General features: G+C 61.4%; 55 protein-coding genes (1 of these 55 cut by a window edge). 31 read left to right on the top strand and 24 right to left on the bottom strand.

Annotated elements, in window-relative coordinates; translation table 11 throughout:
- The 3 genes from FQ320_RS07275 to FQ320_RS07265 all read right to left on the bottom strand — a co-directional run.
- Positions 1–1,078, bottom strand: partial view of a TRAP transporter large permease subunit gene (locus FQ320_RS07275; RefSeq protein ID WP_148471119.1) — the 5' portion only. The gene continues 239 nt to the left of window position 1, outside the view; only the first 1,078 of its 1,317 coding nucleotides appear in the window; its start codon is at positions 1,076–1,078; its stop codon lies beyond the left edge, outside the window.
- 8 nt (positions 1,079–1,086) lie between these two features.
- The gene (locus tag FQ320_RS07270) at positions 1,087–1,665 is read right to left on the bottom strand and encodes a TRAP transporter small permease subunit (RefSeq protein ID WP_148471040.1); all 579 of its coding nucleotides are present in this window, start codon (positions 1,663–1,665) and stop codon (positions 1,087–1,089) included.
- A 74-nt stretch (positions 1,666–1,739) separates the two neighbouring features.
- A complete protein-coding gene (locus FQ320_RS07265) occupies positions 1,740–2,756 on the bottom strand; it encodes a TRAP transporter substrate-binding protein (protein ID WP_148471039.1) in 1,017 nt (338 codons plus the stop codon).
- 407 nt (positions 2,757–3,163) lie between these two features.
- Between FQ320_RS07265 and FQ320_RS07260 the strand changes: the two genes are divergently transcribed.
- A complete protein-coding gene (locus FQ320_RS07260; protein WP_148471038.1) occupies positions 3,164–4,366 on the top strand; it encodes a mandelate racemase/muconate lactonizing enzyme family protein in 1,203 nt (400 codons plus the stop codon).
- A 58-nt stretch (positions 4,367–4,424) separates the two neighbouring features.
- Here the strand turns inward: FQ320_RS07260 and FQ320_RS07255 are convergent, their stop codons facing one another.
- The 3 genes from FQ320_RS07255 to FQ320_RS07245 are packed head-to-tail and all read right to left on the bottom strand — an operon-like array spanning position 4,425 to position 8,382.
- A complete protein-coding gene (locus FQ320_RS07255) occupies positions 4,425–6,641 on the bottom strand; it encodes a molybdopterin cofactor-binding domain-containing protein (protein ID WP_148471037.1) in 2,217 nt (738 codons plus the stop codon).
- Positions 6,642–6,655: 14 nt separating this feature from the next.
- Positions 6,656–7,111, bottom strand: a complete 456-nt coding sequence (locus tag FQ320_RS07250; RefSeq protein ID WP_148471036.1) for a (2Fe-2S)-binding protein — start codon at positions 7,109–7,111, stop codon at positions 6,656–6,658.
- Positions 7,108–8,382: a cytochrome c gene (locus tag FQ320_RS07245; RefSeq protein ID WP_187393806.1), complete on the bottom strand. Its 1,275-nt coding sequence runs from the start codon at positions 8,380–8,382 to the stop codon at positions 7,108–7,110. The genes FQ320_RS07250 and FQ320_RS07245 overlap by 4 nt, the downstream gene beginning before the upstream one ends.
- Positions 8,383–8,957: 575 nt before the next feature.
- On the opposite strand from FQ320_RS07245, the gene FQ320_RS26325 reads away from it, so the two are divergent.
- The 18 genes from FQ320_RS26325 to FQ320_RS07160 all read left to right on the top strand — a co-directional run bounded on the left by FQ320_RS26325 (position 8,958) and on the right by FQ320_RS07160 (position 22,674).
- The gene (locus FQ320_RS26325; RefSeq protein ID WP_255509404.1) at positions 8,958–9,089 is read left to right on the top strand and encodes a hypothetical protein; all 132 of its coding nucleotides are present in this window, start codon (positions 8,958–8,960) and stop codon (positions 9,087–9,089) included.
- A 2-nt stretch (positions 9,090–9,091) separates the two neighbouring features.
- Complete coding sequence (gene arcC, locus FQ320_RS07240) at positions 9,092–10,024, top strand: carbamate kinase (RefSeq protein WP_148471118.1); 933 nt, start codon at positions 9,092–9,094, stop codon at positions 10,022–10,024.
- Positions 10,017–10,577 carry an HdeD family acid-resistance protein gene (locus FQ320_RS07235; protein ID WP_148471034.1) on the top strand — a complete coding sequence of 187 codons (561 nt, stop codon included), beginning with the start codon at positions 10,017–10,019 and terminating at the stop codon, positions 10,575–10,577. The genes arcC and FQ320_RS07235 overlap by 8 nt, the downstream gene beginning before the upstream one ends.
- 37 nt (positions 10,578–10,614) lie before the next feature.
- Positions 10,615–11,385 (top strand): SDR family NAD(P)-dependent oxidoreductase, encoded by a 771-nt coding sequence (locus FQ320_RS07230; protein ID WP_148471033.1) that lies wholly within the window; start codon positions 10,615–10,617, stop codon positions 11,383–11,385.
- Positions 11,386–11,388: 3 nt separating this feature from the next.
- Complete coding sequence (gene atpD / locus FQ320_RS07225) at positions 11,389–12,771, top strand: F0F1 ATP synthase subunit beta (protein ID WP_148471032.1); 1,383 nt, start codon at positions 11,389–11,391, stop codon at positions 12,769–12,771.
- 2 nt (positions 12,772–12,773) lie between these two features.
- Positions 12,774–13,181, top strand: a complete 408-nt coding sequence (locus FQ320_RS07220) for an ATPase (RefSeq protein ID WP_255509403.1) — start codon at positions 12,774–12,776, stop codon at positions 13,179–13,181.
- Entirely contained in the window at positions 13,178–13,462 is a 285-nt protein-coding gene (locus tag FQ320_RS07215) for an AtpZ/AtpI family protein (protein ID WP_148471030.1), read from the top strand. The genes FQ320_RS07220 and FQ320_RS07215 overlap by 4 nt, the downstream gene beginning before the upstream one ends.
- Positions 13,459–13,887 carry a hypothetical protein gene (locus FQ320_RS25575; RefSeq protein WP_187393805.1) on the top strand — a complete coding sequence of 143 codons (429 nt, stop codon included), beginning with the start codon at positions 13,459–13,461 and terminating at the stop codon, positions 13,885–13,887. Before FQ320_RS07215 ends, FQ320_RS25575 begins: the two co-directional genes overlap by 4 nt.
- Positions 13,887–14,579: a F0F1 ATP synthase subunit A gene (locus FQ320_RS07205; protein ID WP_148471029.1), complete on the top strand. Its 693-nt coding sequence runs from the start codon at positions 13,887–13,889 to the stop codon at positions 14,577–14,579. The genes FQ320_RS25575 and FQ320_RS07205 overlap by 1 nt, the downstream gene beginning before the upstream one ends.
- Positions 14,576–14,866: a F0F1 ATP synthase subunit C gene (locus FQ320_RS07200; RefSeq protein WP_148471028.1), complete on the top strand. Its 291-nt coding sequence runs from the start codon at positions 14,576–14,578 to the stop codon at positions 14,864–14,866. Before FQ320_RS07205 ends, FQ320_RS07200 begins: the two co-directional genes overlap by 4 nt.
- A gap of 2 nt (positions 14,867–14,868) precedes the next feature.
- Entirely contained in the window at positions 14,869–15,627 is a 759-nt protein-coding gene (locus FQ320_RS07195; protein WP_148471027.1) for a F0F1 ATP synthase subunit B, read from the top strand.
- Entirely contained in the window at positions 15,617–17,143 is a 1,527-nt protein-coding gene (locus tag FQ320_RS07190; RefSeq protein ID WP_148471026.1) for a F0F1 ATP synthase subunit alpha, read from the top strand. The genes FQ320_RS07195 and FQ320_RS07190 overlap by 11 nt, the downstream gene beginning before the upstream one ends.
- Entirely contained in the window at positions 17,127–18,059 is a 933-nt protein-coding gene (locus FQ320_RS07185; protein WP_148471025.1) for a F0F1 ATP synthase subunit gamma, read from the top strand. The genes FQ320_RS07190 and FQ320_RS07185 overlap by 17 nt, the downstream gene beginning before the upstream one ends.
- Before the next feature lie 6 nt (positions 18,060–18,065).
- Entirely contained in the window at positions 18,066–18,257 is a 192-nt protein-coding gene (locus FQ320_RS26830; RefSeq protein WP_148471024.1) for a CBS domain-containing protein, read from the top strand.
- 152 nt (positions 18,258–18,409) lie between these two features.
- The gene (locus FQ320_RS07175) at positions 18,410–19,531 is read left to right on the top strand and encodes an MlaE family lipid ABC transporter permease subunit (protein WP_255509402.1); all 1,122 of its coding nucleotides are present in this window, start codon (positions 18,410–18,412) and stop codon (positions 19,529–19,531) included.
- Positions 19,531–20,340: an ABC transporter ATP-binding protein gene (locus FQ320_RS07170; RefSeq protein WP_148471023.1), complete on the top strand. Its 810-nt coding sequence runs from the start codon at positions 19,531–19,533 to the stop codon at positions 20,338–20,340. Before FQ320_RS07175 ends, FQ320_RS07170 begins: the two co-directional genes overlap by 1 nt.
- Entirely contained in the window at positions 20,340–22,055 is a 1,716-nt protein-coding gene (locus FQ320_RS07165; protein WP_148471022.1) for an MlaD family protein, read from the top strand. The genes FQ320_RS07170 and FQ320_RS07165 overlap by 1 nt, the downstream gene beginning before the upstream one ends.
- A 1-nt stretch (position 22,056) precedes the next feature.
- Positions 22,057–22,674, top strand: coding sequence for an ABC-type transport auxiliary lipoprotein family protein (locus FQ320_RS07160; RefSeq protein WP_148471021.1), 618 nt, complete (start codon positions 22,057–22,059; stop codon positions 22,672–22,674).
- A 27-nt stretch (positions 22,675–22,701) separates the two neighbouring features.
- Here the strand turns inward: FQ320_RS07160 and FQ320_RS07155 are convergent, their stop codons facing one another.
- Positions 22,702–23,802, bottom strand: a complete 1,101-nt coding sequence (locus FQ320_RS07155) for an AI-2E family transporter (protein WP_148471020.1) — start codon at positions 23,800–23,802, stop codon at positions 22,702–22,704.
- A gap of 554 nt (positions 23,803–24,356) precedes the next feature.
- On the opposite strand from FQ320_RS07155, the gene FQ320_RS07150 reads away from it, so the two are divergent.
- The 7 genes from FQ320_RS07150 (at position 24,357) to FQ320_RS07120 (ending at position 33,867) form a co-directional block, all read left to right on the top strand.
- Complete coding sequence (locus FQ320_RS07150) at positions 24,357–25,388, top strand: NADP-dependent oxidoreductase (RefSeq protein WP_148471019.1); 1,032 nt, start codon at positions 24,357–24,359, stop codon at positions 25,386–25,388.
- 27 nt (positions 25,389–25,415) lie between these two features.
- Positions 25,416–26,090, top strand: coding sequence for a type 1 glutamine amidotransferase domain-containing protein (locus FQ320_RS07145; protein ID WP_148471018.1), 675 nt, complete (start codon positions 25,416–25,418; stop codon positions 26,088–26,090).
- A gap of 486 nt (positions 26,091–26,576) precedes the next feature.
- Positions 26,577–27,488, top strand: a complete 912-nt coding sequence (locus tag FQ320_RS07140; RefSeq protein ID WP_148471017.1) for an ABC transporter substrate-binding protein — start codon at positions 26,577–26,579, stop codon at positions 27,486–27,488.
- A gap of 17 nt (positions 27,489–27,505) precedes the next feature.
- Positions 27,506–28,672, top strand: a complete 1,167-nt coding sequence (locus FQ320_RS07135; RefSeq protein WP_255509401.1) for an ABC transporter permease — start codon at positions 27,506–27,508, stop codon at positions 28,670–28,672.
- A complete protein-coding gene (locus tag FQ320_RS07130; RefSeq protein WP_148471016.1) occupies positions 28,669–29,604 on the top strand; it encodes an ABC transporter ATP-binding protein in 936 nt (311 codons plus the stop codon). The genes FQ320_RS07135 and FQ320_RS07130 overlap by 4 nt, the downstream gene beginning before the upstream one ends.
- On the top strand, positions 29,601–30,344 hold the full coding sequence (locus tag FQ320_RS07125) for an ABC transporter permease (RefSeq protein ID WP_148471015.1): 744 nt from the start codon (positions 29,601–29,603) through the stop codon (positions 30,342–30,344). Before FQ320_RS07130 ends, FQ320_RS07125 begins: the two co-directional genes overlap by 4 nt.
- A gap of 625 nt (positions 30,345–30,969) precedes the next feature.
- On the top strand, positions 30,970–33,867 hold the full coding sequence (locus tag FQ320_RS07120; protein WP_148471014.1) for a PAS domain-containing protein: 2,898 nt from the start codon (positions 30,970–30,972) through the stop codon (positions 33,865–33,867).
- A gap of 73 nt (positions 33,868–33,940) precedes the next feature.
- On the opposite strand, the gene FQ320_RS07115 is transcribed toward FQ320_RS07120, so the two are convergent.
- Complete coding sequence (locus FQ320_RS07115; protein WP_148471013.1) at positions 33,941–34,369, bottom strand: CHRD domain-containing protein; 429 nt, start codon at positions 34,367–34,369, stop codon at positions 33,941–33,943.
- Positions 34,370–34,855: 486 nt separating this feature from the next.
- On the opposite strand from FQ320_RS07115, the gene FQ320_RS07110 reads away from it, so the two are divergent.
- On the top strand, positions 34,856–35,251 hold the full coding sequence (locus tag FQ320_RS07110; protein ID WP_255509400.1) for a hypothetical protein: 396 nt from the start codon (positions 34,856–34,858) through the stop codon (positions 35,249–35,251).
- An 18-nt stretch (positions 35,252–35,269) separates the two neighbouring features.
- Here the strand turns inward: FQ320_RS07110 and FQ320_RS07105 are convergent, their stop codons facing one another.
- Positions 35,270–35,605, bottom strand: coding sequence for a hypothetical protein (locus FQ320_RS07105; RefSeq protein WP_148471011.1), 336 nt, complete (start codon positions 35,603–35,605; stop codon positions 35,270–35,272).
- 866 nt (positions 35,606–36,471) lie between these two features.
- Between FQ320_RS07105 and FQ320_RS07090 the strand changes: the two genes are divergently transcribed.
- Positions 36,472–37,293 (top strand): endonuclease/exonuclease/phosphatase family protein, encoded by an 822-nt coding sequence (locus FQ320_RS07090; protein WP_255509399.1) that lies wholly within the window; start codon positions 36,472–36,474, stop codon positions 37,291–37,293.
- An 80-nt stretch (positions 37,294–37,373) separates the two neighbouring features.
- Here FQ320_RS07090 and FQ320_RS07085 read toward each other — a convergent pair whose 3' ends face one another.
- The 5 genes from FQ320_RS07085 to purF form a co-directional block, all read right to left on the bottom strand.
- A complete protein-coding gene (locus FQ320_RS07085; protein ID WP_148471008.1) occupies positions 37,374–38,570 on the bottom strand; it encodes a M23 family metallopeptidase in 1,197 nt (398 codons plus the stop codon).
- Positions 38,571–38,670: 100 nt separating this feature from the next.
- Positions 38,671–39,312: a protein-L-isoaspartate(D-aspartate) O-methyltransferase gene (locus tag FQ320_RS07080; protein WP_148471007.1), complete on the bottom strand. Its 642-nt coding sequence runs from the start codon at positions 39,310–39,312 to the stop codon at positions 38,671–38,673.
- The gene (surE, locus tag FQ320_RS07075; protein ID WP_148471114.1) at positions 39,309–40,091 is read right to left on the bottom strand and encodes a 5'/3'-nucleotidase SurE; all 783 of its coding nucleotides are present in this window, start codon (positions 40,089–40,091) and stop codon (positions 39,309–39,311) included. The genes FQ320_RS07080 and surE overlap by 4 nt, the downstream gene beginning before the upstream one ends.
- A 75-nt stretch (positions 40,092–40,166) precedes the next feature.
- Positions 40,167–40,811 (bottom strand): SDR family oxidoreductase, encoded by a 645-nt coding sequence (locus FQ320_RS07070; protein ID WP_148471006.1) that lies wholly within the window; start codon positions 40,809–40,811, stop codon positions 40,167–40,169.
- 172 nt (positions 40,812–40,983) lie between these two features.
- Positions 40,984–42,447 (bottom strand): amidophosphoribosyltransferase, encoded by a 1,464-nt coding sequence (purF, locus tag FQ320_RS07065; RefSeq protein ID WP_148471005.1) that lies wholly within the window; start codon positions 42,445–42,447, stop codon positions 40,984–40,986.
- 384 nt (positions 42,448–42,831) lie between these two features.
- Between purF and FQ320_RS07060 the strand changes: the two genes are divergently transcribed.
- The gene (locus FQ320_RS07060; protein WP_148471004.1) at positions 42,832–43,407 is read left to right on the top strand and encodes a L,D-transpeptidase; all 576 of its coding nucleotides are present in this window, start codon (positions 42,832–42,834) and stop codon (positions 43,405–43,407) included.
- A gap of 77 nt (positions 43,408–43,484) precedes the next feature.
- Here the strand turns inward: FQ320_RS07060 and FQ320_RS07055 are convergent, their stop codons facing one another.
- The 9 genes from FQ320_RS07055 to FQ320_RS07015 all read right to left on the bottom strand — a co-directional run bounded on the left by FQ320_RS07055 (position 43,485) and on the right by FQ320_RS07015 (position 52,581).
- On the bottom strand, positions 43,485–43,955 hold the full coding sequence (locus tag FQ320_RS07055) for a host attachment family protein (RefSeq protein WP_148471003.1): 471 nt from the start codon (positions 43,953–43,955) through the stop codon (positions 43,485–43,487).
- 1 nt (position 43,956) lies between these two features.
- On the bottom strand, positions 43,957–44,187 hold the full coding sequence (locus FQ320_RS07050; protein WP_148471002.1) for a hypothetical protein: 231 nt from the start codon (positions 44,185–44,187) through the stop codon (positions 43,957–43,959).
- 143 nt (positions 44,188–44,330) lie between these two features.
- Positions 44,331–44,885 (bottom strand): CvpA family protein, encoded by a 555-nt coding sequence (locus FQ320_RS07045; protein ID WP_148471001.1) that lies wholly within the window; start codon positions 44,883–44,885, stop codon positions 44,331–44,333.
- A gap of 24 nt (positions 44,886–44,909) precedes the next feature.
- Positions 44,910–46,274, bottom strand: coding sequence for a DNA repair protein RadA (gene radA / locus FQ320_RS07040; protein WP_148471000.1), 1,365 nt, complete (start codon positions 46,272–46,274; stop codon positions 44,910–44,912).
- Between the two features lie 243 nt (positions 46,275–46,517).
- Positions 46,518–47,345, bottom strand: a complete 828-nt coding sequence (locus FQ320_RS07035) for a DNA repair protein (protein ID WP_148470999.1) — start codon at positions 47,343–47,345, stop codon at positions 46,518–46,520.
- A 164-nt stretch (positions 47,346–47,509) separates the two neighbouring features.
- A complete protein-coding gene (alr, locus tag FQ320_RS07030) occupies positions 47,510–48,556 on the bottom strand; it encodes an alanine racemase (RefSeq protein ID WP_148471113.1) in 1,047 nt (348 codons plus the stop codon).
- Positions 48,557–48,680: 124 nt separating this feature from the next.
- Entirely contained in the window at positions 48,681–49,994 is a 1,314-nt protein-coding gene (locus FQ320_RS07025; protein ID WP_148470998.1) for an HlyD family type I secretion periplasmic adaptor subunit, read from the bottom strand.
- Between the two features lie 3 nt (positions 49,995–49,997).
- Positions 49,998–51,779: a type I secretion system permease/ATPase gene (locus FQ320_RS07020; RefSeq protein WP_187393803.1), complete on the bottom strand. Its 1,782-nt coding sequence runs from the start codon at positions 51,777–51,779 to the stop codon at positions 49,998–50,000.
- A 157-nt stretch (positions 51,780–51,936) separates the two neighbouring features.
- The gene (locus tag FQ320_RS07015) at positions 51,937–52,581 is read right to left on the bottom strand and encodes a TIGR02466 family protein (RefSeq protein ID WP_148470996.1); all 645 of its coding nucleotides are present in this window, start codon (positions 52,579–52,581) and stop codon (positions 51,937–51,939) included.
- Between the two features lie 359 nt (positions 52,582–52,940).
- Between FQ320_RS07015 and FQ320_RS07010 the strand changes: the two genes are divergently transcribed.
- A complete protein-coding gene (locus FQ320_RS07010; protein ID WP_148470995.1) occupies positions 52,941–53,732 on the top strand; it encodes a hypothetical protein in 792 nt (263 codons plus the stop codon).
- On the top strand, positions 53,729–54,418 hold the full coding sequence (locus FQ320_RS07005; protein ID WP_148470994.1) for a hypothetical protein: 690 nt from the start codon (positions 53,729–53,731) through the stop codon (positions 54,416–54,418). The genes FQ320_RS07010 and FQ320_RS07005 overlap by 4 nt, the downstream gene beginning before the upstream one ends.
- Before the next feature lie 139 nt (positions 54,419–54,557).
- Here the strand turns inward: FQ320_RS07005 and FQ320_RS25570 are convergent, their stop codons facing one another.
- The gene (locus FQ320_RS25570) at positions 54,558–56,663 is read right to left on the bottom strand and encodes a hypothetical protein (RefSeq protein WP_187393802.1); all 2,106 of its coding nucleotides are present in this window, start codon (positions 56,661–56,663) and stop codon (positions 54,558–54,560) included.
- Between the last annotated feature and the right edge of the window lie 195 nt (positions 56,664–56,858).

The following is a 56,858-nucleotide window of genomic DNA, read 5'->3' as shown; positions in this document are numbered from 1 at the left end:
AGATCGGCATGGTCAGCAGCGCGATCCCGACCCAGTCGAGAAATGCGCCGAGAACAAACAGGATCGCCATCATCAACAGGATGACGACCGTGGGGTTGTCCGACACGCCGGTGATCATGCTCGACACGAAATCGACGCCGCCCATCAGATTGTAAACTCCGACGATGGCGGTCGCGCCAATGCCGATCCACACGATCATGCCGACCGTTGCCAATGTCTGAAGCGCTGCATCGCGCATCAACCCATAGGAAAATTCACCCCGCAGGATCGTTGACAGAACCACACCGCCGACGCCGATTGCCGAGGCTTCGGTCACCGATGCGATGCCGCCATAGATCGACCCCAAAACCACTGTGACGACAAGGATCGGCAGGGCCAACCCTTTGAGCAGTCTGATTTTCTCGATGTTCGGGATGACGGTCGTGTCAACCGGCGGCACGATGCCTTCGGAGAAATACGCCCGGAACAGGATATAGGCGACATAGAACATCGCCAGCATGAAACCGGGAAGGAAGGCGGCGGTGAACAGATCACCGATCGAAACGTTTGCGGTCAGACCATAGATGATCAGCACGATGGACGGCGGAATCATCGTCCCCAGCGATCCGCCCGCACAGACCACGCCGATCGACAGGTTGCGATCATAGCCAAGCCGCAGCATCTGCGGCAGCGCGATCATGCCCAGCAGGACGATCTCGCCGCCGATGATACCGCTCATCGCGGCAAGGATCACGGCGACGAAAATCGTCTGCACCGCCACGCCGCCCCGGATGCGCCCGGCAAAGATCTTCATCGCGTCGAACAGATCGCGTGCAATGCCGGACCGGTCGAGAATCGCCGCCATCAGCACGAACATCGGCACCGAGACGAACACAAAGTTCATTGTGAACGAATAGACCCGGCTGGTGATCAGCGGGATCGACATCGGCCCGAACCAGCCAAGCGCAAAGATCAGCGCAACCAGAAGGGTGACAAAGGCAAGCGGCATGCCGGTCAGCAAAAGCAGGACCAACATGACGAACATCAGGGTCGTGCCCCAGCCGATGCCCAAGGCGGAAAGATCAAAGCCGAAATCCATGGGGGTGCTCACTGATTCTGCCGGTTGCGGGCATAATTGAAGGCAAGGATGAGAAACTGCACCACAAGAAGAACCATGACGAGCAGCACGAATATCTTCAGCAGGGCGGGCGTCGGCGGACTCCACGCGCTGCCGGTTGTTTCAAGCCGGATTTCACCCGATGGCGTGATCACCGCGCGTTTGACCATGTGCCACGACGCATAGGCAAAGAAACCGGCAGCAATGGCCGAGGTGATCGAGATCAGAATATCTGCGATCCGGCGAACCCGTGGCGAGAAATGATCGTACAGCAGAACGACACGGATGTGGCTGTTCTTGCAGGTACAATAGAGCCCGCCAAATATGAATGACGCGCCGCACAGGAAAATGGTCGTCTCATGCGCCCAGATCGTCGGACGGTTGAAGAAATAGCGCAGGAACACCTCGAGCAGCAGGATTGCGGCGGCAAGAACGATCCCCGCTGCGAACACATATCCGACCCGGTCAACGATGCGCCCCATCAGCCCTGCTTCGACTGCCGTTCGCCCACTGCCTTCGCTTGTTGCCAAAAGGTCGACGGCTTCCTTTGTGCGATCTTGGTCGGTCATGGTGGCTGGCCCGTTCTGGGGTTGGGGGCGGATGGTGGTGGCCGCGCCGTGACCGGCGCGGCCCTGTGGAAAGCCTACTTCAGCAGGTCTTTATCCTTAAGATATGCAGTCAGCGTGTCATAGACCTTTTGTGACATCGGTGACTGTTTTGCGATCCGCTCCCATTCGTTGGTGGCGATGGCGCGGAATTTGGCGCGCTCTTCTTCGGGCCAGTCGTGTACCGTGATATTCGGATTGGCTTTCGCCTCTTCGACCGCGGCCAGATCTGCCTCGCTGTTGCCTTTCAACTGGGTCTGCTGGAACTCTTTAACCGTTTCTTCCAGCAACAGCTTGAGGTCATCGGGCAGGGATTCCCACTTGGCCTTGTTCAGCGATACTTCGACCAGCGGCAGCGAGTGAAAGCCGGGGTAAACCGGGTTCGGTGCGACTTCGTTCAGGCCCTGCTGCTGGTTGACCGAAAACACCGAGTAATCGGCGGCATCGACAACACCCTTGTCAAGCGAGGTGTAAACCTCGGACGAGGGCAGGTTGACGGGGGCTGCGCCAGCTGCGGCAAACACGTTGGCGACGGGGCCTTCGGGGGCGCGCATCTTGAGCCCCTGAAGATCGGCAACCCCGTTCAGCGGCTTGCGCGACACAAACGCCTCAAGCCCCGGTGTGGTGACGCCAATGAAATGCAGGCCATATGAACCCAGCAGTTCTTGCATCAGTTCCTTGCCGCCACCGTTCTCGACAAAGTCGATCATCTGTGCCGGGTCCGACCATGCGCCAACCGGGTTCGAAATCAGGCCAAAAGCCGGATCCTTGCCTGCCCAATAGGAACTGTCGCAGATCTGACCGTCAAGAATGCCCGCCGCGACGGCGTCCAGTGTCTCGTTGTATTCGACGATCGAACCGACCGGCAGAAGGTCGATCTTGATCCGACCCTCGGAACGTTCGGCCACCAGTTCGGTCCAGCCCTTCTGATATTCGAAGTTCGGGTTGCCCGCCGGATCGGACGACTGGAACTGGAACGTAAACTCCTGAGCCCCGGCAGCGCCGGCAAAAACCAGCGTCGCCGCCAGTGCTGCCGAAATGAGATGATGTTTCACGAAAAACCTCCCTGATGTGTTCGTGCTGAGTGGGACACAATCCCCGCAGTTTGACACGGGTGCAACCTGAGATCTCTGAATCCACTCACTTCATGACCAGATTGATACGCCACACGCAGTTTCAAACTGCCAACCGAAGCAGCCAATGTCCAGTCGCGGCGAAATTGAGGCATTTGCGGGCGGTCGAAGCATCGCACACCCCTGCGGGAACAGCCAAACGGCTGTCGGCATGGTCGACGCTAACACAATCTTAGGAGTATCGGGGTCAAAGTATCGGAGTGGTTGCCTTGGTCGCGCAGGCGCAATTCCTCGCGGGGTTTAGACATTGTCAATTTCGTCGGCTGCGGGCACCCTTGTCGGCAGGACCTGTGTCGTCACAGATTGCCGCCAAGCCGGGAGGAGAGCCGTTGAAGATCACCGCCATTGAAACGCTGCGCACCGAAGAGTTTTCCAACGTGCTTTGGGTGCGGGTGCATACGGATGCGGGGCCGATCGGGCTTGGCGAAACGTTTTATGGCGCGGCAGCGGTCGAGGCGCATATCCACAACACGCTGGCCGGGCGCCTTTTGGGGCAGGACCCCCTGAGAATCGAGTCGCTGAACCGGATCATGGTCGATCTGCCCATGGCGCAGGCCTCGACCGGGGTTGAATACCGGGCAGCCTCGGCCATTGATATCGCGCTGTGGGATCTGTTTGGAAAGGTCTGCGATCAGCCGGTTCATCAGATGCTGGGCGGGCTGAACTGCGACAAGCTGCGGGTTTACAACACCTGTGCGGGCTATGGCTATGTGCGCAGCAACAACATCCGCCCGGTGGATACCTGGAATTTGGGCGCATCCGAAGGCCCGTTCGAGGATCTGTCAGGGTTTATGACCGATGCCGGTGCTCTGGCCGAAAACCTGTTGGAAAGCGGCATCACTGGAATGAAGATCTGGCCGTTCGATCCACCGGCACAGGAAAATCGCGGCCTGCATATCACCGCCGAACAGATGAAAACCGCAATCGAGCCATTCGAGAAGATCCGCCGTGCCGTCGGTGACAAGATGGAGATCATGGTCGAATTCCATTCGCTGTGGAACCTGCCCATGGCCAAGAACATTGCCCGCGCTCTCGAACCCTATGCGCCCACCTGGTATGAAGATCCGATCCGGATGAATTCGCCACAAGCCCTGGCTGAATATGCCGCCTCGACCGATGTCTGGGTCTGCGCCTCTGAAACGCTTGGCTCGCGCTTTCCCTACAAGGATATGCTTGAACGCGGCGCGGTCGATGTGGTGATGGTCGATCTGTGCTGGACCGGTGGCTTGACCGAGGGGCGCAAGATCGCCGCGCTTGCCGACACCTATCACCGTCCTTTCGCGCCCCACGACTGCACCGGCCCGGTCAGCTATGCGGCGGCGGTTCATGCATCCTTCAGTCAGCCCAACACCCTGATTCAGGAATCCGTGCGCGCATTTTATACCGGCTGGTACAAAGAGCTGGTGACCGAAGTTCCGGTGATCGAAAACGGTTATGTCCTGCCGATGCAGGGGCCGGGTCTTGGTACCGAACTTCTGCCCGCAGTGTTCGAACGTTCCGATCTTACGACCCGCAGATCGGAACTTGACTGACGCCCGCATGGATCAAGGCACCGTTGCGCAATCCGTCCGGGCGCAGAGATTGTCGCGTTCAGCTGCGCTGTTCGGACAGTGCCGCACGTACCTTGGCCGGTTTGAACGGCACCGACCGCAGTCTGATCCCTGCCGCATCGAACACCGCATTGGAAATACAGGCGGAAACGACAGCCGCTGTTGGTTCGCCGGCCCCCCATGGCACCTCGTTGGGATAGTCGATCAATTCGATATTTACCTCGGGCACATCTGGAAACCGCAGGATTGGATAGCTGGCCCAGTCAAGGCTGGTGACCATGTTGCGATCAAAGGTCAGTTCCTCCATCAGGGTGCGGCTGGTGGTCTGGATCACGTTGCCTTCGATTTGGGCACGCACGCCCGCCGGGTTGATGATCTGGCCGCAATCGTGGACCACAAAGAACCGATCAACCTTGATCGCGCCCGAATTCGCATCCATCGACACCTCGGCCACCGCGCCGACATAGGTGCGTTTCAACTCGTATTTGACATAGGCCATGCCGCGGCCGGTCAAGCGCGCTCCGTCACCGTCACCGCCTGAGCGGGGTGAGGGGCGCGGCTCCCATCCGGCAAATTCTTTCAACCGGTCCAGCACCGCCAGCCCGCGTTTATCGGCAGGATCGATCAACCCACGCCGGTATTCCATCGGATCGACGGCCAGTTCCGCCGCAACTTCGTCAAGAAACGCTTCGTTGGCGAACGTGTTCTGCATCCGCCCCGGCGCGCGAATCCATGAAGGGCGCAGCGGAGTTGATTCCAACCGGTGACAGACGGTTCGGATGTTGGGAAAGCCATAGGGGATGGCGGAATCGTTTGTGATACCGCCGGGGTTGGTATCCTGATTTGTCGGCAGATCGGCCAGATTGGCACCCAACAACGCGACCCGTCCACCGGCCCCCTGAGGGATAAAGAATTCCGAGCTCCAGGCGGCGACCGCGCCGGCATCGTCGATTGTTGCGGTCAGGTCGATCAGGGTCGGCGGGCCTTTCGGGTCCCAGCCGTGTTCGTCGTGGCGCATCCACTGCACGCGGATCGGGCGACCGAGTTCACGTGATATCAGCGCCGCATCTGCGGCGGCATCCTCGTGGCCGTTGCGCCCATAGCATCCCGCGCCCTCGATATAGATGCAGCGCACGTCTTCCTCGGGAACCGAGAACATATCGGACAGTTGACCGCGCAGCCGGTGCGTTGCCTGCGACGACGACCAGCTGACCAGTTTGCCATCACTGAAATCAGCAACCGAACAGGACGGCCCGATCGAGCCGTGGGTGTGCAGCGCGAAATCATAGGTGGCCTTGACCTGCCGCGTGCCTGCGGCTGAATCCACATCGCCGATATCGCTGGTTACGTCATCTTTGGCGATGGGTGTTTCGCGCACGTGGGTCCAGAGCTGGGCCTGATCTGGCAGGCTCTCGGTGGTTGCCCATGTCACCGAAATTTCCCGCGCGGCGCGTACTGCCGTCCATTCGGATTCCGCGACCACCGCCAGAAAATTGCCCTTTTGCACGATCTGCACATCCGGCAGATGCGAGATCGAACTTTCGTCAACACCCTCAAGCGTCGCGTCGATTGCAGGTGGTCGCACGACCCGGGCGTGGGCCATCCCGTCGATTTTCAAATCCTGCATATATTCGAAGGCGCCGGTAATCTTGCCCGGCAGACCGTCGCGGATGATCGGCTGGCCGACGATGGTGAACTGCGCCGGATCTTTCAGGCGCACGTTCTCGTTCACCTCAAGCGAAAAATTTTCACCGTTCAGCAGATCGCCATACGAGATTTCGCCACCGTCACCGCGGATCATGCCATCGGTGATCGTCAACCCGGCCCGTTCAACGCCCAACCGTTCGCCAGCAGCGTCAAGCAGCGCCTCGCGGGCTGTGGCGGCGGCCTTGCGGATGGCTTGACCACCCACTTCGATCGAAAGGCTGCCATAGGTCGGCCCCTGATCCGGGGTAAGCGAGGTATCGCCTTCGATCACCGTTACCCGGTCCAGAGGGACGGAAAGTTCCTCGGCCGCCATCTGGGCAAAGCCGGTCCGCACCCCGGTGCCATAGTCGATCTTGCCGCTGTAAACCGTGACCATGCCCTTGGGATCGATCGAGATATAGGAATCCACCGCACCTTCTGCGACAGATTTCAACACAGCGGCGGTTTCCGCGCTGGCCGGACGGACACCGCCGGTCAACGAAAAGGCGACGACAAGCCCGCCCGCCCCCTGCAAAAGGGATCGGCGGCTGAGGTTCGGGGCGATGGTCATGGCGTTTTCCTTTGTCACGTCCGCGCGGCGCGTTGGACGGCGCGGATGATCGCGGCATGGGTGCCGCAGCGGCACAGGTTGGCCTGCATTCCGGTCAGGATTTCTTCGTCCGTGGGGTCGGCGTTGCGCTCAAGCAGATGCTGGACGCGCATGACCATTCCGGCGATGCAATATCCGCATTGCGCCGCCTGTTCGTCGATGAACGCCTGATGCACCTTGCCGGGTTTGCCATCTTCAAGCAGGCCCTCGGTGGTGGTGACGGCACGGCCTTCCAGTGCGGAGATCGGCGTGAGACAGGAAAAAACCGCGCGCCCGTCGACGATGACGGTACAGGCGCCGCACTGGCCCAGACCGCAGCCGAACTTGGCGCCGCGCAGGCCGATCTGATCGCGCAGGGCATAGAGCAGTGGCATGGACGGGTCGCCGTCGATGTCGTGCCGGGTTCCGTTCACTTCGATGCTGACGCTCATTGCCCGTCTCCTTCGTTCTGTTCGCTCAGTGCCTGTTCCACCGTATCGCCAACGCCCTCCCATGCTGCCCCGTCCGAAAAGCGCGCCCGGACATACTGTGTCAGATCGGTGATCTGTTCGGCCGTGAGCGTGCCTCCAAAAGCCGGCATATAAGGACCACCCCTGTCACGATATGCGTCGATACCACCGACAATCGTGCGCGCCGCATTCAGCGGCTTGTCGCCCCGCAGGGCAAAACCGACGGACAGCGGGACACCATAGGACGGGTTCGCGCGGCCATCCGCCGCTTCATGGCACGATGCGCAGGCACCGACCCACAGGGCATGTGTCGCGGCCAGATCATCGGGCACACCGTTGTCGATGGCCGCAAAGGCGGGGGACGTGTCATCGGTCAGACTGGCCACATAGGTGGCGATGGCCGTCACATCGGCAGGCGCGACCTTGGACAGGTTAGTTACGGTTTCACCCATGGGGCCTGCCGCGGCACCGTGATCGCGGCTGAATCCGGCGGAGAGATAGGCGGCCAACTGTGGTTTGTTCCAGGCGCGCGCCCCATCGCCCGCAAGCGGCGGCGCATACCAACCGTCGATCTCGGCCCCTGCCAGCGAATCCGAGGATTTCTCGGCCCCGAGGGCATTGCGGGGCGTGTGACAGGCGCCGCAATGGGTGACGCCCTCAACAAGATAGCGGCCCGTGTTCCATTCATCGCTTTCGCGCGAAACGGCTTTGACTGGCCCGGCATCGAGGAACAGAAGGTTCCAGCCTGCCATCAGCGCCCGGATGTTGAACGGAAACGGCAATGCATTCTCCGGCGCTTCGTTCTCGACCGCCGGGACCGTGCGCAGATATGCGTAAAGGGCAGAGATATCGCCGTCGTCGATCTTGGTGAAACTGGTATAGGGGAAAGCCGGGTACAGATGCGCCCCTTCGCGGTCGACACCCTTGCGCATCGCACGGGTGAAGGCCTCTGGGCTCCATTCGCCGATGCCGGTTTCCCGGTCGGGTGTGATGTTCACAGCAAAGATCGTGCCAAACGGCGTGTCCAGCGGGCGACCTCCGGCATAGGCAGCGCCGTCTTCTGCCGTGTGGCAACTTTCGCAATTTCCCAGCTGAGCCAAGGCATAGCCCCGCGCAATTTCATCCTTGCCATAGGCAGGTTCAGCGCCTTCGGCGGTGGCAGTCAGCTCTGGGCGCCAAATGAGGGCAAAAGCGATGATAACAAGGGCGATCAGAACCGCGATACTCACCAAGCCGATGCGCCGATAAGTCATAGGATCTTCCGATAAGTCATAGTCTGTCTCCCGCGTGCCGTTTTCCAAAGGTTCGCCGCCGGGACGGCAGAGTCGGGGTAAACCCATATAGCTCAACCAACTGAGCCGAGATTGGTTCCAGTCTATCGTCGGATGTCCGGTTCGCACCGCGATAACGCCGAAACCGACCGTGCCGCAGGGGATGGAGATCCGGTGCTGCCGGATTTCCTGCCATCGCTGGACCTTCCAGGTTTTGCAAAGTCATGCGGGACTCGTGCGCCATCTCGGAAAGCGGTGTCGTCCCGAGATGGATCGAAACACAGGCATCCGCGCGCCGTTGGTTCAGTACCCCGATCTCTTGGGCGGTCGGCAAGTCGATGTAAAGCAATACATTCATCCTGACAGGTATCTCGCGTTTGACCTGAGGTTAGGCGGGAAAGGCGGCGCTTTCATTGATCTCGGTCAATGATAGGCCGGGCAGGGCGATCTATAGGTGATCGAAAGACACCGCCGGGGCGGGTGCGGAACCACGACGCGGCGCGAGCCGCGATACAGTGTCCCGCCATCCGCGCCGCGGTCTGAAAAGGAGAAATGCCATGAATGCCACCCAAGTGATCCTGGAAGGCCCCGCCGCCGTCACGCCCGCCGCCGTCAGGTTCGATCCGGTCAAAAACCGGATGTCGCGGTCAAGGATCGGGGCGGCGCTGTCTGCCGGGATGGGCGCATGAGCATGCTTGTCGTCGCAGCCCTTGGTGGCAACGCCTTGCTGAAGCGTGGTCAACTGATGACCGCTGAAAACCAACGCGCCAATGTCCGTGTCGCGGTACGCTCGCTCGCCGAGATCGTGCGCGCGGGGCACAGCCTGGTGATCACCCACGGCAACGGTCCGCAGATCGGGCTGCTGGCGCTGCAAAGTGCCGCCTATAATCCCGCCGAGGCCTATCCGCTGGATGTTTTGGTGGCCGAGACCGCCGGTATGATCGGCTATATGATCGAGCAGGAGCTGGAGAACGCGCTGGGCCATTCAAAACCCGTGGCGACCCTGCTGACGCAGATCGTGGTCGATGCGCAGGATCCGGCGTTTAACAAGCCGACCAAGTTCATCGGTCCGGTTTACAGCCGGGAAGAGGCCGAAGCGCGCGCCAAATCCGCAGGGTGGTCGATTGCACAAGACGGAGACAAGTGGCGCCGCGTCGTGGCATCGCCCGCGCCAAGCGAGATCCCCGAAATGACGATCCTGAAACTGCTGCTGGATCAGGGGGTGATCGTGATTTGCGCCGGCGGTGGCGGTATCCCGGTGGTGCGACAGGACAACGGCCACCTGACGGGAATCGAGGCGGTGGTCGACAAAGACGCCGTGAGCGGCCTTCTGGCGCACGAACTGGGTGCCGATGCATTGCTGTTGCTGACCGACGTGCCTGCCGTGATGCGCGATTTCGGCACTCCGGCGCAATCTCAGATCGGCGCGATCACGCCCGAGGACGCGTTGAAACTTGACCTGCCTGCGGGGTCCATGAGGCCCAAGGTCACGGCCGCCGCCGCCTTCGCCACCGCCGGCAGGATGGGTGGCATCGGACGTCTGGATCAGGCCTCCGAGATTCTGGCGGGGCGCGCGGGAACGCGCATTTCGCAGGAAAATGCGAAGGAGATGAAGAATGGATGACCTGAGAACCTATTTGCAACGCAACTGGTGGCTGTTTTTGCTGCGCGGGATCGCGGCAATCGCATTCGGCTTTGCCGCGTTTATCTGGCCCGGCCTGACGCTCAGCATTCTGATCGCATTGTTCGGGGCCTATGTCCTGATCGACGGCATCTTCGGTTTGGTCCAGTCGATCCGCCACCGTGAATTGCTGAGCCATTGGTGGCTCTGGGCGCTGGAAGGCGTGTTGGGCATCGCGGTCGGTGTGATGACTTTTCTTGCGCCTGGCGTCACGGCCTTTGTGCTGCTGATGTTCATCGCCGCCTGGGCGATCGTGGGCGGCGTCCTCAGAATCGTCATGGCGATCCGGTTGCGCCGGGAAATCGAGGGCGAATGGTTTCTGGTCGCGGGGGGCGTGCTGTCGGTCATTTTCGGCGTGTTGTTGTTCGTCGTTCCGGGGGCCGGGGTGCTTTCGCTCATCTGGCTGATCGGGTTCTGTGCGATCATTTTTGGTGTGCTGTTCATCGGATTGGCGCTGCGGTTGCGGCGCGAGAATGCCGGATCTGCACCGGCCTGACGCCCGGCAACATTTATGACAATAGAGGGGAAATCCTATGAAACGCTTGCAGGATAAGATTGCGCTGATCACCGGTGGTGCGGCGGGAATCGGGCTTGAAACCGCCCGGCTGTTTCTGGCTGAGGGCGCGAAAGTCGTGATTGTCGATCTGAAAGACGACGATCTGGCCACCGCCGCGACAAGTCTTGGCGCGGGGGATGACGTGTTGTGCGTGGCCGCAGATGTATCGTCGGTTGAGGATACGGCCGCCTATGTCAAGGCAGCGCTGGACCGGTTCGGGCGCATCGACGTGTTCTTCAACAACGCCGGAATCGAGGGCCGTGTCGCGCCCTTGGTCGATCAGAAGATCGATGATTTCGACCGGGTGATGGCCGTCAACGTGCGCGGAGCCTTTCTTGGGTTGCAACATGTCCTGCCGGGCATGATCGCGCGCAAATCCGGCAGCGTCATCAACATGTCATCCATTGCGGGCCTGCAGGGCAGCCCCGACGTCGCGCCCTATATCACGTCGAAACATGCCATCGTCGGGCTGACCCGGGCTGCGGCAATTGAATCGGCTCCGGCCAACGTGCGCGTCAATTCCGTGCACCCGTCACCGGTCAACACCCGCATGATGCGGTCGCTTGAAGAAGGGTTCAGCCCCGGCAAAGGTGCGGAAGCCCAGAAACAGCTTGTCGCCACGATCCCGATGGCCCGCTATGGTGAATCGATCGATGTGGCCAATCTGGTGCTGTTCCTTGCCTCGGACGAATCCGCCTTCATCACCGGCGGGCAATTCCCCGTCGATGGTGGGCTGGCTGCGGGCTGAACCATGGCTGACGTGCCCCATACCCCGGCAACAGGCCGCATCGTGGCCGTGCGCGGTGGCATCGTCGATGTGGTTTTTGCCGCTGATGGTCCCGACATCGACGACCTGCTTTATGCGGGCGACATTGCCCTGCAGGTGATGTCGTTTGTCGAGGGCGGCGCGGCGCGCTGCATTGCGCTGGCGTCGGTGCAGGGTCTGGGACTTGGCACCGCCGTGCGCGCCACGGGCGGCCCGTTGCGGGTGCCGGTGGGCGAAGCGGTGCTGGGCCGGATGCTCAACGTGTTTGGCGCGCCGATCGACGGGTTGCCTGCGCCGGTCACCGACGAACGCCGCTCGATCCACAACGCCCCGCCGCGCCTGTCAGAACGTGTGCTGCGCGCGGCGGTGCTGGAGACCGGGATCAAGGCCATCGACCTGTTGGCCCCGATCGAGAGGGGCGGCAAGACCGGTCTGTTCGGTGGCGCGGGTGTCGGCAAGACCGTGTTGCTGAGCGAGTTGATCCACAACACCATCGAGCATCACAAGGGCGTCAGCCTGTTCTGCGGCATCGGCGAACGGTCGCGCGAGGCCGAGGAGTTGTGGCGCGAGATGGGCGAGGCCGGTGTGCGCGACCGGATGGTCATGCTGTTCGGCCAGATGAACGAAAGCCCCGGTGTGCGGTTTCTGGTGGGCAAATCGGCGCTGACCATGGCCGAATGGTTCCGCGATGACCGCGAACTGGACGTGCTGCTGCTGATCGACAACGTGTTCCGCTTTGTACAGGCGGGGGCCGAGGTGTCGGGCCTGATGGGGCGGATGCCGTCGCGTGTGGGGTATCAGCCGACGCTGGCGACCGAACTGGCCACACTGGAGGAACGTATCGCCTCCACCCGCAAGGGCGCGATCACGTCGATTCAGGCGGTTTATGTCCCGGCTGACGATTTTACCGATCCGGCGGCGGCGCATATTTTCTCGCATCTGTCAGCCTCGGTCGTTCTGTCGCGCAAACGGGCAAGCGAGGGCTTGTATCCGGCGGTCGATCCGCTGGCCTCGTCGTCGGTCATGCTGACACCGGGCGTGGTGGGGCAACGGCACTATGACATCGCGCGTGCGGTGCGCCGAACCCTTGCCGAATACGAGGACCTGCGCGACATCATTGCCATGCTGGGGATCGAGGAACTGTCGGCCCATGACCGCGCAATCGTTGCCCGCGCCCGGCGGCTGGAACGGTTCCTGACCCAACCCTTTGCCACGGTCAGCGCCTCAACCGGCGAGGGGGGCAAGCTGGTGCCACTGGATGCGACGTTGAAAGGCTGTGAAACGATCCTTGGTCAGGACACGTTCGATCGGCCCGAAAGTGATTATTACATGATCGGCGCGCTGCCGGATCACGAGGTGGCGGAATGACCATGGCAACGCAAATGCAGGTCCTGGTCCGGCTGCCCGGTGGCACCCTGTTTGATGGGGCGGTGGCGCGGCTGAACGCGGTGGCGCAGGACGGCGCCTTCGGCATCCTGCCCAACCACACCGATTTTCTCACGGCGCTGGTGCCCTCTGTTTTGCTTTTGACCCAGCCGGACGGCGCCGAGCGGACCTTTGGCATCGACGAGGGGCTGCTGGTCAAGAAAGGCCACAGGGTCGAGATCGCCGTGCGGCGCGGGATCGAAAGTGCCGATCTGGAAACGCTGCACGATACCATCGGCGATTTCTTCGATACGGTCGAGGACGACGAGCGTGTCGCTCGTTCCGCCCTGTCGCGGCTTGAGGCAGAGATGGTGCGCAGCTTTGCCGGGTTGCGAAAGGAGCCACATCCATGACCCAGCGCAACCGCAAGAAGGCCGATGAGATCGGTCGCAGTGCCGCCCGCAAGAAGGCCGCCCGCGACAATCCCGGCCCCAGCCCGCTGCGCGGGATCGGCGTGTTCGGGATGATCGGCTGGGCGGTCGCCGTGCCGACGGTTGGCGGCGCGTTTCTGGGGCTCTGGCTTGACCGGGTGCGGCCACAGGATTTTTCATGGACGATTGCGCTGATCCTTGGCGGCGTCGCCATTGGCGCATTCCTTGCCTGGGTCTGGATCGACAAGGAGAAAGGCGAATGATCATGCCGGATTTTGACTATGGCCTGCTGTTGTTTGGGCTGCTGACCGGTGGCATTGCCGCCGCGCTGTTCTTTGCCGGGCTGGCCTTGGGGATGCGGCTGGCGCTGCGCGCCGTGCGGCCTGTGGCGGTGTTGCTACCGAGTGCGGCGTTGCGCATCGCGCTGTTGATCGGCGCGGGCTGGTGGGTGGCGGGTCAGGGGGCTGTGGCTGCAGTCGGGTTCGTGATCGCGTTTTTCGTGGTGCGGCTGGTGCTGCTGAGCGCCCTGCGCCCCGGCAAGACGGTGACATCCCTGCGCCCCGACGAGGGCGTCACAGCCCGGAACACCGACAAGAGCGCGACAGCCCGGAACACCGACAGGGGGATGACTGGCCGGAACACCGACAATCGCGCCGCAGACCTGCGCCCCGGCAAGGAGGTGACGTGATGGAACTGACGCCCGACGACACCGTGTTCTTCACGGTCTTCGGCTTTGCAATCAACGCGACGATCCTGTTCACTTGGATCGTCATGGCGATCCTGACCGGTGCGTCGATCCTGATCACCCGCAACCTGCGCCCCGACGTGCCGCCGAACCGCTGGCGCACCGTGCTTGAAACCATTGTGCTGACCATTCAGGGCCAGATTGATGAGATCAGCGCGCGTCCGGACCGCAGGTTGTTGTATTTTGCGGGCACGCTGTTTCTGTTCATCGTTACCTCGAACCTGCTGATGATTGTGCCGGGCTGGCGGTCGCCCACCGGCTCGCTTTCGACGACTGCGGCTCTTGCGTTGGCGGTGCTGGTGGCGGTGCCGCTGTTCGGGGTCGGCAGCCGTGGCATCGGCGCGTATCTGCACAGCTATATCGAGCCGAACGTCATCATGCTGCCGTTCAACATCATCGGCGAATTTTCCCGTGGCCTGTCGCTGGCCATCCGCCTGTACGGCAACGTGATGAGCGGTGCTGTGATCGCCGCGATCCTGCTGGGTGTCGCACCGTTCTTTTTTCCTGTGGTGATGGACATGCTGGGCCTGCTGACCGGCGTGATCCAAGCCTATATCTTCGCCATCCTCGCCACTGTTTATATCTCGTCGGCCACCGCTGTGCCCGACTCCGTTTCCGCAAAGGAGCTGACATGACTGATCTTGGCATCATCGCCGCAATCTCGATCTTCACCGCCGGGCTGACCGTATCGTTCGGCGCCCTTGGTCCTGCGCTGGGCGAAGGCCGGGCGGCGGCCAGCGCGCTGACCTCTATCGCGCAGCAACCCGATTCCGCCTCGACCCTGTCGCGCACCCTGTTCGTCAGCCTTGCGATGATCGAATCCACGGCAATCTATTGTTTCGTCGTCGCGATGATCCTGATCTTCGCCAATCCGTTCTGGAACGCAGCCCTTGAGGCCGCCGTGCAGGGGGCGGGCGGTTAACTATGTCGATCGACTGGATCACCGTCGCGGCGCAGCTGGTCAACTTTCTTGTGCTGGTGTGGTTGTTGAAACGGTTTCTCTATCGGCCGATCCTTGACGGGATCGACGCCCGAGAAGCGCGAATTTCCGAGAGGATGGCGCAAGCGGAACAGGTGCGTAAAACGGCCGAGGCCGCAGGTGCCGAATGCCGTGCCGAAACCGAACGCCTGAAGGCGGCGCGCGACGAGGCGCTGCAACAGGCCCGCGCCGAGGCCGCAGCCGAGCGTGACGCCCTGCTGATGGAAACGCGCGAGCGTCTGAGACATGAACGAGAGGCCAGCGAGGTTGAGCGCGCCGAAGAGGCCCGGCGTTATACCGACCGGCTGCACCGGCACGGCGCGGCGGCGCTGGTTTCACTGACGCGCAAGGCGCTGGACGATCTGTCTGGCGAAACTCTGGAAGAACGTATCGTCGCCCGCGCCCTCTCGCGTCTGCCCGGCATGGCGGGCGATCTGAAGGCGGCGGCGGGCGACAGTCGCGATGCCGTGGTGACCACGCGTGAGCCATTGCCTGACGAGTTGTGCGCGCAGATCGACAGGGCGATTGACGGCGCGCTGCCCGGAACCAAGGTGCGCTATGTGATCGACGAGACGCAATCGCCCGGCCTGTCCCTGCGTCTTGGTGGGGCACAGTTGGGCTGGACCGTCGAGGGCTATGTGGACGGGTTGCAAGCCATTCTGGATGACGCCGCCGGACAAAGGAGGCAGACCGATGCCCGCTGACACCATCCCCGACGGCACCGACGATCTGCTGCGCGCACTGCTCGACGCCCCCGCCCCCGAGCCGCAGCTGAGCGAAATTGGCCGCGTCGCCGAGATCGGTGACGGGATCGCCATCGTCACCGGGCTGGCCCGGGCATTGGTCGATGAATTGCTGGATTTCGGCGGCGGCCTGACCGGAATCGTGTTCGATCTGGAGCAGGACCGTCTTGGCGTCGTCCTGCTTGGCCCGGCGGGGCCGGTCGTGCCGGGTGCCGATGTGCGCCGCACGGGCCGGGTGGTCAGCGTGCCGGTGGGACCGGCCCTGTTGGGCCGGGTCGTCGACGGACTTGGGCGGCCGCTTGACGGACGCGGGCCGGTAGAAACCGACCGCATGCGCCCGATCGAGACAGAAGCGCCGGGTATTCTGGACCGCAGGCCCGTGGTGCGTCCGCTGGCAACCGGGTTGAAGGCTGTGGATGCCGCGGTTCCGGTGGGCATGGGGCAGCGCGAATTGATCATCGGTGACCGGCAAACCGGCAAGACCTCGATCGCGGTCGATGCAATCCTGAACCAGAAGGACAGCGGCGTCCTGTCGATCTATTGCGCCATCGGTCAGCGCGGCGATGCCGTGGCCAAGGTGATCGGCGCGTTGACCGATGCGGGCGTGATGGAAAACACCATCGTCCTGTCGGCAGGCGATGAGGAAACACCGGGGCAGGCCTTTGTCGCGCCCTATGCTGCGATGTCGATGGCCGAGGCTCTGGCCGCCGATGGGCGCGATGTGCTGATCGTGCTGGACGACCTGACGCATCACGCCCAGTCCTATCGCGAGTTGTCGCTGCTGCTGCGCCGTCCGCCGGGGCGCGAGGCGTTTCCGGGTGATATCTTTTTCGTCCATGCCCGCCTGTTGGAGCGCGCGGGGCAGTTCGGGCCGGGTGTCGGCGGCGGCTCGATCACGGCACTGCCGGTGGTTGAAACACAGGCGGAAAACCTGTCGGCCTATATCCCGACGAACCTGATTTCGATCACCGACGGGCAGATCTATCTGTCGCCGCGTCTGGTCCGCCGCAACCAGTTTCCCGCCGTCGATCTCGGTGTGTCGGTGTCGCGCGTGGGTGGTAAGGCACAGGCCGCAGCACTGCGCGATGTTGCGGGCAACCTGCGCGTGACCCTGTCGCAGTTTGAGGAGCTGGAAGAGTTCGCCCGTTTCGGCACACGTCTTGACGATGAAACCCGAGCACGCCTGACCCGAGGGGCCGCTGTGCGCGCCGCTCTGCGCCAGCCCGAGCGTGATCCGATGCCCGCCGACCAACAACTGGCCGTGCTGATCGCCGCCATGGAAGGTCTGTTCGACGATATGGACGATTCCGCGATGGCAAAGGCAAGCGACGCGATCCGGGCCGTGATCCGGGCCGACAACGGCAAGACAAGCGCACTTATCGCTTCGGGCCAAAGGTTGGGCGACGAAGGCCGCGCGCATATCATCGAGCTTGCCCGTGCCGCGTTGCCGGAGGGTGCCGATGGCCCAGTCGCTTGAACGCCTGACCCGTCGCACCGAAACGATGCAAAGCATCCGCGGCATTGTCCGCACGATGAAAACCATGTCGGCGATCAATGCCGCACCCTATGAACAAGCGGCCCGGGCCATCGATCTGTGGCGCGATATGGTTCTGGACGGGTTGCACGGGTTTTTGCACCTGAACGGCCCTCTGGTGCAGGATAGCCCGGCGGACAACCGCGCGATCCTTGTCGTCATGGGGTCCGATCACGGGCTGTGCGGCAACTATAACGAAGTCGTGGCGATCGAGGCCCGCCGGCATATCGTGCCGGGCACAACCCTGCGGATCATCTGCGTTGGCGCCCAGATGGAGGATGCGCTGCGCGGTGAAGGGATGGTGCCCGAGGTGACGCTTTTGCCGCCCGCCAATGTCGATGGGTTGAACCGGCTGGCGGGCGAATTGGTCACCCGGCTCGAGTCGATGCGCAGCGACGACCGGGTCACTCTGATCTATACCCAACGCGCCGCCCATGGCCGCCAGATGCCCGTTGCATTGGGGTTGTTGCCGCTTGACGCGGATATGCTGGCCGAATTGGCCGCGCGGCCCTGGACCTCGCGCAGCTTGCCGCAATTTCACCTGCCTGCGCCGGTCATGCTGGCCGCGCTGGTGCGCAACTTGCTGTTTGCCACGGTCCACCGCGCCGCAGCCGAGGCGTTGATGACCGAAAACGCCGCACGGTTAGCGCGGATGCAGCAGGCCGAACAATCGGTGGATGAACAACTTGAGGATCTGCAATCGGAAACCCGCTCGGTCCGCCAAAGCGAGATTACCACAGAGCTGCTGGACGTGATTGTCGGCTTTGAGGCGCTGAAAGCCCGCGAACGCCGCAGGAATGGGGGCAGGGGTGCGGGCAGGGGTGCGAGCAAGGAATGCTCCGAAACCGAAACCGGGTGAGTTGGGATGGATGCCAGAGTGCTTCTATCCAGCCTCATGCAAACGCGACTGACAATGGTCGGGCCGGGCAAGTCAATCCGCGCCGTTGCGACCTTGATGAAGGACCGGGATATCGGATTTCTGCCGGTGGTCGAGGGTGAACGCGCCATTGGCGTTGTCTTCCCCTTCCGCGCGGGACTCGCGTTATCGCAAAGATGATATTGTCGCACAGATGAAATAGTCACTTGTGTCCGAAAGGCAGCAAGGAGGAACTGTCGCTTCGGATTGGCAATGCTTTGCCCGCGTGTTCGCGGTATGGGGCGGGGCGGCCCTGTTCGTGGGCGGCGGCGTGAATCATTCGGAGTGGACTTTTGAGCCGACAAGGGCCGGATAAGGATACAGTGCCACCGGGCATCGAGGTGACCGACGGGCGCGTCGTGCTGTCCGGTGATCTGCTGATCGGCGATGTCGCTGACCTGTCGCGTGATCTGCAGGATGCGCAAAGCGTCGACATCGAACAGGTCGGGCGGATGGACACGGCGGGGGCGTGGTTCATCCTTGATCTGGCGGCGCAGATTGGCGGGCCGGACGCCAGCGCGCCGATCTCTGGGGCAAGCGACGTGCAGACCCTGCTGCTTGATACCGTGCGTGAAAACATGCCGGGGGCGGACGCTGCACCGGATGCTTGGCCTTCGCTGACCGACCGGATCGAGATGATCGGGCGCAAAGCCCATGACGCCTGGCGTTCCACCGTTGAAATCATCGGTTTCCTTGGGCAGATCGTCGCGGCGCTGGCCGGTCTGGTGATCCACCCGCGGCGCCTGCGGCTGACCTCGCTTGTCCACCACATGCAAGAGGTTGGCTGGAACGCCGTTCCAATCGTGGCTCTGATGGCGTTTCTCATCGGTATCGTGCTGGCGTTTCAGGGGTCGTCGCAGCTGCGTCAATTCGGGGCCGAGGTTTTTGTGGTCGATCTGATCGCTATCTCGATCCTGCGCGAGTTGGGTATCCTGCTGACCGCGATTATCATCGCCGGGCGGTCCGGGTCGGCATTCACGGCCGCCATCGGATCAATGAAGATGCGCGAAGAGGTGGACGCGATGCGCACCCTCGGGCTGGACCCGGTGCAGATTCTGGTGGTGCCGCGTGTGCTGGCGCTGATCTTCACGCTGCCGTTTCTGGGGCTGATCGCCGATATTTCCGGCCTTGTGGGCGGTGCGCTCATGTCATGGATCGAGCTGGGCGTGTCGCCGGGGGTGTTTCAGGCGCGGCTGGTGGCCGACGTCAACATCTGGCAATTCGCGGTCGGGATCATCAAGGCGCCGTTTTTTGCGCTGATCATCGGGGTCATCGGCTGTTACGAGGGGCTGAAGGTCGGAGGCAACGCGGAATCGCTCGGGCGGCTCACGTCCACTTCGGTCGTGGTGTCGATCTTTCTTGTCATCGTTGCGGACGCGATGTTTTCGGTGTTCTTTGCTCTGGTGGGTGTGTGATGACCGAGACGGAGCAAGCAGAAAAGCCGATCATCCGGGTGCGCGGGCTGGTCAAACGATTTGGCACACACGTTGTTCATGACGGTGTCGATCTGGATGTGCGCCGGGGGGAAATCATCGGCATCGTCGGCGGATCGGGCACGGGCAAATCCGTGCTGCTGCACCAGATCGTCGGATTGCTGAAGCCCGACGCAGGACAGATCGAGGTGTTCGGCCAAAGCGTCCGCGACACTTCCGACGAGGAATACCGCGACCTGCGCCGCCGTTGGGGCGTGATGTTTCAGGACGGTGCGCTGTTTTCATCGCTGACCGTGCGGCAGAATGTAGAAGTGCCGATGAAGGAACAATTGGACCTGCCCGACGATCTGCGCAAGACTCTGGCAGGGATCAAGGTGCGGATGGTTGGACTGCCCGACAGTGCGCAGGGCACCTATCCGTCCGATCTGTCGGGTGGGATGCGCAAACGGGCCGGGTTTGCCCGCGCCATCTCTCTCGACCCCGAGATCGTGTTTCTGGACGAACCGACCGCAGGGCTCGACCCGATCGGCGCGGCGGCGTTTGACACGCTGATCGGTCGGTTGCAGGCGGCCTTGGGACTGACGGTGTTCATGGTGACGCATGATCTGGACTCTCTGCACGCGATCTGTGACCGGATTGCCGTGCTGGCCGAGAAAAAGGTACTGGCGGTCGGTACGATGGCCGAAATGCTCGAGGTGGACCACCCTTGGGTGCGCGAGTACTTTCACGGTCCCCGCGCCCGCGCCGCACTGGCCACCACTGACACGACTGACAAGGACGAGATGCGATAATGGAAACCCGGGCGAATTTCATCCTGATCGGCGCCTTTACCCTTGCGGGTATCCTTGGCACGCTCGGGTTCATGATCTGGCTGGCAAATGTGCAGCTTGACCGGCAATATGCCTATTATGGCATCCTGTTCGATGACGTTTCGGGGCTGGATGCCTCGGGCGACGTGCGGTTCAACGGGATTGCCGTGGGCAAGGTGATCGAGCGGCGGATATTCGAGCCCGATCCCTCCAAGGTCTTTGTGCTGATCGAGATCGATTCAACGACGCCGGTGCGCGAAGATACGGTCGCACAGCTCAGTTCGTCGCCGGTGACCGGCGTGTCCTATATCTCGCTGTCCAACAGCCGGGCCGAGGCTCCGCCGCTGGTGGCTGCTTCGGGCGAGGTGCCGATGATCGTTTCCCGGCCCTCGACGCTCCAGCAACTGGTGGATGGTGCGCCCGATCTTGTGACCGAGGCGACACAGCTTCTTGAGCAATTCACCAAAATCGCCGGGCCTGAAAATCAGGCCCATGTGTCCGCCATCCTGCAAAACCTCGATTCCGCGTCTGGCGGGCTGGACCGCGCACTGGCCGATTTTTCGGATATTACGACCACTGTGAGTGACGCGACTGCACAGATCGCGGACTTTACCGCCCGGCTGGACGTGATCGGGGCCGCGGCGCAGGCCACGTTGACCAACACGGACACCGCCCTTGCCTCGGCCAGCGGCGCGTTCGACGCGGCCGAGCGCACGATTTCTGCGTCATCCTCGGCCATCGACAGTGCCGGTGCGGCCTTTGCCCGGGCCGAGACACTGATGCGCGACGAAGTTCCGGGTATCGTGGTGCAGATCTCGGAAACGGTGGAGGCGCTGAAAGCTGCGCTGGCCGATATGTCCGACCGGACCGGCACCACGCTGGACGGGTTCGCGGAAACTGCGGATCTTTTGAATGCGCGCCTGACCGAGTTGGAAGGCACCCTGACCGGAGCCGAGACCGCATTTACCGCCGTTACAGAAGCGTCAGACAGCTTTTATGCGCTGGTCGATGGGGACGGAACGCTTTTGGTCAGCGAGGCGCGCGGAGTGCTGGCCGATGCCAGCCGGGCCATCGCCACGCTTGAGACGGTGATCAACGACGATGTGCCCGCCATGGTGAGCGACATCCGCGCGGCAATCGCCAGCGCGCTGGGCGCGGTGGAACAGGTTGCGGCGGATGTGACCAGCGCAACCGGCAGGCTTGATCCATTGGCGGCCGATGCACAGGCGACCCTGAGCGCAGCAACAGCCCTGTTCGACCGGGCGCAGACGACGCTTGTCCATCTGGACGGGGCGCTGGTGACGGCAAACAGAGCGATAACATCGGCTGACGCCACGTTCGGCGCCGCAACCGACCTGCTGTCGACCGATCTTGGCCCGGTTCTGAACGATATCCGCGCCACGTCGGAAAGGATCCGCACGGCGACGATACAGGTGTCTGACGATCTGCCCGCGATCACCTCGGACCTGCGGGGGCTGATCGCCCGGGCCGACACAGTGATGGAACAGGTGCAGGCGACTGTCACAGCCTCGGCCCCCGGCATCCGCAGTTTTACCAGCAGCGGGTTGGCGGAATTGACCGGACTGAGTGCCGAAGCGCGTGGTCTGGTCCAAACCTTGAGTCAGCTTGCCCGGCGGATCGAACGGGATCCGGCCCGGTTTCTTCTTGATGAACGCGTTCCCGAATACCGGAGATGACATGACACAGCCGATCATCCTTACCCGCCGCGCGGCCCTTGTTGGGGCGGTGGCTTCGCTTGGCGGTTGCAGCGCGCTGTCCTCGCTGAATGACGCGGCCACGCCGCTGAATACCTTTGACCTGCGTCCCGCGCCGGGTGCCACGACCGGGCGGCGGTCGGGGCAGACCATCCTTGTGGCACGCCCCGAAACACCTGCGGCCATCGCGACGGATCGCATCGTGGTAAAGCCGGATGCGCTGTCCGTCACATACCTGCCGGACAGCCGTTGGGCCGATGATCTGCCCGCCGTGGTGCAATCGCTGCTGATCCGCTCCATCGCCGGAACCGGGCGGGTGGGCTATGTCGGACCAAGCGAGGGCGGACCGGTGCCGGATGTGGCGCTTTTGTCCCGTGTCGATGGGTTTCAGGTCGAAGCGGGGTCTGCCGGTTTCGAAGTCGTGATCGAGATCAGCCTGACCCTTGTGCGGGACCGCGACCAAAATGTAATCGCCAGCCGGGTCTTTCGGCAAAGCGTCACGGCCGCAGACGATATCCCCGCGGTACTGGTTCCGGCGTTTCAGACGATCCTGAACGCCCTGCTGCCGCAGATGGCGAATTGGGTGACCGCCACCGCCTGAACCGGCGCGGGGCGCGATCCGTCCCGATCACGCATCATCAGACGGCGTTCTTTTGGGCAGGGTGTACATCGCGCCGTCCACAGCCACACGATCGGCCATAAGCACCGCAATGCCACGGGTGGTGTCAAAGGCCGACAGCACAATCGTCAACATCGAAGTCAGCGGCACGGCCAGAAGCGCGCCGGGCAATCCCCACAGGGCAGACCAGATCGCGAGCGAGACGAGCACGACGAAGGGCGAAAGATTGACGCGCCGCCCCACCAGCCGCGGATCAAGGATATTGCCCACCGCGATCTGTGCCGCCGTCAGCAGCACCGCGACAAGCAGCGTCCATTCCAGATTGCCGAACTGCAACGCGGACATCCCGACAGGAAAAGCCACCGCGACCAGCGACCCGATATAGGGGATATAGTTCAACAGACCGATCACCAGCGCCCAGAACAACGGATAGTCGATCCCCAGCGCCCAGAGGATCACAAAAGAGATCGCCCCGAGTATGACGTTCACCAAGGTCTTGATGGCAAGGTAATCACCGATCCGCCGGTTGATATTGCCGATCATCGTTTCGGCCCGCGCCGCACTTTCGTGATCGGGCAATGCCGCCGAAAGCTTTGCGGCAAAACCTGCACGCTCGGACAACAGGAACGCCGCATAGACAATCACCAGAAACACCGATGCGCCGATGTTGGTCACGTTCAGCAGGACATCGTTCACAAGTCCCTGCACCGAAAGTCGGCCCAAGGTGGCATCGCGTATCGTTTTCCAGTCGGGCCTCTCGTCCAGACCGGCCATGTCGGCGGCGCGCGCGACCAGCCGTTCGATGTTGGTCTGATATGTCGGTGCCTCGCGCAGGATCTGACCGACGGTGCCCACAACGACCCCGGTGAGCAGGATAACCGCCACCGCAAAGCCCAACAGCACAATGAACCGTCGCAGCGACGTGGGAAGCCTTCCGATAACGGGCAGGCGACCCAGCGCGTCCGATGCGCTGAGCAGGACGTAAACCGCGATGACCGCCGCAAGAATCGGCAGCAGTACCGGCTTGCCGATGAAGATCAGGAAGCCGGCCAAAACGACCAGCAGAGCCGCGTTGACCAAAGTCGAAAGATGCGACGCGCCTGCGGCCATGGCTTGATATCTCCCCGGCGTCTGCCGCGTTTCCCGTCGGGCCCGGCGGTGTCCCTGTGCCGTTTGCGGCATCGGGATGCAATACCACAGCAAGTATGTTCTCGCGCCCGGGCAAGGTCAACGGATGTGGCGAGCTGCGAAATAAAATACGAACCCGGCCCGGGATCGTCGCGCCACGGGACACTAGGGGGGGGGGGGCCGCTGGCGTGAACCTGTGCAGGACCAGAAATATTTTAGGGGCCGCCACAGGATGTCACCTCGCCGCATATCCCCGACCCCACGGGACTTCCGGCCAGGATCATCGCCGCGTGCGGCAGGCGCCGGATGCCGGTACGCGACAACTTCCGTCGCGTTAAACCCCGGCGAAGGTCCATGTCGAAGACCCGTTGGCATTGTATTCGAGTTCTCCGGTCATAGCTAAAGATTGACGTATCAGCCGGTGCTTACCGCTGATCTCTCATCCCTGCGAGACCGGACCGTTGTGACATGCGGGTTTCGGCCTCCTTATAGAAAACGGACCAAACAGCAGGTCTGACCAGACAAGGACTCTTTCCATGACACAATCCGACACTCAGAACCGCAAATTCGTTCTGGCCGAGCGCCCGAAGGGCGAACCGGACGACAAAACGCTGCGGCTGGAAACCGAGGATCGGCCAACAGCTGGCAAGGGCCAGATGTTGTTGCGCAACGAATTCCTGTCACTTGATCCATACATGCGCGGCCGGATGAGTGATGCACCCTCATATGCTGCGCCGGTTGAAATCGGTGGCGTGATGGTGGGCGGCACGGTTTCGCAGGTTGTAACGTCGGATGTGAAGGGCTTTGAGACAGGCGATTGGGTCGTCGCTTTTGGCGGCTGGCAGGATTACGCACTGTCCGACGGCACTGGCGTGATCAACATGGGCAAGAAGCCCGAAAACCCCTCCTGGGCGCTTGGAGTGCTGGGGATGCCGGGCCTCACCGCTTGGGCGGGCCTGACCCAGATCGGTAAGCCAAAGGCGGGTGAGACCCTTGTTGTCGCCGGGGCCAGCGGGCCGGTTGGTGCAACCGTCGGCCAGATCGGCAAGATCCTCGGCTTGCGTGTTGTCGGCATCGCCGGTGGTGCCGAAAAATGCGCCCATGTCGTCGATACTTTGGGCTTTGACGCCTGTATCGACTACAAGGCCGATGGCTTTGCCTCGGCGCTGAAAGCTGCCGTTCCCGATGGCATCGACGTCTATTTCGAGAACGTCGGCGGTGCGGTCTTTGATGCGGTCCTGCCTTTGCTCAACCCCTCGGCCCGTATCCCGGTTTGCGGCCTGATTTCGCAGTACAACGCGACGTCGCTGCCGGATGGCCCGGACCGCTTGAACCTGCTGCTTGGCACGATCCTGCGCAAACGGATGACCATGCAAGGCTTTATCGTTTTTGATGATTTCGGCCAACACTATCCCGAGTTCGCCAAGCAGATGGGCGACTGGGTGAAGCAAGGAAAGATCCAATACCGTGAGGAAATGATCGACGGATTGGAACAGGCCCCCGCAGCATTTGTTGGCCTGTTGAACGGCGAGGCTTTTGGCAAACGCGTCATCAAGCTGAGCGCCTGAAACATACAGATCAAGAGGCAACAACCGATGAAAATACTCATGGTTCTCACGTCGCACGACAAGTTGGGCGACACTGGCAACAAGACCGGCTTCTGGCTTGAGGAGTTTGCGGCCCCCTATTACGTCTTCAAGGACGCAGGGGCTGACATCACGCTGGCGTCGCCAAAGGGCGGTCAGCCGCCGCTTGATCCGTCAAGCGACGCGGAAGACGCCCAGACCGACGCCACCAAGCGTTTCAAGGGTGACGACGCTGCGCAGAAGGTTCTGGCCAACACCGAAGTCCTGTCGACCATTTCTGCCGACGGGTTCGATGCGATCTTCTATCCCGGCGGGCATGGTCCCCTCTGGGATCTGGCCGAAGATGGCTCGAGCAAGGCGCTGATCGAAGCTTTCGCCGCCACTGACCGTCCCATCGGGGCGGTTTGCCATGCCCCCGCCGTGTTCAAGCATCCCAAGGGCGCGGACGGCAAACCTCTGGTGTCCGGCAAGACCGTGACCGGGTTTACCAACACCGAGGAAGAGGGCGTCGGCCTGACTGATGTCGTGCCATTCTTGGTCGAAGACATGCTGAAGGCCAACGGTGGCAATTATAAGAAGGGTGACGATTGGGCATCCTTCGTTGTGACCGATGGTAAGCTGGTGACCGGGCAGAACCCCGCGTCCTCGGAAGAAGCGGCGCGCAAACTGCTGACGCTGCTCTGAAACCGGTCCGGGGCAACCTTGGTTTGGTTGCCCCGATCCCGCGAGATTTCGAAATGAATTCAAGTATATTGTAAATATTGGTGTCACCGGGGCCGGCTGCTCTGGTGGCACCGAGATGACAGGCGCGGTGGAGCGCAACAGTGCCAAATGGCTGGTTTATTTTGCCCGCCGTTCGCCGCTTGCAAGCCTGAAACACTCCTTCGATCGCTGATCGACGATAACAGCCCCGGCTGTTTTGGTGATGATCCGAAGCCCCCGGCATTTCTGCGCTGCGAGGGTGGGCGCTCGGCGTCACTCTGGCTGATATTTGCGCGGGGAACGGGTAAAAGACCGGCAGCGGCGGTCTTGCTTTGGCCAGATGGTGAATTGCGAATCTGAAACAGAAGCGAAATTGCGGGACTTGGCGGTCGCGCATGTCACGCTATGTTCTGGGCACAGACCAATTCAACCCTGTTGGGAACATCTTTTCAAGGAGCTGAAACCGCCATGAAGATCCGTCTTGTCTTTGCCGCCGCCGCCACCCTGACAAGCGCGCTGGCCACTGTAGCCCATGCCGATATCACTGTCTCGTCCAAGATCGATACCGAAGGTGGGCTGTTGGGCCACATCATTGCGCTTGCGCTTGAAGATGCCGGCCTGCCGGTTGAGCGTCGGCTGCAACTTGGCGGCACGCAGATCGTGCGCGAGGCGCTGCTGGCCAGCCAGATCGACATTTATCCCGAATATACTGGCAACGCGGCGTTCTTTTTCAACGAAGCCGATAGCGATGTCTGGAAAGACGCCAAGGCGGCGCATGATCGGGCGACAGAACTGGATGCCTCGCAGAACGGTATCACCTGGCTCGACTCGGCCCCGGCAAACAACACTTGGGCGATTGCCGTGACTGGCCCTGTTGCCGAGGAAAACAATCTGGTCACCATGTCTGACTTCGGGGCATGGGTGAGTGGCGGTGGTGAGCTGAAACTTGCCGCCTCGACCGAATTCGTGTCCTCTCCGGCAGTTCTGCCCGCCATGCAAGAGACTTATGGGTTCGAGTTATCGCAGGATCAGACGATTATTCTGTCCGGTGGCGATACCGCCGCGACAATTCAGGCGGCGGCGCGCGGAACTTCGGGCGTGAACGCGGCCATGGTCTATGGCACGGATGGCGGGGTCGGCGCGACGGGCCTTGTGGTGATGGAAGACGACAAGGGCGTGCAGCCAGTCTATGAGCCGACACCGATCGTCCGCACTCAGGTGCTCGTGGAATATCCCTCGATTCCCGAAGTGCTGAACCCGATCTTTGCCGGGCTGGACATGGCAACGCTGCAAAAGCTCAACGGCCGGATTCAGGTTGGCGGTGAGCCGTCCGAAACGGTGGCCCGCGATTACCTTACCCAAGCGGGGATACTGGACTGAGCCTCCACGGAATATCCGTGACACAACCCGGGCGCTTTGTTTCTGCGCCCGGGCTGCTGTTCGCGGCACTGGGGTTGGGAGCGCTGCTTGCGCCGTTCATGACAATTTCCGCCAACCGCATCGTCGAGGGTCAAGGCGTGAAGGTCTGGAGCCTGGCCGGAGCCGGAGAGACCCTTGTCGGCATTGTAGCGGTGACGGTGGGGCTGGCCCTTGGGGTGCCCCGCGTTTGGCCGCGCCTGCGTCTTGGCGGGGCGATACTGGGTCTTGCGGGGTTGCTGTGGCTGTTGATGCAGGGCGCACCTGCGCTGCTGGACGGGGCGGGGGAATATGCGCGCGTTTCGCCGGCGATCGGGTTCTGGTGTCTGTTCACCGTTCTCATGCTGCTCATGGCCGATGCCCTTGCCGACCTGACCCCGGGACCATTCGCGCGCGCCGGTCTTCTGACGGCGGTATTGTCGGCGCTGGCGTTGGTTCTGTGGTCCGGTGCGCTTGCGGATCTGTCGGTCCTGCAGGAATTCGCCAGCCGGAAAAACGGGTTTCTCGACGCCGCGCTGCGCCATCTGGGGTTGGCCTTCGGCTCGCTCGCGGCGGCAGCGGTCATCGGCTTTCCCTTGGGGGTGCTGTGCCATGGCCGTGCAGATCTGCGCGGCATGACCCTGCCGGTGCTGAGTTTTTTGCAAACCATTCCGTCACTTGCCATGTTCGGCCTGATGATCCCGATTTTCAGCTGGGTCGGCGAAACGGTGCCGGGCGCTCAGGCCATCGGGATTGCGGGGATCGGCTTTGCGCCGGCCTTTGTGGCGCTGGTGCTCTATTCGCTCTTGCCGGTGGTCGGCAATACCGTGGCCGGACTTGCCTCAGCGCCACCCGCCGCGATCGAAGCGGCGCGGGGCATGGGCATGACCCCCGGACAGCGCCTTGTGCGGGTCGAACTGCCACTGGGCCTTCCGATTATCCTGACCGGGGTGCGCATTGTGCTGGTGCAGAATATCGGGCTTGCCGTGATCGCCGGGCTGATCGGTGGCGGTGGCTTCGGCACCTTTGTCTTTCAGGGGCTCAATCAGACGGCGACCGATCTTATCCTGCTGGGCGCGTTGCCCACTGTCGTACTGGCCCTTGTGGCCGCCATCGTGATGGACATCCTCGTGGATCTGGTCCGCCCGACACCGGAGACAACCCCATGATCGAGATTGACCGGATCACCAAGACTTATAACGGCGTGCGGGCAGTGGATTCCGTGACGATGACGGTCGAGACGGGCACGATCACCGTGATCGTCGGCACCTCTGGTTCGGGCAAGACGACGCTGTTGCGGATGATCAACCGGTTGGAAGAACCCAGTTCTGGCGAGGTGCGGATCAATGGCGAATCCACCTTGGCGGTAAAGCCACATATCCTGCGGCGGCGTATCGGCTATGCGATTCAGGGTCACGGGCTGTTTCCGCACCATACGGTGGCGCGCAATATCGCCGCCGTGCCGGAATTGCTGAACTGGTCTGCCGACAAGATCCGCGCACGGGTCGATGAATTGCTGACGCTGTTCTCGATGGAGCCTGCGACATTCCGTGACCGCTATCCTGCCGCGCTGTCGGGCGGACAGCAGCAGCGTGTGGGCGTTGCGCGGGCGTTGGCGTCGCGGCCCGATCTTTTGCTGATGGATGAACCCTTTGGTGCGCTTGATCCGGTCATCCGCACCCGCGCGCAGGAAGATTTGCGCCGCATCCAGCAACAGTTGGGGTCGACCATCATGTTGGTCACCCATGACATGGAAGAAGCAATGCGCCTTGGCGACAGGGTGGCGGTCATGGATGCCGGTCGGCTTGTGCAGCACGGAACCCCGGCCGAGATCATCACCCGGCCCGCGACGGATTTCGTGGCCAGCATGGTGGGCGAAGTGGAGCGCCCGCTGCGCCTTTTGTCACTCGTTCCCGTCTCGGATCTGGTCGAGGCAGGCACAGCCGAAGGCGAAGCGCTGCAGGTCGGGGCAAGCCTGCGTGACGCGCTTTCGGCCTGTCTGTGGACCGGACGCAGCGCGGTTCCGGTCGAGCAGGACGGCAGGCGCGTCGGGCGCGTGACCTTCGACGCCATTCGCGCCCGCGCACGGGTCCACCCATGAGGATCGGCACTGTCCTGCGACCGGCCCTGGTCCTGCTGCTGTTGGCGCTGGTCCTACGGCCTGCTTGGTTCACGCCAGTTTTCGCGCCCTTTGCACCGCAAGGCGGCCCGGTGATCTATGACCGTGTGTCGCTGCTGTCGCTGTCTCTCAGCCATCTGGGTCTGGTGGCGGCGGCGTCGGCGGCTGCGACGTTGATTGCCGTGACGCTGGCCATCCTCGTGACCCGACCGGCGGGGGCCGCGTTTCGCCCGTTGTCGCGCACGATTACCAACATGGGGCAGACCTTTCCACCGGTCGCCGTTCTGGCATTGGCCGTGCCGGCGCTGGGGTTTGGCGCGGGGCCGACACTGGTTGCGCTGTTCCTCTATGGTCTGCTGCCGATCTTCGAGAATGCGATCGCGGCACTGTCGACCCTGCCACCCGCCACGATGGAGGCGGCGCGGGGCATCGGGCTGAACCGTTGGCAACGCTTGGTGCGGGTGGAACTGCCCCTTGCGCTGCCTGTGATACTGACGGGTATCCGGCTGTCTGTGGTGATTGCGCTCGGCACCGCGACGATTGGCTCGACCGTCGCTGCCCGGACTCTGGGCGAGGTGATCATTGCCGGGCTTCTGACCAACAACACCGCCTATGTGCTGCAAGGCGGGCTGATCGTCGGATTGTTCGCGGTACTTATCTATGATGCTCTGGTGCAGCTTGAGGTACGCCTTGCCCGGCGCATCGGTGCGCAATCGTCCTGACCTTTGCGTCGTCCGAAACGGATCGTGTAGCGTGGGGATTTGGGTTGATTGGCCCGCTAAAATTCGCGTTGTTGCAAGAGATGTTGGTGGAAATGGCGGGCGATTGCACGATGCAGAACGCAATGCTTCCCAAAATCCCATCGCACCGCAGGTAATTGCAAATGAAACGGCCAGATCCAGTTTGGGCTGCCGATATCACCTGTCGAGCGATGTGGTGTGGATGTCTCGATCGGGTCGCAACCTGTCGCCCGGCGTTGGTCTGATGCAAATCATGAGAGTGACGGATTGGCCCACCCAATCGGATCTGGCGTGTCGGATCTTGAACACGTGATCGGCCTGTTTTTAGCGTCACGGCAGAGGACAGGGGCGACAATCAAGGGTGCGCAAGCAATCATCGGCAGCACTTGGATGTTTGCAATTGCAGATCGCACAGAGGTTCGGCAACACCCCTCGCAAGACCTCCCTGTTTCAATCTACAGTTGAAACAGCTCAACAGAAAACTACCACAAGTGAAGTTACCCAAAGGTGTCTTTAAGCGCGCCACTTTCCAACGCTTTACAGCAACACTTTTATTACGCATTGCTTTGTGAAAATGCCAACATGAACGAAAGCTGAGACCTTGACCATGCGGATCGATCTTGACGCGCTTTTTGCCGCATCGCCTTCGCCCTATGTCCTTCTTGATCCGGATTTGCGGATGGTCTGGGCCAATGACGCCTATATCAAAGTGACCGGCCGCGAACGGGACACATTGATCGGGCGGCTCATGACCGAGGAATTTCCGGCCCCGCCGGATTCCGTGTCCGATCAAATGTTGCGCGCCTCGTTCCGCAGGGTGCTTGCGACCGGTCAAACCGATCACCTGCCGTTGATTCCCTATCCCATCGAGACTGCCGACGGCGAGATCGAAGAACGCGTCTGGAGCGCGACACACACCCCGATCCTGAATGCAGAGGGACAGGTGGAGTTCATCCTGCAAAACACGATGGATGTGACCGGGCTTTATCGGGGTGAGGCGGGCGCGATCACAGATGATCTTCCGCAGCGCGCGGCTATGGTGCAGCGGGCGGAAGCCGTCGCAACCGAAAATCTGGCGCTTGGAACGATGATGGGGTTCTTCCAGTCGGCTTTCGATCAGGCACCGAGCTTTATTGCGATCTTGAATGGGCCGCAGCATATTTTTCAGATCACCAACCAGTCCTATACAGATCTGATTGGCGGCCGGGATGTCATTGGCCTGCCGGTGCGCGAAGCACTGCCCGAACTCGCCCAACAGGGCTATTTTGAACTGCTCGATCAGGTTTACGCATCAGGTGAAGCGGTGTCGATGAAGGGCATGTCCGCGCTGATCCAACCAACGCCCGATGGACAATTAGAGCAACGGTTCGTTGATTTCTTCGCTCATCCGCTGAAGGACGACACGGGTGCTTCAATCGGGGTGTTTGTTCAGGGGCATGATGTAACAGGGCAGGGAATTGCCGAAGCTACGCTGACGGCGACCCGCGAAAAGTTCAGAACGATGGCGCAGACCATGCCAAATCAGGTCTGGACTGCCGATCAGGACGGTGGCCTGACCTGGTTGAATGACCGTACCTATAACTTTACCGGATACCGCGAAGGTGAGTTGTACGGGGGCAATTGGGAACGCGTGGTTCATCCCGACGACCTTGAAGCGACAGTGGAAAAATGGGCCGATGCGATTGCGCAGGGCGTTACCTATGAGCACGAATTCCGCATTCGCAAGGCGGATGGCAGTTTTCGCTGGCATCTGGTGCGCGCGTCACCTCTGAGGGCGGACAATGGGTTATTGACCGGTTGGGTCGGAACCAACACCGATATCGAGGATCGCAAGAATACCGAAGCCCAGATTGCCCAGTTGAATGCGACGCTGGAAACCCGTGTGGCAAAGCGCAATCAGGACCTGCAAGAGCTGCATGAAACCCTGCGCCAAAGCCAGAAGATGGAAGCGATCGGCGGTCTCGCAGGCGGTATCGCGCATGATTTCAATAACCTGCTGCAGGTCATCACCGGCAATCTGCAACTGGCAGCCCGTGAGATTCCACAGGACTCGCCCGGGCAGGTGCGCATTGATCAGGCGATGAAAAGCGTCATGCGCGGTGCGACCCTCGCGTCGCAGCTGTTGTCTTTCGCGCGCAAACAGCCGCTGGCACCGGTGGTCACCAACCTGAGCCGACTTCTGGGCGACACGACCGAGATCCTGCGCAGCGCCATAGGCGAGGGCGTGGAGCTGGTGACCCGGTACGAAGACGCGCTTTGGAATACCAACGTCGATCCCAATAACATGGAGAATGCCCTTCTGAATCTGGCGATCAACGCGCGGGATGCGATGGACGGAATGGGCACACTGTCGATTGATATTGGCAACGCTGATTTCACCGAGGCTTACGCCCACTCTCATCCGGACGTGGCGGCCGGGCAATATGTGGCGCTCGCCGTTACCGATACCGGATGCGGGATGCAGCCCGAGACAGTCGCGCGGATATTCGAGCCGTTCTTTACCACCAAGGAAGACGGTCATGGCACCGGGCTCGGCCTGTCGATGGTCTATGGCTTTGCCAAGCAATCCGGCGGGCACGTCATCATTGAAAGTGTTCCGGGCGCTGGGACGACGATCACAATCTATTTGCCGCGGTCCTTTGAGGACGTGCAGGATATGCAGCCGGCCGAGGCGCGCGGGCTGTCGGGTGGATCCGAGACAATTCTACTGGTCGAGGATGATGATGAAGTCCGCCAAACCACTTTCCACATGTTGACGGATCTCGGGTATACGGTTCTCCCGTCCTCTGACGCCAAACATGCGCTGAGCATCGTGGAAAGCGGCCAACAGCTGGACCTTCTGTTCACCGATGTGGTGATGCCGGGGGAAATCACCAGTCACGCGTTGGCAGAACAGATGCACAGATTAAGGCCCGGAGTGCCCGTGCTTTTCACCTCGGGCTATGTGCAGGATTCCATCGTGCACAATGGGCGTCTGGACGAGGGGATCCAACTGCTCAGCAAGCCCTACGGGCAGTCGGATCTGGCGCAGAAAATCCGCGCGGTTCTCGGTGGTAACGGTGTGCCGGTCCTGTCGCCCAACACAAACACCGCACCCCTGCCACACCACTGCACTCAGCCCAAAACACTGCAATTCGACGGGTTGCGCATTCTGGTCTGCGAGGATGACATATTGATCCGAACGGATATCGCTGACGGATTGCGCGATGCCGGATGTACGGTGCTGGAGGCCGGAAGCGCCCAGAAGGCTCTCGACATATTGAAGTCCGAGGCGGTCGATCTGCTGGTCACCGATGTCGGACTCCCGGATCGGACAGGTGAGGAATTGGCGCAGGACGCCCGGCACCTGATCCCGGACCTGCCGGTGATCTTTGCGACGGGCGGTATCAATGTTCCATCGGCCGCCGGTCTGGGCAACTGCAAAGTGCTGGGCAAGCCGTTTCGCGACGTTGACCTTCAGGACGCGATTGGAACGATGGTATCCTCACTGCGCGAACAAGCCTGAAGCCGAACGAAACGGGCGGGAATGAACCATCCCCGCCCGTTCAACTTTGATCTACCTAGAGTGGCGGCAGAGGTTATTCAGCGGCCGTCAGCTGTCCGCGAATTTCCCCATCCGGATACTCTTCTGTGTGCACGTTCACATAGTATTTCCCGTCGCCAAGCTCGCCGATCTGCTCATCGGTGATGTCGGCGCTGCCCTCCATGATAGCGTCGGACATGTCAATCGCCGGGCCCGCATTTTCGTCCATCGCGGCGGGGCCGTGAATATGTGCCGCTGTTGCGTCACCTGTCAGACCTTCGACAGTGACGACCCAGGACACCGTCTTTGCTTCAGTGTCGACCGTAACATCGGCGGTGCCGGTCGCGGCACTTTCAGTCGGAGGAACTTCGGCCCCCGCGGTGAGATCTGCGGTAAATTTCATCTCTTCCGCAAAGGCCGGCAGAGCGAGCATTGCGCAGGCGGCGATCGATGCAGCCGTGTATTTTACAGTGGAAATGAACATTTTGTACTCCGTTTGTAACGTCAGACATCAGACAAACGAACGCCTCGCAAAGACGTTCCCTGTACGGCTTTCACAGGGACGTGCAGCGGCGGAATGCCGCCCAATCGTATAACCGCGCCGGGTGCCGGTTTATGAAATGCCGCCGATGTAGATGCGCGATCCAGATGACCCAGGCAGCGCCAAACCGCACACGGATGCGGTCTTGGCCAAGCCGACAAAATTCCGGATAGATGCGACCCCTCCGCTCCCTCTTTCGAAATCTGCGTCACGGTCTGAGCGGTGCTGCGGTAATCAAAAGTTCCATCCACTGATTTCCCTCGCCACGCCCAGAGTGCCGTGAACGCTCTTGCAACCTTTTTGCATCATGCTCGGGCATGGGGCCCCTGACAGCTTTGGCAGGGGTATTAGGGGTAGAGGAGTGGAATGATGCGGGCTTTCGCGCGAGCAATACGGCTGTGTGGTCTCTTGGTCTTTGGAGGCATCTTGGTGACATCTGTGCCTGCGGCCGCGCAGCAAACGAACATCGTCGTTCGAAATGACAGGGGTGGGGTGATCGGACAGCGCGCCGATGCAATCAACAGGATTCGCGCCCTCAGACAAAGGGTCGAAATTCGGGGACCGATCTGTCTGTCATCCTGTACGATGTACTTGGGGGCAGGGGATGTCTGTGTCGATCCGAATGCGACCTTGGGCTTTCACGGCCCATCGTCCTATGGCCGCCCACTGACGCACGCCGATTTCGAATACTGGAGCGAAGTCATCGCCGATCACTATCCGACTCAGTTGAAAAACTGGTTCATGACGACGGCCCGACACCGGATCACCGGATACTATAAGGTATCCGGTGTCCAGTTGATCCGCATGGGAATCGCACAGTGCTGATTCGCCGGGTATTTTCGGTTACTGAGTGTCCGAGGTCGACGATCCGCCGGCAGCTGCAGCGACACCGGCTACCACGACACCGACGCCGATAACCGGGGCCAGTCCGCCAAGCAAAGGCACGACGTTGGTGGCAGGGACGATTGCAGCCACACCTGCCGCAGCTGGAAGCGCGGCAGGGTTAGTCCCGCACGTCACGACAAGACGGTTGCCGGGCTCGAAACGGGCCTGAACAACTTCCATGCCGTGACAAGCATCACGATCTCTTGCGACATCGATCGCGATGCGGGTCTCGGCCAAGGCGGGCGCGGTAAGGGTTGTTGCGAAAAGCAGGCTGGCGGCAAGAATTGATTTCATGTCGTAAACTCCATATGTCAATTAAGTGCGTAACATATGCAGAATGAACAAAGAATACGCCATTGAGTGAAATCGGCAGTTTTGTTGCGAAGGCTTTCTTTTTTCATCAGTGCAGCGCGACCCAGAGTTAAAAGCAACTGCTCGTCTTGGCTGTCAATCGACCTGCTTGGCCTTGATCCGGGCTTTTGGACGTAAGGCGATGGACTCCGCTCGCAAATTCACCGCTCCCGGGATTTCGCGATGCGGGGACTTTCCGGTCAAGGGATACGGGCGGCGGCATATTCGGTCAGCCACTCTCGTTGCCGCCTGATTGCGCTTTCCCTGAGTCCGAAAAATGCCGCTGAGCGGCCCGGCCAATACGCCGAACGCAATGTCACGCTCAACAATCTGCGCACCAGCGTCTTCAATCGGCCTGAAAAGCCGACTCCAATATTGGTATCCGTGGCTCGCTTGTTCTAAAATCACCAAGTAGACGTCTACAAAACCGGGGCAGCCCAATGTCAGGGCGCCTCCGCCTGAACCGGGGAGACGGATAAAATCGGGCCTGCCGTCCACGAAACCGGTTTGAATGGTGGCACGGTCAGCCCTATGTCGTTGTCTGCGGTCACTTGCGGTCACTTGCGGTCACTTGCGGTGTGACGGGGTGTCGATCGTCCGGTTGATCGGCGCCGGAGTCAGAGCGCGAATGGCAACGGGCACGAAAACCACCTGTGAGGGTTCGGAATGTTTCGCGCCCGAACCTTGCTTTTCGGCCCCGAACCGGTGCTGTGGGCGTGTGCGGCCAAGCTGGTGTTGCTGACCGGCCCGCTGCGACGAATGGCCGGGAGATCGACCAAAGAAACTTTCGGGCCAGGAGGGCCGACGCCGTGACACTGGATATCCGCATTGCAAGTTACAACATCCGCAAAGCGCTGGGAACTGACCGCCGCCGCGACCCCGAGCGGATCGCATCCGTCATCGCCGCGTTGGACGCCGATGTCACGGTGTTGCAAGAGGCGGACCTGCGGCTTGGTGCGCGGCCTGCCGCGCTGTCCGCCGCGTTGATAACCGCGCAAACCGGATTGGTGCCAGTAGAGGTGGCCCGCAGCCCCGTCAGTCTCGGGTGGCACGGGATCGCGATCCTGATCCGCCCGACGACACAGGTGGTGCGGATCGTCCATGTGGATCTGCCGGGGCTTGAACCGCGTGGCGCGCTGGTTGCCGATCTGGATACCGCGACCGGGCCCATCCGTGTGGCAGGTGTGCATTTGGGTCTTTTGCGGCGCTCCAGACGTCTTCAATTGACGCGATTGATTGGATGTCTGGCCGATCTGCCACCCAGACCTACAATAATTACCGGCGATTTCAACGAGTTTTCCAACACGGTCGGACTTGGGAGGCTTTCGCGCCAGTTCACCCTACACATGCCGGGGCGAACATTTCACGCCCGCAAGCCCTTTGTGGCGCTGGACAGGTTCGTCACCAATGGCCTGCTGGATCTGCGCGACATGGGGGTGATGCATACGCCGATGACGGCGCTGGCATCGGACCACCTGCCGATCTGGGCCAGAGCGGTGGAAGCCCCCGCCGCTGCGCAAGTGCCGGACGAAACCGATCACGAGCCGGGCAAAGACTCGGGACCGGACAGTGACGCGGCGACCGAGCGGCAAGATGCCGAGGGTCGCATCGATCCTGCAGGCGACAGATAGGGCCGCCTGCCTGAATCGGTCGGATCAGTGTGGTCCGGCGCGGCGCATCCGCATTCAGCAGTGCAACCGCGCTCGGCAGGCTATTTCAGATAGGGTTCGGGATCGACGCTGTCGAAGCCCTCGCGCACTTCGAAATGCAGACCGGGAGAGGCCGAGGCGCGAATCTTGGCGATTGCCTGACCGCGCTTGACCGTTTCGCCCTTTTCGACGGTCACGTCTTCAACCCCGGCATAGACGGTCAGAATGTTGCCAGAGTGGCGCAGCACGATAATCGGAACCCGGTCGGTATCGCGGGTGATTGCGGCGACGGTGCCGGTTTGCGCGGCACGCACCGGCGATCCGGCCGCGGCCGAAATGTCGATGCCGTCGTTCTTGCCCTTGGAGAAGGTCCGGATGATCGGACCCGATGCCGGCAGTGCGAAACGGGCGGTATCGCTGGCGCTGGTCTGCGTTCCGGCCAGATTCGGTGACGGCGGAGTTTCCTTCGGCTTGTCGGCGGTTTCATTCTTGTCGGGCAGCGGGCTGGCCGCACTGGGCGGCACGGGTGCCACGGTGCCGCTGCCGGGTTTTGTGGCTGCATCGATCACCGGCACAGCGCCCGGAACGGCCACCGGAATCAGCAGATACTGCCCTTCGCGGATGGCCAATTCGCCGGTCAACCCGTTCCATTCGGCAAGTGATTTCACCGGCACGCCGAACAGCCGCGCGATGGAATATGCGGTCTCGCCACGCTTGACCTTGTGGCGCGCGGGTTCCTGACCGCTTGGGGCGGCAGTATTGGCCGCGTTTGCGGATGTGGCTGACGACGAAGCCGAGTCGAGCGGCACCACCGATACCGTCTCGGGCGTGCGGATCGCGGGGGACGTGATCGGTATGATCGGCCCGGTTACCGCAGACCCGGTGGCAGGCGAGGGTTCGGAAACCCGGCGGGGCAGGGCGATGATTTCGCCGCGCCGCAATTTCTGCCCGCGCGGAATTCCATTGTAAGTTGCAAGTTCGTCGGCCGAAAGACCCACACGTCCGGCGACGTCACCCACGGTGTCCCCGGTGCGCGCCACTGCCACCTGATATCCCGGATAGGAAATCAACCCGCGATTGTCGGGCCGTGGCCGCGGTTCGGTCGGTACGTTCTGCACTGCCGTCTTGGTGTGGAAGGCATCGCCAAAATTGCCACGCAAGTCGAGGTCGTAGCCCGAATTGGCACAGGCGCCAAGCGCAAGGAGCGCCGCTGCGCCGGTCAGCAAGGTGCGTTGCCGGGCACCGGTCGTTTGGGTCATTTCTGTCGTCCTCAACTTTGCGGCGTCTTCTGTGGACGCGCGCGTTCCGCGTGTGGTTCCGCCTGTGGTTTCGCCCATGGGAAGGGCCGGCGGCATGGGATCAATCCTGCCCCAACCCTTCCAGAAGAGGGACAAAACGCACCGGACGCAGTTCTTGATAGTCGAACCCCGTTTCGTGGCGCGTCACCTTGATCAGGCTTTGCACCGCGTCCGACTGACCGACCGGCAGAACCATGATACCGCCAATGCGCAATTCCGCCAAGAGGGGGCCGGGCGGATCTTCGGCCGCGGCTGTGACAAGGATGCGGTCAAAGGGCGCCTGTTCGGGAAGACCGCGGCTGCCGTCGGCGGCAAAAGCGGTGATATTGGTAAGGTTCAGCCGGTCGAAGATGATGCGCGCCTCTTGGACCAGCCGCTTGTGCCGGTCAACGGTATAGATCCGCCGGGCCAGCATCGACAGAACCGCCGCCTGATATCCCGACCCGGTGCCGATCTCCAGCACCTTGTGGCGCGGTTGCACGTCCAGCGCCTGGGTCATCAACCCGACAACCGAAGGCTGGCTGATCGTCTGGCCACAGGCGATGGGCAGGGGCATATCTTCATAGGCGCGCTCGGCAAAGATGCCGCGCACAAAGATCCCCCGGTCAATACGCTCCATCGCTTCCAGCACGCGCTTGTCAGTGACACCCTTGGATCGCAGGGCAAACAGGAACTGCATCTTGCGTTCCGGGTCAAATGTCATTCCAACGCGGCTTTCAGTGCATCCAAACTGTCATGCGCCGTCAGATCGGCGCGCATCGGGGTCACCGAGGTGTATCCGACAAGGTTGACGTTGCCGTCGCTGCCGGGTTCCGTGTCGATGTCCTGGCGACCGCCACGCACCCATAGGAACCTGCGCCCCGAGGGCGACATGTGCGGTTCCAGCCCAAAGGCTGTGCCGCGCCGGAACCCCTGTGGTGCCACGCGGATGCCTTTGACATCCGCTGCGGCGACGGGCGGAAAATTGACGTTGTAAAACAGTCGGTAATCTTCGTTTTCCCACAGTCCACGCTCCAGCAGAGCGCGCACGGTGGCGACACCATGGGCTGCTGCCGCTTCAAACGGATTGTCCAGCGTGCGGGTGACCGGGCCCATATATTGTGAGAGCGCGATGGCAGGCAGCCCCTGCAACGCCGCTTCCATAGCGGCGCCGATGGTGCCGGAATACAGCGTGTTCTCGGCCGAATTGTTGCCACGGTTGATCCCGGACAGCACCAGATCGGGACGGTGGGGCATGACGTCATGTAGCGCGACCAGAACGCAGTCAGCGGGCGACCCTTCGGCAGCGATCCGCCGCGGCGAAAGTTCCGTCGCCATGAACGGGTGGGTATAGCTGATGCAATGGCCCACGCCCGATTGTTCGAACGCGGGTGCGACCGTCCAGACCTCGCCCTGCGGACCGGCGATTTCGGTCGCGATTTCGGTCAGGATCTTTAGCCCGGGGGCATCGATCCCGTCGTCGTTTGTAATGAGAATGCGCAACATTTCGCCTTTCCTGCTGCCCCCCTCAATAGGGGAGCGACGGGCGGGCGGCAAGCGGCAGAAGGGGTGGAAAGTTCAGAGCTGGTCCAGCAATGCCAGAAGCCGCGCCGCCTCGTCTTCGCAGGGGGTAAGTGCGGCGCGGTCTTCACCGGGAAAGAACCGCGCCCGGGTCGCGGTGGGCATCGGTTCGGGCGACAGGATGTGAACGGCGGGGCCGGTGCGGCAGGAATCCGCTTGCCAACTCTGCGCCAGCGCGATCTGCGCGGCCTTGCTGGCCCCGTAAGCGGCGAAAAACTTTGTTCCGCCCCGTGCATCGTCAAAAAACAACGCGCGCCCCGTGGTTCCCAGCAAGGGCGCGACCATGGGGATCAGTGTCGCTGTGACGGTTGCGTTCAGCGTCACGGATTTCGTCCAGTCCCGGGCGTCAAGATGCGCGGCAGGGGTCAGCGGTGCGGCATGGATCGCAGTATGCGCCCAGAGGTCGACAGATCCCCAGCGATCATGGATCGACCGACACAGATGTGCCATCGCGTCGGCATTGGCGACATCCATTGGTGCAAGCGTCGTGGTGCCTCCAAGTTCCTTGATCGCATCGTCAAGCTCTTCGAGCGCGCCGACGGTGCGGGCAACGGCGACGATATGATGGGTCGGGGCCAGCGCTTTGGCCAATGCGGCGCCAAGGCCGCGCGATGCGCCGGTGATCAGGGCGATTTTTGTCATTTGGGTGATCTGCCTCGGGGGAGTGGGGGTGGCGGCGTCGGAGCCTCCGGCGGGAGTATTTATGCAAAGAAGAAGCCGGTGGTTGGCGCAGGATGGTTTTGAATGCACTCGACATCCTTCCCGGGATTGGCCGGATTTCGATCCGGCGGTTTCCCGGTAAGGGTATCTTGGGCTATTCGGCAGCCTTCATGTGAAAGCCCTTATCGATCATATCGGCGGGAACGATGGGATAATCGCCGGAAAAACATGCGTCGCAATACTGTGGTTGATCGGGATTGCGACCCTTCACTTCGCCGACGGCGCGATAAAGACCGTCGAGCGAAACGAAGCGCAGGGAGTCCACGTTGAGGTGGTCGCGCATTTCTTCCTCCGACATGGAGGCGGCCAACAGCTTGTCCCGCTCGGGGGTGTCGACGCCGTAAAAGCAGGGCCAGGCGGTGGGCGGGGAGGCGATGCGAAAGTGCACTTCAGCGGCACCGGCATCGAGGATCATCTCACGGATCTTGATCGACGTCGTGCCACGCACCACGGAATCGTCGACCAGCACCACCCGTTTGCCGCGGATCAGCGCGCGGTTGACGTTCAGCTTGAGACGCACGCCCATGTTGCGGATCTGTTCGGTGGGTTCGATGAAGGTCCGGCCCATATACTGGTTGCGGATGATGCCCATACCATAGGGAATGCCGGACTCGGCTGCATAGCCGATCGCTGCGGGGGTGCCGCTGTCGGGGACCGGGCAAACCAGATCGGCCTCAACCGGAGCCTCGCGTGCCAGCTCCACACCGATCTGGCGGCGGGTCTCATAGACCGACCGCCCGCCGAGGATGGAATCGGGGCGGGAGAAATACACGTGTTCAAAGATGCAGAACCGCGATTTCTGCGGCGGGAAGGGGCGATGGCTTTGGCATTCGCCGTCTTCGATCACCACCATTTCGCCCGGTTCGACGTCACGTTCGAAGCGCGCGCCGATGATGTCGAGCGCGCAGGTTTCCGAGCTGAGCACCCAGCCGTCACCCAAACGCCCGAGCACCAGCGGCCGCACGCCAAGCGGATCGCGCACACCGATCAGTTTGGTCCGGGTCATCGCGACAATCGAAAACGCGCCTTCGACCCGGCGCAGGGCGTCCTGCATCCGTTCTGGCACTTTCCTTTGCAGGGACCGGGCCATCAGGTGGATGATACATTCGCTGTCGGATGACGACTGAAAGATCGAACCGGCGCCAATCAATTCGCGGCGCAGCGCATCGGCGTTGGTGATGTTACCATTGTGGGCGATTGCTGCGCCACCCAGGGAGAATTCACCAAAGAATGGCTGCACGTCGCGCATCTGGGTGTGGCCTTTGGAGCCGGAGGTGGAATAGCGGACATGCCCGATGGCCAGTGGCCCGGGCAGAGTGTCCATCAGTGACTGTTTGGTGAAATTGTCGCGCACATACCCGAATCGCCGGGCCGAGTTGAAACCCTGTACCGAATCGTGGCTGACGATTCCGCCGGCCTCTTGTCCGCGGTGTTGCAGTGCGTGCAGGCCGAGTGCCACGAAATTGGCGGCATCGACCACGCCGGTGACGCCGAAGACGCCGCATTCTTCTTTCAGCTTGTCATCGTCGAATGGGTTGGCTGGGGGCAGGTCGCGCATTGCTGACGCTCCGAATCCTGTGGCAGATGGGTTGTGACATAGAGTGTCGGGCCGCCAGTGTCACGAAACGATCACCATGACTGCGTCACGACGCCGCGAATCGGGGGATCACCGGCGCGCCAGTTTCTGAGCAGGAACGATTACGCCGACCGCAGATCCTGTAAGAACTTGGTTCCGGAGGTTCCGGGACCGCTGCCGCAACTTGGTCCGATCACCATCGTGCCGCAATCGGGGCCCACACAGTTTTGCACGCATGACACGGTCAGTGACAAAGCCGTGACAGAGCAGGGTGACGCTTGGCTATGATCGGGTTTTATGACAGGAACTGTTGGGACGATCCGGGCGTTGGATGCTACCGGGCCACGGATAACGAAGGAGCGTAAGATGAACAGATTTTCCCGTCGCCACATGTTGGCGATCACCACCGCCACGCTGGCCACGCCATCAATCCTGCGGGCGCAGGGCCTGAATGACAACGAGCGTTCGGGCGAGAACGCGCGCCGCAATGCGTCATCGTTCCAGACCCAAGCCTGGCAGGATCACTTTGACACGCTGGGTAAGGTAACGATTGTTGCCGATACCACGTCGCGCGCCCTGCATTACTGGGCAGCGGATGGCAGCGATTACCGGATGTACCCCACCTCGGTGCCGCTGAACGAAGAGCTGACCCGTCTGGGATATACCGAGGTTGTGCGCAAGAAAGAGGGTCCGACCTGGACTCCGACGTCGAGCATGCGCGAGCGTGATCCCACCCTGCCGACCTTCATGCCCGCTGGCGAAGACAATCCGCTGGGCACCCACGCGTTGTATCTGTCGTGGCCCGCTTACCTGATCCACGGCACACACGACACGCGCAAGATCGGCCGCCGTTCGTCGTCGGGTTGTATCGGGCTTTACAATCGGCAGATTGCCGAACTGTTCCAATTGGTTCCGGTCGGCGCGCAAGTCCGCCTGATCTGAGGTCCGCGCGATCTGCGGCCGGTGATGACTGAACGAGATGCGGTGTCCGTCCAGACTGGGCGGACACCGCTTTCATGTCAGGCCGCGGCCAGTTCGGCCTTCACCAGTTTTTCGATATCCTGCAACGAGTGATTGGTCAGGGTTTTCGGAATTTCAGCGACCACCTTGGCCAAAACCTCTTTGTGCATTTCCTTGCGCAACTCGCCCAGCACACCGGGGGCGGCAACGATGACGATTGCGTCAAAATCGCCGCGATGCACCTGCCGGAACAGCAATGCCGCCAGATCGTCGGCAAACCGGTCCTTGGCCAGTTGATGCCAATCCGTGTCCTGAAATGCAGAGCGGGGGCCAGAGCTGTCACCGCCCGGGCGACCCTCTTGCATGCGGCCGGGGCGATTGGCGGACTGGTCAATGTCCTTTGGATTGTCCTGCTGTTCGATGCGTCGCACCTGCAGGTGCGGATCTTCGCCATCGGTGACGTTTTCAAGAAACATCGCCTTTTCGCCATCAGCGATCAGCACCCAAGTGCCATTGGTAAGCCGCGTCATATCACTTTTCCCCCGTGCCGTGGCGTCCGCCAAGGTCGCCCTGGCCCTTTTCATCCGACTTTGTAACGCGGGTTGTTGCCTTGCCTTGTTTGGCATTGGCCAGTTCATCACGTGTGCCAACCGCGCGTTCTAGCCCGCCCTGAGAGCGGCCTTGCTGCGACGGGGTTGCTTCGTCGTCGATGAATTCATCGGTCTCGCGGGTTCCGTCGTGGGATCTTTTACGTTCGGCCATGGGAGTGGTCCTTTCGTTTGCTTCACTGAGTCAACGAAAGGGTGCGGGTCACGGTTCCGGCCCGTGTGCATTCGGGCCGGAAAATCGTTCAGTTTCTGTAAATCGCTTCTGTCAATGACGTGCAGGGCGCATCTGGCCGCAGGTCAGGACCCGCAGTCGCCGACCAGTTGTTCATAGCGCGAAACGATCCAGCCGGGGGCATCGGTCGGGATCTGTTCGTCGATGCTGACCTGTGCGCGGGCGAAAATCTTTGCCGTGCGGCTGTCGTCAACCATCGGGATCGCCTCGGTCGTCACCACGCGGTCATAGACCACCATCGCCACGGCCACCAACAGCACACCCCGTGCCACGCCAAACAGAAAGCCGATCCCCTGATCGACCCCGCCAAGCGCCGAGCGCTGGACCGCCCCGGCAAACAGCGGGGTAAAAATCGATGCCAGCACCAAGGCCACCGCGAAGACGGTGGCAAAGGCGGCGATGATCGCCAACTCGCAACTGTCGCCCAGAAAATCGCCCAAGACCGGGATCTCGCGCACCAGAGGTTCGACCTGTGGCGCAAAGATGAACGCCAGCACGGCGGCCGCAATCCAGCCGACAATGGCCATCGCCTCGCGGACGAAACCTCGCGAATAGGCCAGTATCGCCGAGATGACGATGACACCAGCGACGACCCCGTCGATGATCGTAAAACCTTCCATACCCCACGCCTTTCCGAGACTGTCTCAGCCCGCTCCGAACATATCGCCCACCAGACCGGTCAGATCGCGGTACTGCCGCATCGCCAGACCGGCGGTTGTTGTCATTTTGCTGCGCTCGGGCGCGATGGCTGCGGTGAAACCAAGTTTCTGCGCCTCTTTCAACCTGTTTTCGGTCTGACTGACCGGACGCAGGGCACCACTGAGACTTATTTCCCCGAAAACCACCGATTGCGGCGGCAGAGCGATATCTTCGCGCGCGCTGAGCAGGGCCATCGCAACGGCAAGATCGGCGGCAGGTTCGCTTACCCGCAGCCCACCAGCCACATTCAGATACACATCCATCCCGGCAAAGGGCACGGCACAGCGCGCTTCGAGAACGGCCAGAATCATCGCCAGCCTGCCCCCGTCCCAACCGACGGTCGAGCGGCGGGGTTGCGAATGGGGGGTGGGGGCGACCAGCGCCTGAAATTCGCACAGAACCGGGCGGGTGCCCTCGATCCCCGCGAACACCACGGATCCCGGCGCCGGATCTTCACGGTCCGACAGGAACAGGGCCGAAGGGTTCGTCACCTCGGCCAGACCTTCGCCGGTCATCTCGAACACGCCGATCTCATCTGCCGGACCGAACCGGTTCTTGACGGCGCGCAGAATGCGGAACTGGTGGCCGCGCTCGCCCTCGAAATACAGTACGGTGTCGACCATGTGTTCCACCACGCGCGGCCCGGCAATCTGGCCGTCCTTCGTCACATGGCCCACAAGAATCACCGCGACTCCATGGCGTTTGGCGAATGTCGTCAACTCATGGGCTGCCGCGCGCACCTGACTGACCGATCCCGGCGCGCTGCTCACCTGGTCGCTCCACATGGTCTGAATTGAATCGATGATTGCGACATCGGGCTTTTCCGCCTCAAGCATCGTCAGGATGTCACGCAGGTTGGTTTCCGCTGCCAGCCGCACCGGCGCATCCGTCAGCTCCAACCGCTGCGCGCGCATCCGCACCTGCGCCGTGGCTTCTTCGCCGCTGACATAGACTGCGGACAGACCGGCGCGCGCAAAACTGGCCGCAGCCTGCAACAACAGCGTCGATTTGCCGATACCGGGGTCACCGCCCACAAGGATCGCCGAGGCGGGCACCAGACCACCGCCGAGCACCCGGTCAAGTTCGCCGATCCCGCTGGCTTTGCGTGGCGGCGGAGCTTCTTCGCCTGCCAGATCGCTCAACGCGATGCGACGGCCCTTTTTCGCGCCTAGTGACTGAGCGGTCGGGCCAGTGGAAATCGGCACGTCTTCGACGATCGAATTCCATGCGCCACAAGCATCACAGCGCCCGGACCATTTGTTATGGACCGCGCCGCAGGCATTGCATGAGAATGAAGGAGTCTTCGCCATGCCGCCTTTTGCCGTCCGCCGCGCGCGGGCGCAAGGCCGGGTTGTGCGGTCGGCATGATCGCGAGGCTTGATGGGACATTGCCGCAGCGTTTCCGGCTGAACCGAGGGGCCGAAAGCTGTGCGTCAGATCGAACACGACGTCGCGCCGAGCCTTGCCGGCCTGAACTGGCACCTGACAGCGACGCGATTCGGGATCGATGTTGCAAGATCCGTATCAAAGGCAGTTCGGGGGCCGAGTGCGATTCAGCTTTCGTTGACCGGGCGGGGCGGGGCCAACTGGCGCGTCGCCTGTTCGCTCCTCGGCCGGTTCAGCGGAACCACGGTGTCGCCGCGCGGCTGGTCCTCGATCGACATTTCGAAACCCAGCTTGGGCATCAGTTCCAGCAGGTCTTTCTCAAGCCGCGACAGGTGCCGTTTGACCAGCGCTTCTTCCGTCTGGACCTCAAGCAGCCAGTGCTGCAACTGGCTGCAAGTGTCGCGCGCCAAACCGATGGTTTCTTGCATCCGCGCCGCCTCTTCCTGCCTGTGGCGCAGGAATTCGCGGGCCCGCTGGACCTTGTCGTCAGAATAGACCCCGGCCAGTTCGCGGGCCTCGTGGCTCATCTGTGCGGCCACCTCCATCACGCCGGGTTCCAGCGCGCCAAGGTCGGGATGGTTGCGCAGGTGGTTGATCCGCTCGCGCACCGAATCGAATTCCGACGCCGCGCGAAACAGCCCGGTCCGGTCGGCAGCGTGGCTGACGCGATAGGCGCGCGCCACGTCTTCCATGTTGACGTGAAAGTCGCGGTGGCTTTGTTCGAGTTTGAGAATCCTGCGATTTGCCGGCAGGAAAAAGCACAGGCTGATACAAAACACTGTAAATATTGACTGCAATGCAATCCCGGCCCAAGGCAGGGACACGCCGCCAAAACCAGCCTCGATTTCCAGCCAGGGAAGAACGCCGGTCAGCGATAAAAGCGTCACCCCGCCCATCACAGCCCCAAGCACCGCAATCGCAGCCAGTGCAACAGACTGCGCAATCATCCCAACCATCCCAACGCCGGAAAACGGCGGCAGCGTCAATCGATCCATACTCTTACCCATCCACATGCACCCATACTGACCCAGTCCAAAAACAGCGGCCTGTGGTCAGTGTGTCAAGTTAGACGGAAATTATCAGCAGAATAAGGCAGTTATTGGTCGAAAGTGAGAGAAAATCGGTCTGACTGTTTCGCACCGCGCGGCGATCAAATCGCTCAGGCGCTGCCCGCATAACGCCGGTTATAACGCGTGCCAAGAGAGGTCAGAATTTCGTAACCGATGGTGCCTGCCGCCGCCGCCAGATCGTCGATGGTCTGTTGATTGCACAGGATATCAAGCTGCGCGGGCACACGGGTCAGATGACTGATATCGACGGTCAAAAGATCCATCGAAACCCGCCCGGCCAGAGGGCAGGGGGTCTCTTCGGCGAACAGGACCGCGTCGTCGCCCATGGCGCGGATCAGTCCGTCGGCATATCCGGCGGACAGAGTGGCGATCACCGACGCGTCCTCGGCAGTCCAGGACGCGCCATAACCGACGGTTTCGCCCGGAGCCACATCACGCGTCTGAATCACCGGAATCGACAGGCGGACCACGGGAGTCGCATCGGTGAACGGGGCGCCGCCATACATTCCGATGCCCGGACGGGTCACGTCGAAATGATACTCAGGCCCCAACAGGATACCGCCCGTTCCGGACAGGGAACGCGGCACGTTCAACCCGTCGGTCATGTCGCGGAATGCGTTCAGCTGCGCGCCGTTCATCGGATCTTCGGGGTCGTCGGCACAGGCCAAATGACTGATCAGCAGGCGGGGCGCCTGGGCCATGACGATCGGGCAGGCTGCTTCCCATTCTGTCGGTTCCAGCCCGAGCCGATTCATCCCGGTGTCCAGCTGTACGCCGAACCGGTGACCGGGCAGGGATTCAAAGTGCCGCGTCAGCTGTTCGATCGAGTTCAACATGGGCGTCAGGGTCAGATCGTGCAGGATGTCACCGTCGCCCGGCATATGGCCGGAAAAGACGCAGATTTCGGGGTCTGGTCCCAATTCCTGCCGCAGTGCCGCGCCCTCTTCGGCGACGGCGACAAAAAAGCGCCGCACCCCGGCGCGTGACAGGGCGCGCGCGACACGGCCCGCGCCCAATCCGTAACCGTCAGCCTTGACCACCGCGGCGGTTTCGACGCCCGGTCCGGACAATGCATTCAGCGCCCGCCAATTGGCGACCAACGCGTCGAGATCGATATGAAGTGTGCCTGTTGCCATATGCCGGTTGTGGCCCGTGCCCGCCCGAGTCGCAAGGGGGGCCGAACAGCGGAATTTGCCTGTCGTCGCCAAGTTTCGCGCCATGGGCAGGAAGCCGCCCGAAATGATGCCAACGCTTGCCTGCTCAGGCGTCGCGGAACGCGCGATCAAAATAGCTCATCAGCGGTTTCAGGACATAGTTCAGCGGGGTGCGGCTCTCGGTGGAAAGAAACGCTTCGACCGGCATTCCGGGCAACAGGTCACGACCGCCCAGTTTCTCCATTTCGTTGTCCATAAGGATGATTTCAACGTCATAGTAACTTTTTCGTGTCGTGGGGTCCAAAAATGCGTCGGCAGAAATCTGCGACACCTGACCCAGAATAATCGGGATGCGCCGCCGGTTGAAGGCCGAGAATTTCAGCGATGCATCCTGCCCGACGTGCACCTGATCGATATCGGTCGAAAAGATCCGCACGTTGACGATGACCGGCTCTCCGTCGGGAACGATCATCATCAGCGGGCTGGCCGCCACAACAACGCTGCGCAGGCCCTGCACTCGTGAGTCGTGGATCTTGCCGCTGACCGGCGCGCGGATGTCCAGTTTTCCAAGACTGTCGAGCAAGCTGGCCCGGCGTTCCAGTTGGCGGGTGCGTTCGGGGCGCAATTTGCTCAGTTCCTCGACCGCTTCCTCAAGGGCGTTGGGGACGACAAGGTGGCGTTTCAACTCGAGTTCGCTGATCTTGCCGCGCAGTTCGGCCATGTTTGCCTTCAGTTTCCCCAATTCGCCCCTGACCGCAACATCCTGCTTTTCCAGAGAAAACATCTCGGACGCTTTGATGAGACGCTTTTTTTCAAGCCCCCGCGCCTTGGTCAGTTCCTGCCCGAGAACCAGCTTTTCGTCCTGTTTGGCGGCAAGTTGCGACTGAAGTCCGGCAAGTTGCGATTCGATTTGTTTTTTCTGCTCGTCCAGCAGCCGCCGTTCGGTTTCCAGAGTGTCGTAATGGGCCGCCAGTTGTCGGGTATTGCGACCCACAATCGCCGCTATGGCCGGGCGCGTCGCCGCAGCTTCGGCCAGCAGCGGATGCAATTCCAGCTTTGTGCGTTCATCAATCACCGCCGTCAGCCGGGCGATATTGGCCAATGCTTCGAACAGGTCACCCTCGACGACTTTCAAATCAGAAAGCAATTGCCAGTCGTCCAGCCGCACGACGATATCGCCCGCCGCAACCCTGTCTCCGCTGTCGGCGATGATCTCTTTGACCACACCGCCGATGGGGTGTTGCAAGGTTGTCATTACCGTCGACATCTCGATCGCGCCCTTGCCGATCACCGCGCCCGAGATATTGGCTTTGACCGACCAGACGGCCAGCCCGCCGATCAGCAGCAGCGCGGACAACAGGCCGACGGTCATCGGTCGGTGGTTGCTCCAGGTGCGGCGATTTCGGTTCTGCGGTGCCATCGCCTAACCCCTCGCTGCATTCTGCTGAAGGGTGCCGGTTTTATGAGGTGAGCCTGTGGAATTTCCGTTCAGCACGGTCACCTTGTCCGAGATGGTTTTTCTGCCGGCTGCCTCCCTTGCCGAAATCTTGCCGATCTGGGTCAGGACACCATTGGCCAGTTTCATCTGCACCCGGGCCTGCGGCAGGTTCAGTGGCTTGCGCGCCATCAGAACAATCACGCCGCCGCGGTCAAGAATACCGTTGAAGGTGGCTTCGATCGTCTTTGGCAGACGGTCCAGCAGCATTGTGTCGGGTTCATCCACCACCAGAACAAGCGGATCGTTATAGATTGCCCGGGCCATCGACAGTTGGTGGCGCTGCCCGCGTGACAGACAGCTTGCGGCGCTGTCGATCACGGTGTCATAGCCATCGGGCAAGGCGGTGATGATGCCGTGCAGGCAGGCGCGTTTGGTGGCCGATATCACCTTTTCGGGCGTTATCTCAGGGTCGAGGCGCGATATGTTTTCGGCCAGTGTGCCCGCAATGAATGTCGCATTCTCAGGCGCATAGCCAAAGATTCCGGCGGTCTGTTCATCGCTCATGCGGGCGACGTTCACCCCGTCGACCAGAACCGCGCCGGCGCTGCGTTTCCAGATCCCGAGGATGGTTTCGGCCAGCACTGTCTTGCCCTTGCCGCTGTTCCCGAGGATTTCAACCATCGTGCCCGGGGCCATCGTCAGATCAACCGTCTTGAGGATCGAACTGCCGGTGATCGGCGAACGCACGGCAACCTTCGACAGATCCAGCCGCGCGCGCGCCTTGCCGATCTCGTCGGGGAAAACATCAGCGGTCACGGCGTCGCGCGAGGCCAGAATGCGGTTCAGCCGGGCCCAGTTGTCCATTGCCTTGCGGATATTGGGGATTTCATTCAGGAACCGGCTCACCGGGCTTAAAACCCGGGTCACCAGAAACGTGCAGGCCACCATCGCCCCCACCGTCAACTGCCCTTGCAGCGTCAGATAGGCCCCGGCGGCCAGTACGGAATAGCGCACCAGCATCACCATGGTCGACGACATCCCATCGAACCAGCCGGTCCAGTCGCGCAGTGCAATCGCTTCGTCCCGGGAGGTGCTGCGGCGGGATATCCAGCGTTGCTTGAACCCTGCGTTCATTTCCTGCGATCGCACGACATCGCGCGATGCGACGACCATGTTCTTCATCTCGGCGATTGCTCCGCCTGCGGCTGTGGCACGTTCTTCGCGCCCACCCATGAAGGTCATGCGGATCGTCACGAGCAACAGCATGATCGCCATGCCGCCAAGGCAGATCCAGCCCAGTACCGGATGCAGGATGAACACGACCGCGATGAACATTGGCGCCCAGATGAAATCGAACACCGCCAGAAGCGAGCCGGAGTGAATGAACCCGCGCAGGGAATCGACTTCGTCAAGGCCGGTTGCAGGTTTCGCCTTGCCGGTGGCGAACATGTCGTTCTGCGACGCCGAACGCAGGATCGTGCCTTCCATACGCTCTTGAAATTGCGCGGCAAACCGGGCGATCAGCCGTTTGCGGGTGTATTCGAGCATCCCCAGCACCAGCATCAGTGTGGCGACCATGACAAATAGCGACACCAGCGTTTCCTGCGACCGCGACGTCAGAACCCGGTCATAGATCAGGATCATGAACATCGGCCCGGCCAACCGCAGCGCATTCACCACGAAACTGAGCACGAATGTGGACGACAGGATCATCCCGCCCTGCCGCATCGCCAGCCGGGCCGATCCGCTCAGGTCGCCTTTGGCCATCATGTGCTCGCTTTCACCCGTTTACGGGTTTGCTTGGGCCGGGTCGCGGTGCGCCAGCGGTGCGGCGGACCAAACGATTGTTCCGGCATTTCCATCGTCGATGGATTTCACCCGTCCGAATGCTGCGCGCACGGGGGCGCGTCGGGTCAGGATCCGGTCAGGCTTTGACCTGGTTCAGATTGAAACTGACGATGATCCGGTTGGCCGCGTCGCCGGTTTTCTTGGTGATGTTCGGATCGACCGCATGGTACAGCCAGCTTGGAAAAACCAGCATCCGGCCCGCCATCGGGGTGAACCGCACCTTGGTCCAGTATTCTTTTTGCCGTTTCGAGTTGGGCTTGAATCTGGGTTGGTTCATCAGATTCATCGTGCGCGGTTCGACGAACTCGATGTTGCCAGCGCCTTCGGGCGCCTGAATATAATAGACGCCGCTCCACAGGCAGCCGGGGTGAACATGGGCACGGTTCGCACTGCCGGGTGGGTTGATGATCGACCACATGGTGCCGATGGTGATCTTGTGGGAACTGGCATATCCCATGTCCTCGCTCATCCGGGCAGTGGCGTCACCGATCAGCTTGGTCAGATCGGAATATTCCTTATCTTTGTGCAGGTTGTTATGGCTGTGCCAGCCGCCTAGCTCGGTGAAATTGGACCGGCTGATCCCCTTACTGTCCCGCTCGCGCTCGGCATAGATGTTGGACAGGAGTGCCTCGTTCAACGGCTCTGGCTCGGGGACATCGATCTGGAAGATCGTGGTGGGAAAATAGGTGCGTCGGGTGAACTTGAAATCCTCGGATCCCATGGCTTTTCCTTCTTATGAAACAGCGCGTCCTGACGGCGGCCTTACCCGCTACGCGAAATGACTGTTGACGAACAAAATCCTCTAACAATGGGTTAAGGGTAACATTCCCCCACGTAATCTCACAAGTATTTCTGACATGACTTGACTGCGTCAGAACTTTGTGAATGGTGATTCGCCGCTGCGTTTAAGGACGGTGTGAATGTAATGGCGGCAAGCGATTGCCGGGTGGGTCAGGGGCGCCAGAAATTCCTTGGCAGGCAGGGTCGGGCGGGGCACCATACAGCATTCTTAACGCGCCGGGCCGATCGGATGCGTCTCGGGCTGGCGCACCAACCCATTTGACCGAAGCGGATTGCATGATGTCCAACAGTCTTTGCCGAATTGCCACAGCGCTTGTTGTGCTAGCCGCGCCACAGATCGCGGCTTCACAAAATGGGCAATCAGATCCGCCGTTCAGCGATACGGCGGGAACCGTATTTGACATCATCCGCACCAGTGATCCGACGACCTTGACCTGTCTGGTCCCCTCCGGACGGGGAGAGCGTCAGATCTGGGATAAACGTATCGAGGACGAACCGGTGATCGATGCCTTTCTGTTCGACGCGCATTATTCCGACGGCACGAACATCGAAATCGCGATCAATCCCGAGTTCGGCGACGCAGCTTTGGCCGAGGCCGAGCGGTACGCCGCACCCCTTGGCCAATTGCCCACACCACTGCGCGAAGGGATCGACAGGTTCAGTGTTCATGCCGGGCGCGCGGGATTTCATGCCGGAACCGGACAGATCGTCGTCTATGCCGAAACCACTGACAACCGGCTGGACTATGATCACCTTGAAGAATCGCTGTTTCACGAAGCGGTTCATGCGTCCTGGGATGCCGATTATCGGCTGTCCGCGGGATGGATTGCGGCGCAACAGGCGGACGGGATGTTCCTGACCGAATATGGCCAAAATTCCCCCGAGCGTGAGGACCTCGCCGAAACCGCGCTGTTTGCCTTTGCCCTCCTGCATCACCCCGATCGCTTTCCGCCCGCCGATACAGCGGCAACGCGCAATGCGGTGCCTCATCGTATCGAATATGTTGCCGGGCTGTTGCCGGTGGACCGCCCGCTTGTTCATTCCGTTTCTGATCCGTTTGCCTGTCCTTGAGCGAGGGCGGGGCGACCGGCACGATGCTGTCCGCGTGGCTGGACCTGCATGGCATCACGCCGCCGATCTGCCGCGCGATCCTTGACCTGAAACCGGGGCGGGACGGCGCGAATGCCGTGGCACTTCCTGCGGTGGGGAAGGGGCCAGACTGCAACTGGGCCGCGATTGCCGAGGCCCTGTGTCGCTGGCAACCCGATTGCGCCGCGACGATCCGCGCCACCACCGCACGCACCCTGACCCGGTTTGATCCCGATCCGGTGAAATATCCCCGCCCCTTCACGATTGCCGACATTGGCGACGGGCGACCGTTCGTGTCTGTTGTCTGGCGGGGAAGGGTGGCCGACCAGCGCGCACTGGCCCATGAATTCGGCCACGCATGGCAGCTGGTGGCAAGTGAGGGCCGTTTCATGCCGCCGATCCTGCGTGAAACCTGTGCCTTTCTGGCCGAAATCCACTGTATGGCGGGCCTGCCGCCAGAGGGGGCGGTCCAATCCGACGGCGCAATGTGGCTGGACCGCCTGCGTACGCCCGAACGCGCCGCCTATGACTATGACGTCAATTATCCCTTTGCGCGGAGTCTCGCCCGATCGGCCGCCACGCATCCCGGCGCGGTGCAGATTGACGATCTGTTTTCGGGGCGGATTTCAACAGCTGAACTTGTGGCGATCCTGTCGGACAAGGGCTGACCTGAATCACCGGTACAGCGCGCCGGATGCGGTGCCGGATGGGTAAGTTCAAGAAAATCATGGGGTAACGTAAAATGGCCGCGCCCTGAGGCGCGGCCAGATGTCACGATCACAATCGGATCAGGACAGGATCAAGGCATCAATCGTAGCCTTCATCACCCTCGTCTCCCTCATCTCCTTCATCGTTTTCGTTGTCTTCGTCACCTTCGTCGTTCTCGTCGTTTTCGTCACCTTCGTTGCTCTCGTCGCCTTCCTCTCCTTCATCGCCTTCGTCGGCTTCGTCACCTTCGTCGCCTTCGTCGTTCTCGTTGGCTTCGTCGTTTTCGTCGCCTTCATTGTCTTCGTTGTTTTCGTTGGCTTCGTTACCTTCTACGCCCTCGTCTCCTTCGTTCCCTTCATCGCCTTCGTCGTTCTCGTTGTTCTCGTTGCCTTCATCGCCTTCGTCACCGATGGTCGGGAAGAATTCGTTTCCTTCGTCGCCTTCATTGCCCTGATTGTCTTCGTCTCCTTCATTTCCTTCGTCGTTCTCGTCGCCTTCGTCGCCTTCGTTGCCTTCATTTCCTTCGTTGTTTTCGTCGCCTTCGTCGAACTCGTCGCCTTCGTTTCCTTCGTTGTTTTCGTTGCCTTCGTCGCCTTCGTTGAAGCCAAAGGTGTCGAGGTCGATGATCACTTCGTTGCCTTCGTTGCCTTCATCGTTCTCATTGCCTTCATCGTTCTCGTTGCCTTCGTTGGCTTCGTCACCCTCGTTGCCTTCATCTCCTTCGTTGCCTTCATTGCCTTCATCGCCGCCGATTTCGATAATGATGTCGGGGATCTCGTCGCCTTCGTTACCTTCGTCGTTCTCGTTGCCTTCGTCGCCTTCAGTGCCTTCGTTACCTTCGTCGTTTTCGTCGCCTTCGTCGCCTTCGAAGCCGTTTCCGACGACGTCATCGACGTATTGGGTGGCGGATTCGTTGCCTTCGTTACCTTCGTTGTTCTCGTCGTTTTCGTCGCCTTCGACGCCTTCGTTACCTTCGTTACCCTCGTCACCTTCGTCGCCTTCGAAGCCTTCGTTGTCTTCGTCGCCTTCGTTGCCTTCGCCGCCCTCGTTACCTTCGTCGCCTTCGTTGTTCTCGTTGCCTTCGTCGCCGTCGTTCAACTCGTCGTTTTCATCACCTTCGTTGGCTTCGTCGGCTTCGTTGCCTTCGTCGTTCTCGTTACCTTCGTCGCCTTCGTCACCCTCGTTACCTTCGTCGCCCTCATCGCCTTCATTGCCTTCGTCGGCGCCGATTTCGAAGATCACGTCGGGGATCTCATCGCCTTCGTTGCCCTCGTCACCCTCCTGGCCTTCGTCGCCCTCTTGGCCTTCGTTGCCTTCGTCACCTTCGTTGGCTTCGTCGTCTTCATTGCCCTCGTTGGCTTCGTCGCCTTCATTGCCTTCGTCGTCTTCGTCAGAGATTGCGAATTCTTCGTCGCCTTCGCTGCCTTCCTGACCTTCGTCACCTTCGTCGTCGGCGCCGTTGAACTCCGAGTTGGTCTCGTTGCCTTCGTTACCTTCGTCGTCTTCGTCGGCCTCGTTGCCTTCGTCGTTCTCGAATCCCTCGTTGCCTTCGTCGCCTTCGTTACCTTCGTCGCCCTCGGTGCCTTCGTTGTTTTCGTCGCCTTCGTCGGCCTCGTTGCCTTCGTTACCTTCGTCTAGCTCGTTGCCCTCATTGGCTTCGTCGCCTTCGTTGCCTTCGTCGCCCTCGTTACCTTCGTCGCCCTCGTCCAGTTCGTCACCTTCATCGCCTTCGTCGTTCTCGTCTCCTTCGTCGTCTTCGTTGCCTTCGTCGCCCTCATTGCCTTCCTGGCCTTCGTTACCTTCGTTGCCTTCATCCAGGCCGCCCTCATTGCCCTCGTTACCTTCGTTGCCTTCGTTACCTTCGTTGCCTTCATCTACGCCGCGTTCGTCGCCTTCGTTGCCCTCATTACCTTCGTCGCTTTCGTTGCCTTCGTCGTTCGGGCCGGATTCATTGCCCTCATTGCCTTCATCCAGGCCACCTTCGTTGCCTTCGTCACTTTCGTTGCCTTCATTGCCCTCGTTGCCTTCGTCGGCGCCGCGCTCGTCGCCTTCGTTGCCCTCGTTACCTTCGTCGCCTTCGTTGCCTTCGTCATTGGGGGCAAAGCTGACCGGCGCGGTCAGGCTGCCATGGTCCAGAACGGCGGAAAGCGCCGCGTCGAGGATGGTTTCAAAATGGATGGAGTCGGGGATGAGTCGGGAAGTCATTTGAAAATTCCTTTTCCGGAAAGCGTGACATCGTCGCGCCACGCAATTCTGTTGCTATGAAAATGAGGGAGTGGAGGAGGCCGGTGTCTCTGCATCCCCGTAACCGGGGCGTATCGGGCAGATCATCGCCTCACTGGGCCGATCCCAGAAAAATTTTCGTATTAAAAAAAGTACGGCCGAGTGCGTCGCTGAAAA

The organism is Oceaniovalibus sp. ACAM 378 (assembly GCF_008085915.1).
Classification (GTDB): Bacteria; Pseudomonadota; Alphaproteobacteria; order Rhodobacterales; family Rhodobacteraceae; genus Oceaniglobus.
This window is presented reverse-complemented; position numbering and strand designations above follow the sequence as displayed.

What these genes read in the sequence shown, in the direction of transcription:
- atpD (WP_148471032.1), top strand. Translation starts at nt 11,389, where the DNA reads ATGGCTGACGTGCCCCATACCCCGGCAACAGGCCGCATCGTGGCCGTG.
- FQ320_RS07170 (WP_148471023.1), top strand. Translation starts at nt 19,531, where the DNA reads ATGACCGAGACGGAGCAAGCAGAAAAGCCGATCATCCGGGTGCGCGGG.
- FQ320_RS07150 (WP_148471019.1), top strand. Translation starts at nt 24,357, where the DNA reads ATGACACAATCCGACACTCAGAACCGCAAATTCGTTCTGGCCGAGCGC.
- arcC (WP_148471118.1), top strand. Translation starts at nt 9,092, where the DNA reads ATGCTTGTCGTCGCAGCCCTTGGTGGCAACGCCTTGCTGAAGCGTGGT.
- FQ320_RS07230 (WP_148471033.1), top strand. Translation starts at nt 10,615, where the DNA reads ATGAAACGCTTGCAGGATAAGATTGCGCTGATCACCGGTGGTGCGGCG.
- FQ320_RS07160 (WP_148471021.1), top strand. Translation starts at nt 22,057, where the DNA reads ATGACACAGCCGATCATCCTTACCCGCCGCGCGGCCCTTGTTGGGGCG.
- FQ320_RS07015 (WP_148470996.1), bottom strand. Translation starts at nt 52,581, where the DNA reads ATGGGATCCGAGGATTTCAAGTTCACCCGACGCACCTATTTTCCCACC.
- FQ320_RS25575 (WP_187393805.1), top strand. Translation starts at nt 13,459, where the DNA reads ATGATCATGCCGGATTTTGACTATGGCCTGCTGTTGTTTGGGCTGCTG.
- FQ320_RS07215 (WP_148471030.1), top strand. Translation starts at nt 13,178, where the DNA reads ATGACCCAGCGCAACCGCAAGAAGGCCGATGAGATCGGTCGCAGTGCC.
- purF (WP_148471005.1), bottom strand. Translation starts at nt 42,447, where the DNA reads ATGCGCGACCTGCCCCCAGCCAACCCATTCGACGATGACAAGCTGAAA.
- FQ320_RS07200 (WP_148471028.1), top strand. Translation starts at nt 14,576, where the DNA reads ATGACTGATCTTGGCATCATCGCCGCAATCTCGATCTTCACCGCCGGG.
- FQ320_RS07010 (WP_148470995.1), top strand. Translation starts at nt 52,941, where the DNA reads ATGTCCAACAGTCTTTGCCGAATTGCCACAGCGCTTGTTGTGCTAGCC.
- FQ320_RS07025 (WP_148470998.1), bottom strand. Translation starts at nt 49,994, where the DNA reads ATGGCACCGCAGAACCGAAATCGCCGCACCTGGAGCAACCACCGACCG.
- alr (WP_148471113.1), bottom strand. Translation starts at nt 48,556, where the DNA reads ATGGCAACAGGCACACTTCATATCGATCTCGACGCGTTGGTCGCCAAT.
- FQ320_RS07070 (WP_148471006.1), bottom strand. Translation starts at nt 40,811, where the DNA reads ATGACAAAAATCGCCCTGATCACCGGCGCATCGCGCGGCCTTGGCGCC.
- FQ320_RS07255 (WP_148471037.1), bottom strand. Translation starts at nt 6,641, where the DNA reads ATGACCATCGCCCCGAACCTCAGCCGCCGATCCCTTTTGCAGGGGGCG.
- FQ320_RS07120 (WP_148471014.1), top strand. Translation starts at nt 30,970, where the DNA reads ATGCGGATCGATCTTGACGCGCTTTTTGCCGCATCGCCTTCGCCCTAT.
- FQ320_RS07125 (WP_148471015.1), top strand. Translation starts at nt 29,601, where the DNA reads ATGAGGATCGGCACTGTCCTGCGACCGGCCCTGGTCCTGCTGCTGTTG.
- FQ320_RS07270 (WP_148471040.1), bottom strand. Translation starts at nt 1,665, where the DNA reads ATGACCGACCAAGATCGCACAAAGGAAGCCGTCGACCTTTTGGCAACA.
- FQ320_RS07085 (WP_148471008.1), bottom strand. Translation starts at nt 38,570, where the DNA reads ATGACCCAAACGACCGGTGCCCGGCAACGCACCTTGCTGACCGGCGCA.
- FQ320_RS07035 (WP_148470999.1), bottom strand. Translation starts at nt 47,345, where the DNA reads ATGGATCGATTGACGCTGCCGCCGTTTTCCGGCGTTGGGATGGTTGGG.
- FQ320_RS07205 (WP_148471029.1), top strand. Translation starts at nt 13,887, where the DNA reads ATGGAACTGACGCCCGACGACACCGTGTTCTTCACGGTCTTCGGCTTT.
- FQ320_RS07245 (WP_187393806.1), bottom strand. Translation starts at nt 8,382, where the DNA reads ATGACTTATCGGCGCATCGGCTTGGTGAGTATCGCGGTTCTGATCGCC.
- FQ320_RS07055 (WP_148471003.1), bottom strand. Translation starts at nt 43,955, where the DNA reads ATGACGCGGCTTACCAATGGCACTTGGGTGCTGATCGCTGATGGCGAA.
- FQ320_RS07165 (WP_148471022.1), top strand. Translation starts at nt 20,340, where the DNA reads ATGGAAACCCGGGCGAATTTCATCCTGATCGGCGCCTTTACCCTTGCG.
- FQ320_RS07045 (WP_148471001.1), bottom strand. Translation starts at nt 44,885, where the DNA reads ATGGAAGGTTTTACGATCATCGACGGGGTCGTCGCTGGTGTCATCGTC.
- FQ320_RS07155 (WP_148471020.1), bottom strand. Translation starts at nt 23,802, where the DNA reads ATGGCCGCAGGCGCGTCGCATCTTTCGACTTTGGTCAACGCGGCTCTG.
- radA (WP_148471000.1), bottom strand. Translation starts at nt 46,274, where the DNA reads ATGGCGAAGACTCCTTCATTCTCATGCAATGCCTGCGGCGCGGTCCAT.
- FQ320_RS07020 (WP_187393803.1), bottom strand. Translation starts at nt 51,779, where the DNA reads ATGGCCAAAGGCGACCTGAGCGGATCGGCCCGGCTGGCGATGCGGCAG.
- FQ320_RS07220 (WP_255509403.1), top strand. Translation starts at nt 12,774, where the DNA reads ATGGCAACGCAAATGCAGGTCCTGGTCCGGCTGCCCGGTGGCACCCTG.
- FQ320_RS07080 (WP_148471007.1), bottom strand. Translation starts at nt 39,312, where the DNA reads ATGACATTTGACCCGGAACGCAAGATGCAGTTCCTGTTTGCCCTGCGA.
- FQ320_RS07190 (WP_148471026.1), top strand. Translation starts at nt 15,617, where the DNA reads ATGCCCGCTGACACCATCCCCGACGGCACCGACGATCTGCTGCGCGCA.
- FQ320_RS07145 (WP_148471018.1), top strand. Translation starts at nt 25,416, where the DNA reads ATGAAAATACTCATGGTTCTCACGTCGCACGACAAGTTGGGCGACACT.
- FQ320_RS07195 (WP_148471027.1), top strand. Translation starts at nt 14,869, where the DNA reads ATGTCGATCGACTGGATCACCGTCGCGGCGCAGCTGGTCAACTTTCTT.
- FQ320_RS25570 (WP_187393802.1), bottom strand. Translation starts at nt 56,663, where the DNA reads ATGACTTCCCGACTCATCCCCGACTCCATCCATTTTGAAACCATCCTC.
- FQ320_RS07235 (WP_148471034.1), top strand. Translation starts at nt 10,017, where the DNA reads ATGGATGACCTGAGAACCTATTTGCAACGCAACTGGTGGCTGTTTTTG.
- FQ320_RS07140 (WP_148471017.1), top strand. Translation starts at nt 26,577, where the DNA reads ATGAAGATCCGTCTTGTCTTTGCCGCCGCCGCCACCCTGACAAGCGCG.
- FQ320_RS07050 (WP_148471002.1), bottom strand. Translation starts at nt 44,187, where the DNA reads ATGGCCGAACGTAAAAGATCCCACGACGGAACCCGCGAGACCGATGAA.
- FQ320_RS26830 (WP_148471024.1), top strand. Translation starts at nt 18,066, where the DNA reads ATGGATGCCAGAGTGCTTCTATCCAGCCTCATGCAAACGCGACTGACA.
- FQ320_RS26325 (WP_255509404.1), top strand. Translation starts at nt 8,958, where the DNA reads ATGAATGCCACCCAAGTGATCCTGGAAGGCCCCGCCGCCGTCACGCCC.
- FQ320_RS07185 (WP_148471025.1), top strand. Translation starts at nt 17,127, where the DNA reads ATGGCCCAGTCGCTTGAACGCCTGACCCGTCGCACCGAAACGATGCAA.
- FQ320_RS07115 (WP_148471013.1), bottom strand. Translation starts at nt 34,369, where the DNA reads ATGTTCATTTCCACTGTAAAATACACGGCTGCATCGATCGCCGCCTGC.
- FQ320_RS07105 (WP_148471011.1), bottom strand. Translation starts at nt 35,605, where the DNA reads ATGAAATCAATTCTTGCCGCCAGCCTGCTTTTCGCAACAACCCTTACC.
- FQ320_RS07130 (WP_148471016.1), top strand. Translation starts at nt 28,669, where the DNA reads ATGATCGAGATTGACCGGATCACCAAGACTTATAACGGCGTGCGGGCA.
- FQ320_RS07250 (WP_148471036.1), bottom strand. Translation starts at nt 7,111, where the DNA reads ATGAGCGTCAGCATCGAAGTGAACGGAACCCGGCACGACATCGACGGC.
- FQ320_RS07060 (WP_148471004.1), top strand. Translation starts at nt 42,832, where the DNA reads ATGAACAGATTTTCCCGTCGCCACATGTTGGCGATCACCACCGCCACG.